The following is a 55,998-nucleotide window of genomic DNA, read 5'->3' as shown; positions in this document are numbered from 1 at the left end:
TGAACGACCCGAAGGTCACGGAGCTCTACCTGGGCACGCTCGGCAAGTAGCGGTCACAGCGCCTACGAGGGAGGGGAAGCCGAGCGGGCCGTCGGACCACACGCGGAACGGCCCCGGGTCCGAGGACCCGGGGCCGTTCACATCTGGGACGATCAGCCCTCGTACGGGACGTACTTGTTGTCGTCGCCGAACTGGTAGATGCCGATCGACGCCTCGGTCGGGTCGCCGACCTCGTCGAAGGTGATCGGGCCGGAGATGCCGTCGTAATCGGCGACACCGCCGTCCACGATGATGGCCGCGCACTCGGCGTACGTGGTGCACTTCTCACCCTCGCCGGAGCCGCCCGAGACCTCGATGAGCTTCTCGGCGATCGCGGTTCCGTCGGTCGACTGCGCCGCCAGGGCGGCCAGCGCGATCAGGATCGTGGCGTCGTAGGACTCCGCCGCGTAGGTGAACTCGGTGAGCGGCGCGTTGCCCTCGCCCTCGTTGAACTCCTGCAGCGCGTCGGTGAAGTCCGTGATCGCGTCGAGCGACAGGCCCGGGAACGTTCCCTTGGCGCCCGTCAGCGAGCCCGCCGGGAACTGCTCGCCGAAGTTGGCGAGGTTGCCGTCGACGAAGTACAGGTCCTCCGCGGGATACTGACCGAACAGGCTGGGCAGGATCGTCTTGACCTCTTCGAACGTGATCAGGGCGATCGCGTCGGGGTCGGCCGCGAGGACCTCCGAGATCTGCGCGTCGAAGCTCGTGTCACCCGTGTTGTAGGTGGGAGCCGCGACGACCTCGCCGCCGGCGGCCTCGAAGGCCTCGGTGACGTACTTGGCCAGACCGGTGCCGTACGAGTCGTTCAGCACGATCATGCCGAGCGTCTGGTGGCCGTCCTCGGCGATGAGGTTGCCGAGCACCTCGCCCTGCAGGACGTCCGACGGAGCGGTGCGGAAGTACAGTCCGTTGTCGTCGTAGGTCGTGAACGCGTCGGACGTGTTCGCCGGCGAGAACTGGATGACTCCGGCACCGGTGACCTGGTCGATGAACTGCAGCGACGTGCTCGACGACGCGGCACCGAGGATGGCGGAGACGTCCTCGCCGAGCAGGCGCGGGATCTCGGTCTCGTAGGCCTTGTTGTCGGTGTCACCGGAGTCGCCGTACTCGACGTCGAGGGTGAGTCCCGTATCGGCGCTCGCCTCGTTGATCTGCGAGACCGCGTACGCGACGCCGGCCTCCTCGGGCGGGCCGAGGAACGCGAGGTTGCCCGTCTGGGGAAGTGCCGTGCCGATCTTGAGGCTCAGCTCCTCGACGGGACCTGCGCTCTCGCTGGCCTCGCCACCGGTGTCGCCACCGCCGCCGGAACAACCGGCGAGGACGAGGGCGCTGGCGCCGATGAGCGCGATGCCACCGAGGACGGTGGTCGTGCGCGAGCGGGTGAAGACGCTCATGTTGCTCCTTGCTGTGCGATTACAACGGGAACGGCTCGGGCGCCGACCCAGTGCACTAAACCTAATCGCCGTCAAGCGTCGCCAATGTTGCCTTTCGTTAACGATCTGTAACAGCTTGAAAACCGTGATCGGACCGTAATTCCAGACGCTCGCAGGGCTCCTCCGCTGTGGATAACTCGCCGGCCCGTTCGCGAGCGCCGCCGGAACGGAATCCGCGTCCCGCGCCGGCCCCCCATACCCCTTGTGGGTATACACTGGAGCGACCGGGTACCCCTGAGGGGTATCCACACGACCCAGAGGAGAAATCATGGCTGAGGCCGAGTACACGGTGACGGGAATGAGCTGCGGGCACTGCGAGGCGTCCGTGCGCGGCGAGGTGTCGAAGCTCGAGGGCGTCCAGGACGTCCAGGTGAGCGCGGCCGCCGGCACGCTCAAGATCGTCTCCGCCGCCGAGCTCGCCGACGACGCCGTCATCGCGGCCGTCGACGAGGCCGGCTACAGCGCGGTCCGCGCATGAGCGAGGCCTCGATCCCCGCCGCCCGGTTCGAACTCGAGATCGGCGGGATGACGTGCGCGTCGTGCGCCGCGCGGATCGAGAAGCGGCTGAACCGGATGGACGGGGTCGAGGCATCCGTCAACTACGCCACCGAGAAGGCGTTCGTCACGGCTCCCACGGGACTGGACCCGCAGGCGCTCATCGAGGAGGTCGAGAAGACCGGGTACACGGCCGCGCTCCCCGCGCCGCCGGCGACCGAGTCCCCGACGGAGGAGCCCGCCGACCCGGAGCTCACGAGCCTCCGGCAGCGCCTCATCGGGTCGATCGTGCTGTCGGTGCCGGTGATCCTTCTGGCGATGATCCCGGCCCTGCAGTTCACCTACTGGCAGTGGGCGTCGCTGGCGCTCGCGGCGCCGGTGGTCGTGTGGGGCGCGTGGCCGTTCCATCGTGCCGCCTGGATCAACCTGCGCCACGGCGCGGCCACGATGGACACGCTGATCTCGCTCGGCGTCTCTGCGGCGTTCCTGTGGTCGCTGTACGCGCTGTTCTTCGGCCACGCGGGCATGCCGGGCATGACCCACACGTTCGAGTGGTCCGTCTCTCCGGAGGGCGGCGCGGGCGACATCTACCTCGAGGTCGCCGCCGGCGTCACGACGTTCGTGCTCGCGGGCCGGTACTTCGAGCAGCGGTCGAAGCGCCGCGCGGGTGCCGCGCTGCGGGCCCTCCTCGAGATCGGCGCGAAGGACGTCGCGGTGCTCCGCGCGTCCGGCGACGGCGTCGCCGAGGTGCGCGTGCCGGTCGCCGACCTCCGCGTCGGCGAGGAGTTCGTCGTGCGGCCCGGCGAGAAGATCGCGACCGACGGGGTCGTGACCTCCGGCACCTCCGCCGTCGACGCCTCGATGGTGACAGGCGAATCGGTCCCCGTCGAGGTCTCCCCCGGCGATGCGGTCGTCGGCGCCACCGTCAACGCGGGCGGCCGGCTGGTGGTGCGCGCGACGCGCGTCGGCGACGACACGCAGCTCGCGCAGATGGCGCGGCTCGTCGAAGACGCCCAGTCGGGCAAGGCCAAGGTGCAGCGCCTGGCCGATCGCATCTCGGGCGTGTTCGTCCCGATCGTGCTGCTGATCTCGCTCGGCACGCTCGTGGCCTGGCTCCTCACGGGCGCCCCGGCTTCCATGGCCTTCACCGCGGCCGTCGCCGTGCTCATCATCGCGTGCCCATGCGCGCTTGGGCTCGCGACCCCCACCGCCCTGCTCGTCGGCACCGGCCGCGGCGCGCAGCTCGGCATCCTCATCAAGGGGCCGGAGGTGCTCGAGTCCACGCGCACCGTCGACACGGTCGTGCTCGACAAGACCGGCACCGTCACGAGCGGACGCATGTCGCTCATCGACGTCGTGGTCACCGGATCCGCCCCGCCGCACACGAACCAGGCGTCCGCGGCGCGCGCCGAGCTGCTGCGTCTCGCGGGCGCCCTGGAGCACGCCTCCGAGCACCCGATCGCGCAGGCGATCGCCCGCGCCGCGACCGCCGAGGCCGGAGACCTGCCGCCGGTCGAGTCGTTCCAGAACGTGCCGGGCAAGGGCGTCTCGGGCGTCGTGGAGGGGCACGCAGTGCTCGTCGGCCGCGAAGTCCTGCTCGCCGACTGGGCACTGACCCTCCCCGACGACCTGGCTGCCGCGAAAGCCGCGGCCGAGGCGCTGGGCCGCACCCCGGTCCTCGCCGCGTGGGACGGCGCGGTGCACGGCCTTCTCGTCGTCGCCGACCAGGTCAAGCCCACGAGCCGCGAGGCAGTGCGGCAGCTGAAGGCCCTCGGCCTGTCGCCGGTGCTCCTCACGGGCGACAACGCCGCCGCGGCACAGGCCATCGCCGACGAGGTCGGCATCGAGCGCGTGATCGCCGAGGTGCTTCCGCAGGACAAGGTCGCCGTCGTGACCGAGCTCCAGAGCGAGGGCCGCGTCGTAGCGATGGTCGGCGACGGCGTGAACGACGCCGCCGCCCTCGCCCAGGCCGACCTCGGTCTGGCGATGGGAACCGGGACGGATGCCGCGATCGAGGCATCCGACATCACCCTGGTCCGCGGGGATCTGCGCAGCGCGGCCGACGCGATCCGTCTCTCGCGCGCGACCCTCCGCACGATCAAGGTCAATCTGTTCTGGGCCTTCGCGTACAACGTGGCCGCGATCCCGCTGGCGGCGCTGGGCCTGTTGAACCCTATGATCGCCGGAGCGGCGATGGCGTTCTCGAGCGTCTTCGTCGTGGGCAACAGCCTGCGCCTGCGTCGCTTCCGCAGCCTCTCGACCGCTCACCGTTGAAGGAGCCCGACATGACCGACACCACCCTCGAGCACGCGCACTCCGACTCCGCCGAGCACTCCCACCACGGCTACATCACCGATAAGGACAAGTACCTCAATCGCCTCAAGCGCATCGAGGGCCAGGCCCGCGGCATCCACAAGATGGTCGAGGACGAGAAGTACTGCATCGACATCCTCACGCAGATCAGCGCGCTGACCTCCGCACTCGAAGCCGTCGCCGTGGGTCTGCTGGACGACCACCTGCGCCACTGCGTGGTGGATGCTGCGCGCCTGGGCGGCGCCGAGGCCGACGCCAAGATCACCGAGGCCACGCAGGCCATCGCCCGCCTGGTGCGCTGAGCGCTACGCCGCGACGCGGCTGCGGCGGGCGTGGATGACCGAATCGACCGTGAGCACGGTCAGCGCGACCCACACGAGCCCGAAGCCGATCCAGCGCTCGAGGGGCATCGGCTCCCCCAGCACGAGCCAGCCCACGAGGAACTGCAGCACCGGTGCGACGAACTGCAGCAGCCCGATGGTCGTGAGCGAGACACGGCGCGCGCCGGCGGCGAAGAGCAGGAGCGGCACCGCGGTGATGACGCCGGTCAGGCTGAGGAGCACGGTGTGCTGCCAGCCTTCCGAGCCCATCGTCAGTCCCTCGGTCGCGCCGACGATCACGAGCACGACCACCGCGATCGGGGTGAGCCACAGCGTCTCGAGGGTCAGCCCGCTCACGGCGTCGACCGACGGGCCGACCTTCTTCTTCACGAGGCCGTAGACGCCGAAGGATGCTGCGAGCGTGAGCGCGATCCACGGGAAGGCGCGGTAGCCGATCACGATCACTGCGACCGCCGCCGCGGCGATGCCGATGGCGACCCACTGCGTCGGCCGCAGCCGCTCGCGCAGCACGAGCACGGCGAGCAGGACCGTCGCGATCGGGTTGATGAAGTAGCCCAGGCTGGTCTCGATCACGTGACCGTTCAGGGCGCCGTAGATGAACACCTGCCAGTTGACGTAGATCAGGAGGCCCGCGATCACGGTGAGACCGAGCACCCTCGGCTGCCGGAAGATCGCCGCGAGTCGCGACCACGTGCGGGTCACCGTGAGCAGCAGCGCGCAGAAGACCAGCGACAGCAGGATGCGCCACGCCACGATCTCCCACGGCCCGGTGGGCGCCAGGAGCAGGAAGTACAGCGGCAGGAAGCCCCACAGCAGGTACGCGGAGAACGTGAAGACCCCGCCGAGCCGGCGCTCCCGGGTCTCAGCCGCATCGGACGCGGCCCTGCGCGTCCCGGTGGTGACGCCCAGGTCGAGCGCCGTCGAGTCGTCGAGCCCGTCCGCCACGTCGCGATCGGGAAGGGCAGACTGCTCGTGACTCACCGAGTCAGCCTACGCCCGCCCCGCCCCGCCCCGCCCCGCCCCGCCCCGCCGCGGCCCGCCCCGGCGCGGCCCGCAGCCGCAGGGCCGCAGCATCCGCTCTCCGTCGTCCGTGGCGTCATCCCTGCCACCGTCGGACGACCCGGTCCTCCCCCCGCATCGCCTCGCTGCTCCGCAGTCACTCTTGGCGGGTTGCAAGGCCTCGGCTCCCGCCCTTTGTGACTGCGGAGCACGTCGTGTCGTGCCCGCGGACGACGAAAGGGCCGGATGCCGAAGCATCCGACCCTTTCGGTACGCGCAGTGCGCGGAACTCAGCGAACGACGACCGCGAGGACGTCGCGAGCCGACAGGACGAGGAACTCGTCGCCGCCGAACTTGACCTCGGTCCCGCCGTACTTGCTGTAGATCACGCGGTCGCCGACGGCGACGTCAAGCGGGATGCGGTTGCCGTTGTCGTCGATACGACCCGGGCCCACCGCAACGACCTCGCCCTCCTGGGGCTTCTCCTTGGCGGTGTCGGGGATGACCAGACCGCTGGACGTGGTCTGCTCGGCCTCGACCTGCTTGATGACGATGCGGTCCTCGAGCGGCTTGATGGAAACCGACACGGTCTACCTCTTCTTTCTTGAGACTAAGACTCGTTAGCACTCTGACGTTGAGAGTGCTTACGTCAGTCTAGGCAACGGGCTGGCACTCATGCAACGTGAGTGCCAATGAGTCGTCACACGGATCGGTGCCCACGCGGCCGCGCGCGCCGTAGGCTCGGCGGGTGGAACTGTCCGAACTCGAAGCGCTCCTGACACCCGAGGGCCTGCGCCTGCTCGATGCGATGCCGCCGGTGGACTCCTCCGACGATGTCGCGCGCACCGTGACGCGGCTGCGCCGCGACGGCCACTCCCCCGACCTCGTCTCGGCGGTCGTCGGCCAGGCACGCCTCCGCACGCGCGCGCGGGCGAAGTTCGGCGATCTGGCGGAGCGGATGCTGTTCACCCGCGCCGGTCTCGAACAGGCGACGCGGCTCGGCATCGCTGCCCGCCACGCAGCGCGGTTCCGCGACGCGGGCTTCGCGCGGGTCGCCGACCTCGGCTGCGGCATCGGCGGGGACGCCCTCGGGCTCGCCGGGCTCGGCCTGCGCGTGACGGCGGTCGACGCCGACGAGGTCACCGCCGGCATCGCCGCCTACAACCTCGCACCGTTCGGCGCGGACGCCGAGGTGCGTCTCGGCACGGCGGAGGACGCCGACCTCGACGGCATCGAGGCCGTGTGGCTCGACCCGGCACGCCGCACCGCCGGGCACTCCGAGACGGCGCGCACGCGCCCGGAGGACTGGTCGCCCTCGCTCGACTGGGTCTTCGACCTCGCGCGTCGCATGCCCGCCGGCGTGAAGCTCGGCCCCGGCCTCGACCGCGATCTCATCCCCGACGACGTCGAGGCCCAGTGGGTGAGCGCGGACGGCTCGACGATCGAGCTCGTGCTGTGGTCGGGCGCGCTCGCGCGCCCCGGCGTGCGCCGCGCTGCGCTCGTCATCCGCGGCGAGAAGGCTCACGAGATGACGGCGGAGACGGATGCTGCGGACGAACCCGTCCGCGACCTCGGCGCCTTCCTGCACGAGCCCGATGGCGCCGTCATCCGCGCGCGCCTGATCGGCGACGTCGCCCGCACGCTCGAGGCGGGGATGCTCGACGAGCACATCGCCTACCTCACCTCGGACGCCGCCCTCACGTCACCGTTCGTCTCGACGTTCCGCGTGCGAGAGGTGCTGCCCGCCGACGAGAAGGCTCTGGGCAAGGCCCTGCGCGAGCGCGACATCGGCCGCCTCGAGATCAAGAAGCGGGGCGTGGACGTGGACCCCGCCGCCCTCCGCACGCGCCTGAAGCTCCGCGGCTCGGCGGCCGCGACCCTCCTCCTCACGAGGATCGGCACCCGCCGCACCGCGATCCTCGCCGACCGCGTCTGACGCGGATCAGCCGATGATGTCGGCGCGCGCCGCGGCGTAGAGGAGCCAGCCGGCGCTGTAGAGGATCGACAGCGTTCCGAGCACGATCGCCCAGACGGCCACCGCGCGGCTTTCGAGCGGACGGCGCAGCGCGATGATCGCGGACACGATCGCGACCAGCCCGATCGGGAAGCCCCAGCCGACGAACATCGACACGAGGAGCCCGAGGATCGCGAAGCCGAGCGCCCAGCCCGCGAGCCCGCGGTGCAGCAACGAGTCCGATGCCGTCCACGACGCGGCGTCGGGCGTGAACTCGCTGCCCGGCTCTGCCGGTGCGGTCTCCACCGTGACGGCGACCGGCGCCGTCGGCAGCCGGAGGAACCCTCCGCGGTGAGCCCCCGGCAGCGGCGACGCGTCCTGCGCGAGGTCGACGTCGGGCGACACCGAGGTCACGGTCGCCCCGGCCGGCCGAGCCGGTGCCACCGGTGGAACAGACGCTGAGGTCTCCGAAGTCGCCGAGTCGAGGTCGCCCGGATCCTCGGGGCGTTCCGTCGCTGCGTGTGGACGCGCAGGCTCGCCCGACGCGCGGGATGCGGCGTCGGGTCCATCCACTCCATCCGAAGTTCCCGCTCGTTGAGCGGAGGGCGCTCTGGCGCCCGCAGTCGAAACGCCTGCCGCATCCGCAGGCGTCGATTCGAGATCGGCCTGATCAGTCCCGGGCGTCGCGACCTCGGGCGTCCCGGCGTCGCCGGGCTGCGGCATCCGTTCGTCCGTCATGCCGACTCCGCGACCTGGATCTCCGTGACCGGAAGGGTCGAGTCCGCGCCGAACTCGAGAGTCGAGGGCGCGCGGCCCGACATGATGAGCTCGGAGGTCAGCGCCGCGATCATCGCACCGTTGTCGGTGCACAGCGACAGCGGCGGGATGCGCACGGTGACGCCTTCGGCGGCGCCGCGCTCGAGGGCGACGTCGCGCAGGCGGCGGTTGGCGATGACGCCGCCGCCCAGCAGCAGGCGCGGCACGCCGTGGTCGCGGCACGCGGCGAGGGCCTTGGTGACGAGCACGTCGACGACGGCCTCGCGGAAGCTCGCGGCGACGTCGGCGACCGGCACCGGCTCGCCCACCGCCTCGCGCTGCTCGACCCAGCGGGCGACCGCCGTCTTGAGCCCCGAGAACGAGAAGTCGTAGCGGTGCTTCGCCATGTCCGAAGCGCGCGAAAGCCCGCGCGGGAACGGGATGGCCTTCGGATCACCGGATGCTGCGGCCCGGTCGATCTCGGGACCCCCGGGGTATGGCAGCCCGAGCAGGCGCGCGACCTTGTCGAAGGCCTCGCCGGCGGCGTCGTCCATGGTCTCGCCGAGGAGCTCGACGTCGGTGGTGAGGTCGCGGACCAGCAGTAGCGAGGTGTGCCCGCCCGAGACGAGCAGCGCGACGGTCGGGTACTCGAGCGGCGGCGCGTCGGCGTCGAGGATGTCGGCGGCGATGTGCCCGACGAGGTGGTTGACGGCGTAGAGGGGCTTCTCGAGCGACACCGACAGCGCCTTGGCGGCGCCCACGCCGACCATCAGCGCGCCGGCGAGCCCCGGCCCCGACGTCACGGCCACGGCGTCGAGATCGGCGAGCGCGACGCCCGACTCAGCGAGCGCCGCTTCGATCGACGGCTGCAGCGCCTCGAGATGCGCCCGCGCGGCGACCTCGGGCACGACGCCGCCGTAGCGGGCATGCTCGTCCATCGAGCTCGCGATCGTGTTCGACAGCAGGGTGCGGCCGCGCACGATCCCGATCCCGGTCTCGTCGCAGCTCGTCTCGATGCCGAGCACCAGCGGTTCGGCGCGGTTCACGTGCACACTCCTCCGTCCGCGTCGCGGCGGGCCCACCCGCGCAGGTCGAGCTTCATCACCACGGCGTCGACGTCGTCGGGCTGGTAGTAGCGGGGCTTGCGGCCGATCTCGGCGAAGCCCTCCGACACGTACAGCCCCTGGGCGACGGGGTTGTCGGCGCGCACCTCGAGGAACACGTCTGTCACGCCGCGGCGTGCGGCCTCCTCCAGCAGTGCGCGCAGCATCGCACGACCGCGGCCGCGGCCCCTCGACACCTCGGCGATCGCGATGGTCTGGACGTCGGCATCCCGCGCCCCGGCGATGGCGCGCAGTCCCGCGTACCCGACGAGGCGGCCGGCCTCCTCGTCGACGACGTACCAGCCGTGCGGCGAGGCGAGCTCTTCGCGCATCATGGCATCGGACCACGCGTCGGTCGGGAACGAGGTCCGCTCGAGCGTCATGATGGCGGCGAGGTCTTCGCCGGTCGCGGGGCGGAGGGTCACGAGCCCACCCGCTTCGGGGCGTGCGGGAGCGTCACGTCGGGCGAGCGCAGATAGAGCGCGTCGGCGGGGCCGATCGTGCGCCCGGCGGCGAGCGCGCGGGCCGCGGCGAGGCCGAGCATGCCCGCGGGGATGCGGTCGGCGTCGCGGCGCGCGGCACCGACGTTCGCGAGCACCCCGTCGAGTTCGTCGCGGGGCGCGAGCGCGGGCTCCGCGATGCGCACGGGCAGGCCGTCGTCGTCGAGCCCGCGGTAGAGCGTGTACGCGAACTCGCGGCGGCGCGCGTCGGTGACGACCGCGAACGTCTCGTCGGCGGCATCCTCGTATCCGCCCGTCAGCGCGTCGTGGATGAGCAGTTCGAGGGCGACCGCATCGTGGCTCGCGACCGGCACGACCGGCACGCCGCGCCCGAGGGCGAACGTGCGCGCCGCGGCGATGCCCACCCGCAGCCCGGTGAACGGGCCGGGTCCCATGCCCGCGGCGACATGCGTGACATCGGACGGGGAGACGGATGCCTCCGCCAGCGCCCGCTCGATCAGCGTGCCGATCACCTCGGCGTGGCCGCGCGGGTCTGCGCTCTCGACCTGGGAGCGGATCACGCCGTCCGGCTCGACCACCGCCACCGCGGAGCCGAGGGACGTGTCGATGCCGAGGATCACCCTTCCAGGGTAGTCGGGCGCGATGGGAGCCTCTCCGCCCGCCCCTCCCCGCCTCCTCATTTGAGGACCAGGGCCGAATCGAGGAGCCGAACCGGTGGTGCGATCCGCATCTCGGCACGCATCCTCAATTGAGGGCCGGACGCGGGGGGACCCATCGCCCGTCAACCCGGCACGCATCCTCAATCGAGGGCGGGAGTGGACGTCATTGAGGGCGGGGGATGTTGCGAGCCGACGCCGGCTAGGGGTGCCGGGTGATCTTCACCCGGCGGGGGGTGTCGGCGTCGAGGTCGGCCTCGTGGGCGGTGGTGCCGCACGCGTCGTCGACGCCGTGGCCGTGCCACTCGCGTTCGAGCTCGACCTCCCACCACCGCTCGCGCAGGCCGTCGACAAGGCCGCGGCCCCACTCCACGATCACGACGGAGCCGTCGAAGTCGATGTCTAGGTCGTCGAGCTCGGCCGCCGAGCCCAGGCGGTAGGCGTCGACGTGCACGAGCGGCGCTCCGCCCGAGAGCGACGGGTGCGTCCGGGCGAGCACGAACGTCGGGCTCTGGATGGGTCCGCGCACGTCGAGCCCCCGGCCGATGCCGCGGGTGAGGGTGGTCTTGCCCGCGCCGAGCGGACCGGTGAGCACCACCATGTCGCCGGGGCGCAGCATCCGTCCCATCTCTTCGCCGAGTGCCTCCATCGCGTCGGGCGAGGTGATCTCGCGCGTGCCGACGAGGGCGTCCAGACCTTGTGCCGCGGTGTCCACGCCCGGTGCAACACCGGGGACGTCGCCTTCGTTCCCGCTCACTCCGACACCTGCCGGCGGGGCACGCGGGCTCCGATGCGCGTGACGACCTCGTAGTTGATGGTGCCCGCGGCCTCCGCCCAGTCGGTCGCCGCCGGCACCCCGAGGGTCGGGTCTCCGAACAGCACGGCCGTGTCGCCCACGGCAACGGGAGCGTCGCCCACGTCGACGACGAACTGGTCCATCGCGATGCGGCCCGCCACGGTGAACCGCCGCCCGCCGATCACGACGGGCCCGGCGCCCGACGCCTGGCGCGGCACGCCGTCGGCGTAGCCGAGCGGCACGAGCGCGAGGGTCGTCTCGCGCTCGGCGCGGTAGTCGTAGCCGTACGACACGCCCTTGCCGGCGGGCACGCGTCGCACGGCGGCCACCGCGCCGCGCAGGGTCATCGCCGGGCGTAGGCCGAGATCCGCCGAGGTGCGGTCGTCGAACGGCGAGAGTCCGTAGATCCCGATGCCGATGCGCACGCAGCCGAGGCGCGATTCGGGGAGGTCGATCGCGGCGTGCGTCGCCGCGATGTGCCGCAGCGGCGGTGCGAGACCGAGCGAGGCGGCCGCGGCGACGCCGTCGTCGAAGGCGCGCAGCGCCGCGCGGTCGTCTTCGGTCGATGCGTTCGAGAGGTGGCTGAACAGCGCGATGACGCGGACGCGGCCGATCCGCTCGAGGCGCGCCACCTCGGCGAAGACCACGCGGTAATCCTCGGGCGCGATGCCGTTGCGCGAGAGCCCGGTCTCGAGCTTGAGGTGCACCCCGACGGGACGATCGGCGGATGCCGCGGCCGCCGCCTTCTGCAGCTGGTCGAGGCTCGAGATGCCGAGTTCGATCCCCCGCGCGGCGGCTTCGGCGAAATCGGCGCCCGGAGCGTGCAGCCACGCGACGATCGACGCGTCGATGCCGGCGTGGCGGAGGGCCAGCGCCTCGGTGATGTCGGACACGCCGAGCCGCGACGCGCCGCCGGCGAGTGCCGCGAGCGCCGAGCGCACCGCGCCGTGTCCGTATCCGTCGGCCTTGACGACCGCGATGATCTCGGACCCGGTGAGCCGGCGGAGGTGCCGCACGTTGTCCTCGATCGCCCCGACGTCGATCAGGGCCTCGCGCAGGGCTCCGGCGGGCAGGCCGCTCACGCGCTCACCCCGGACTCGCCGGCGGGCACGGCCTCGGCGATGACGTACGCGGTCGCGAGGCCCGCGTCGTGCGAGAGCGACAGGTGCAGCGCCGTGATGCCGCGCTCCGCGACAACCGCGGCCGTCGATCCGCACAGCGAGAACACGGGACGACCGGATGCCTCGGACGCGATCTCGATCTCGGCCCAGTGCACCCCGTCAGAGCCGCCGAGCGCCTTGATGAGCGCCTCCTTGGCGGCGTACCGCGCGGCCTGCGAGTGCGGCTTGAGCTGCTGCTCCGCCTCCGAGAAGAGGCGCCGCAGCAGCTGCGGGGTGCGTTCGATCGTCCGCTCGAACCGAGGGATGTCGACGAGGTCGACGCCGATACCGACGATCATGTGGTCCTCCTGCGTGCTGCGGCCGCAGCATCCGCCACCCTATCGCGCGGGCGCGTCACCGCCGCCTGCCGCGCAGCGCACGGCAGGCGGAACGGATGCTGCTACTCGACCGTGACCGACTTCGCGAGGTTGCGGGGCTGGTCGACGTCGAGACCCTTGGCCGTGGCAAGGCCCATCGCGAAGATGTGCAGCGGCACCACGGCGAGCAGCGGCTCGAAGAACGGGCCGGCCAGCGGGATGCGGAGCACTTCGTCGGCCTTGGGCAGCACCGCCGCGTCGCCCTCTTCGGCGATCGCGATGACGCGGGCGCCGCGGGCGCGGATCTCCTCGATGCTCGAGATGACCTTCTTGTGCATCTCCGACGACTTGCGGGGCGACGGGACCACGACGAACACGGGCTGGCCGGGCTCGATGAGCGCGATCGGCCCGTGCTTGAGCTCGCCGGCGGCGAAGCCCTCGGCGTGGATGTACGCGAGCTCCTTGAGCTTGAGCGCGCCCTCGAGCGCGATCGGGAAGCCGACGTGGCGGCCGAGGAAGAGCACGGAGCGGGTGTCGGCCATCCAGCCGGCGAACTGCTCGATGTGCGCCTGCTCCCGCTCGAGGATCTGCGCGATCTTGCCGGGCACCGCCTCGAGCTCGCGCACGTGGTCGGCGGCGTCGGCCGCGCTGATCGTGCCGCGGACGCGGCCGATGTGCAGGGCCATGAGGTACAGCGCCGTGATCTGCGCGACGAACGCCTTGGTCGAGGCGACCGCGACCTCGGGGCCGGCGTGCGTGTAGACGATCGCGTCGGACTCGCGCGGGATCGTGGCGCCCTGGGTGTTGCAGACGGACAGGGTCTTCGCACCGTGCTCACGGGCGTACTTGACGGCCATGAGCGTGTCCATGGTCTCGCCGGACTGGCTGATCGAGACGACGAGGGTGTCGGGACCGATCACCGGGTCGCGGTAGCGGAACTCGTGGGCGAGCTCGACGTCGACGGGGATGCGCGTCCACTGCTCGATCGCGTACTTGCCGACCTGGCCCGCGTACGCCGCGGTGCCGCAGGCGATCACGATGATGCGCGAGACGCCGGCGAAGAGCTCGTCGAGTCCGTCGAGCTCGGGGATCACGATCTCACCGTCGCGGACGCGGCCGCGCAGCGTGTTGGCGACGGCCTCGGGCTCTTCCGAGATCTCCTTGGCCATGAACGACGACCAGCCGCCCTTCTCGGCGGCGGAGGCGTCCCACGTCACCTCGAACGGCTCGACCTCGACCGGGTTGCCGAAGAAGTCGGTGACGGTGACGGCCTCGGGGGTGATCGCGACGATCTGGTCCTGGCCGATCGCGAGGGCGTTGCGGGTGTGCTCGACGAACGCGGCGACGTCCGAGCCGAGGAAGTTCTCCCCCTCGCCGAGGCCGATCACGAGCGGCGAGTTGCGGCGGGCGCCGACGACGAGGCCCGGCTGGTCCTCGTGCATCGCGAGCAGCGTGAAGGCGCCCTCGAGGCGGGAGACCACAGCGCGGAATGCCGTGACGAGGTCGCCGGCACGCTGGTACTCGCGGCCGAGGAGCACGGCGGCCACCTCGGTGTCGGTCTCGCTGCGGAAGGTGAATCCGTCGGCGAGGAGCTCGTCCTTGAGTTCGGAGAAGTTCTCGATGATGCCGTTGTGGATCACGGCGAGCTTGTCGTCGTCGGCGAGGTGCGGGTGCGCGTTGCCGTCGGTCGGTCCGCCGTGCGTCGCCCAGCGGGTATGGCCGATGCCGGTCGTCCCGTCGGCGAGCGGGTGGGCGGCGAGGTCGTCGCGCAGCACCTTCAGCTTGCCGGCGCGCTTGCGCATCCCCAATCCGCCGTCGCCGTCGATCACGGCGATGCCCGCGGAGTCATAGCCGCGGTACTCGAGGCGCGAAAGGCCTGAGATCAGGACGGCCTGGCTCTGCCGCGGGCCCACGTATCCGACGATTCCACACATGCCGTCAATGGTAGGCGGCGGGTTTCGCTAAGAGCCCTTACGAATCCAGACTTCCCGCCCCACCCCGCTCGTCGAGCGAGCGAGGAACGCGGTCGTTGAGCGAGCCTGCGAGTCGAAACGCCCCGAACGCGGCCGCAGCCCGCGCGTCACAGCTTGCGCAGGAGCACCGTCTCCACGGTGTGGTCGGCCGCCTTCTGCAGCACGAGGTTCGCACGATGCCGCGTCGGGAGCACGTTCTCCTCGAGGTTCGGGAGGTTGATCGCGTTCCAGAAGCCGAGCGCGCGCTCCACGGCCTCTTCGTCCGACAGCTGCGCGAAGACGTTGAAGAACGACTTCGGGTTGCTGAAGGCGGCCCGGCGCAGGGCGAGGAAGCGGTCGACGTACCACTGCGCGATGTGGGAGGCATCCGCGTCGACGTAGATGGAGAAGTCGAACAGGTCGCTGACGGCGACGTCGTTCGGGGTGGGCGGCGGCTGCAGCACGTTGAGGCCCTCGACGATGACGATGTCGGGGCGGCGCACGGTGATGACGGCGTCGGGCACGATGTCGTACCGCATGTGCGAGTAGAACGGCGCCTTCACCTCGGGGGCGCCGCTCTTCACCTCGGTGAGGAACGACACGAGCGCGCGACGGTCGTACGACTCGGGGAAGCCCTTGCGCTCCATGAGGCCGCGGCGCTCGAGCTCGGCGTTCGGGTAGAGGAATCCGTCGGTCGTGACGAGCTCGACGCGGGGGGTTCCCGGCCAGCGCGAGGTGAGCTCGCGCAGCAGGCGCGCGATCGTCGACTTGCCCACGGCGACCGAGCCCGCGACGCCGACGATGAAGGGGGTGGTGGAGTCCGCCTCGCCGAGGAACGCAGACTCCTCCTGACCGAGGCGCTTGGTCGACTCCGCGTACAGCGACAGCAGGCGCGACAGCGGCACGTACACCTGCGCGACCTCGGCCATGTCGAGGCGGTCCCCGAGCCCGCGGATCTGCACGATCTCGGTCTCGGTGAGCGGCTGCGTCAGGCCCGACGCCAGGCGGGCCCAGTCGGCGCGGTCGATCTCGCGGTACAGCGAGAGTGCGGGGGCGACAGCGGTCGCTTCGTCGGCGGACATCGCGCCCATCGTAACCGCTGGCGCGGGAGATGACGGATGCTGCGGCCCACCGGAAGCCGCGCGCGGGCGCCGGCGCGCAGCATCCGTGGTGCCCATGTATCTCACGTCGACGGAGACCGCTCTCCCCCAGTGCGCGTCCGCGCGCGCAGGGGGAATCCGTTCGAAGGAGATGATCATGACCCGCCACGGCTCGTATCCGGTCGACATCGTGCCGCCCCGGTCGAAGTACTACGACTCGGGACGCTTCGGCCGCATGTTCGGCAAGCTGCCACCGTTCGCCGCCGACACCCCGGAGGTGCGCGCGGCCCTGCTCGACATCGGGAAGCCGGAGGGCGTCATGGACGCCCGCGACGACCTGGCAGCAGGTCCCGTGCAGCTCATCGTCGATCCCGCCTTGTCGCACGCCAACCGCAACAGCACGACGCATGTCGCCGGCGACACGTTCCTCGGCCAGTTCATCGACCACGACATCACGTTCGATCCGACGTCGAGCCTCGAGCGCCAGGCGGATCCCGAGTACATCTCGAACTTCCGCACCCCGAGCCTCGGCCTCGACAACGTGTACGGGTCGGGCCCGAACGCGTCGCCGTTCCTCTACGACCAGCAGGCCGGTCACGGCGTCACGATGCTCGTCGAGGAGTGCGGCACGCCGGGCAAGTCGGACCTCCCCCGCAACGCGCAGGGCGTCGCACTGATCGGCGATCCGCGCAACGACGAGAACCTCATCGTGTCGCAGCTGCAGACCGCGATGCTGAAGTTCCACAACTCCGTCGCCGAGCACGTCCGCACCGACTTGGGGATCACCGCGCCGGGCGAGCTGTTCGCCGAGACGCAGCGCATCGTCCGCTGGCACTACCAGTGGATCGTCGTGCAGGAGTTCCTCCGCAAGCTCTGCGGGTCGGCCGTCGTCGACGACGTGCTCCAGAAGGGGCGCAGGTTCTACGCCTGGCACAACGAGCCGTTCATCCCGGTGGAGTTCTCGGTCGCGGCCTACCGGTTCGGCCACAGCCAGATCCGTCCGTCGTACCGGGCGAACTTCACCGGCAACCCGGGCGGCACGCCGTTCTTCGGCATGATCTTCACGCCGGCCGGCGGCCCGGCGGGCGACCCCGACGACCTGTCGGGCGGATGCCGCGCCCCGCGCCGCTTCATCGACTGGCCGACGTTCTTCGACTTCGGCGACGGCAACGTGCGTCCGAACAAGAAGATCGACACCACCCTCTCGTCGGCGCTCTTCGCGCTGCCGGGCTCGGTCGTCGCCCGTCCGGACGCCGCGACGAATCCGGCGTCGCTCGCGCAGCGCAACCTGCTGCGGCACCTGACGTTCTCGCTGCCGTCGGGGCAGCGGGTCGCCCGGGCGATGAACCTGCCCGAGCTCGCGCGGCGCGACCTCGACGACCTCCAGCAGTACGGCATGGACGACCGCACGCCGCTGTGGTTCTACATCCTCCGCGAGGCCGACATCGTCGAAGACGGCGAGCGCCTGGGCCCGGTCGGCGCGCGGATCGTCGCCGAGGTGTTCCTCGGCCTTCTGCAGGGCGACCGCGCCTCTTACCTCGCGCAGGATCCGGATTGGCAGCCGTCCCTCCCGACGATCGACCCCGGTCGCACGGGCGACGACTTCCTGATGATCGACCTGCTCCGCTACGCCGGAGTCGCGTAGAGACGGGACACGGATGCCTCGGCCCGGCCGACCAGGCCGGGCCGAGGCATCCCTGTGTCCGGTACCGCTACTCTTCTTGCGTGCGCCTCGGAGTTCTCGACATCGGCTCGAACACCGTCCACCTGCTGGTCGCGAACGTCCGCCCCGGCGGCCGGCCGCTCGCCACGACGAGTCAGCGCACGGTGCTGCGCCTCATGCGCTACCTCGCGCCCGATGGCTCCATCACCGAGGAGGGCGTCACGGCGCTCGTCGCCGCGGTGACCGAGGCGCGCAGGATCGCGTCGGCCGAATCGGTCGACGAGCTGCTGGCCACCGCGACGAGCGCCGTCCGCGAGGCGAAGAACGGCCCCGAGGTGATCGCGCTCATCGAAGAGGCGCTGGGCCAGCCGCTGCAGGTCCTCGGCGGCGAGACCGAGGCGCGGTACACGTTCCTCGCGGTGCGGCGCTGGTTCGGGTGGGCGGCCGGGCAGATCCTCCTGTTCGACATCGGCGGCGGCTCACTCGAGATCGCGGCCGGAGCCGACGAACTGCCCGAGCAGGCAGCATCCGTCCCCCTCGGCGCGGGGCGCATGACGGTGCAGTTCCTTCCCGACGACCCGCCGGGCGAAGCAGCCGTCGAGCAGCTGCGCGACCACGCCCGCGCCACCCTCGCCCCGGTGGCCGCGTCGTTCGGCTCGCTCGCGAGGCCCGACCACGTGGTGGGCTCGTCGAAGGCGATCCGCTCGCTCGCGAAGCTGGTCGGCTATCCGGTTCCGGGCTGGTCGGGAATCGAACGGATGCTGCTCCCCCGCGCCTCACTCGGCTCGTGGATCCCGCGCCTGGCGCGCATCCCCGCGTCAGCGCGGCAGGAATTGCCCGGCATCACGCCGGACCGGACGTTCCAGATCGTCGCCGGCGCGGTCGTGCTGCACGAGGCGATGCGCGCGATGGACGTGGACGAGCTCGAGGTCTCGCCGTGGGCCCTGCGCGAAGGCGTGCTGCTGCGCTACATCGAGTCGCTCAGCTGGAGCGCGCCGAGCGCCTGAGCCCGCAGGCTACGCCTCGATCGCCTCGGTGTACGCGGTGTAGATGCCGTAGACCGCGATGCCGGCGAGGTGCCAGTCGCGCGGGCCCTCGGGCCCGAGGGCGGTGACGCGGGGGGCGTCGACCATTCCCGGGTTGATGCGGCGGTGATCGCTCATGCCGTCGACCATCGCCATGATCGCCACGGCGAGGTCGCGCTCGTCGACACCGTCGCGCATGCGGAGCCCGAAGGCGGCGTTGAGTCCCCGGTACGTCTCGGCCATGCGGGTCAGGTAGCGGTCCTCGATCTCCGACAGCAGGGCACGGACCTCCTCGCCGCCCGGCACGGCGTCGCCGCTGGAGAGCGCAGCCGACATCGCCCGGTAGGCCCGGAACGCCACCGTGTGCTCCACGGCGGTCATGTTGTGCGACACGGTGATCCGCAGCGCCTCGCGGAGCGCGACCTGCCGCCCCTCGGGAGTGCTCATCATCTGGGGGTCGCCGGCCACCGCATCCTCGAGGCGACGGAGCGTTTCGCCGTCGAACCCCTTGTCGAAGCCCGGATCCGCTTCGAACAGGGCGCGCACCAGGTCGGCGACGAACGCCACACGGTCGGGCCAGATGCGGAAGACGGTCGAGCGCGGCACGCCGGCGGTTCGGATCAGGTCCTCGAGCTCGATGTTGGCGTAGTCGAGCAGCAGACCTTCCTCTTTGACGCGGTCGACCGCGACCGCCAGCATGAGGGCTCGCGTCTCGCCGGCAGGCCGCCGCGATCGGGATTCGGGTTGCTCCACCTCTCGATTATCGTCCTCGGCGCGCTGTCCGGTAGGCCCCTTCGCCTCCGCAGAAACTCGCGGTGCCGGGTCCCCAGAACCCGGCACCGACTAGATCGAACACGACGGCATGGGGCCACCGGCAAGATCGGCGTGCAAGAGCCCCCCGACTCGTGCACGCGTTCCAGACTAGAGACTAGAAGTCTCATATCTCAAGTCGACTCGAGAATACGCGGCCACCAGGCTGCTGTCAGTCTGAGAGGACGACCTGGTCGACCATGAGATGACCCCATTGTCCGGTCGCGTCATCCAGGATCTGGAGCTGCGCCGAGCGCCCGGCGAGGTCGCGGAGGTCCCACTGCACGTGCCGCAGGTCCGCCGAGTCTGCGCCGGTCGCGGTGCGCACCGGCCGTCCGTCGACGAGCAGCTGCACCGAGGTGGCGGGCTCCACGCCGAGCGGGTGATCGCCGCCGCCGATGAGGAAGTGCAGGAAGTTCCTGTCGATCGTGAACGCCGGCGAGGTGATCGTGCCGGTGGCCGGGTCTCCCCCGCCCGCGAAGGTGTCGGCGACCCGCTTGCCGACCTGTCCGCGCAGGTCGGCCGCACTCGGTCCTGCGCCGATGAACGCCCCCGCCGCCGTCCACCCCTGGCCCCACGTGTCTCCCTCGAAATCGGCGATCACCCGGGCCGGCCGCTGCACGACGCTACCGAACTCGGTGATCGTCAGATCGTGGAACACCGCCGGGCCGCCGGAGGCGTAGAGAGCGATGCCGTCGTCACCCGGCGGGGCGAACACCTGGCTCGAATGGACATATCTCCCGTCGTCGACAAAGACCTCGATCGTCGTGCGGTCGACCAGGATGCGCAGGTGCACGGTTCCGGCGCGGCCGTCGAAGGGCGTGCGGCTCTCGGTCTTCCAGGTGCCGGCCGGGTAACCGGTCTGGCCGCGGTTCAGGTAGGCGTAGGTGCCGGTCACGCCGACATCGGCGTGACGCGTCCCGTCGGCGGAGCGCCGCAGCTGCAGGCCGATGTTGGTCGCGGTCTTCCACGTCACGTCCGCCTCGACCTGGTACGCGTCGCCCTCGTAGGCGAGCGGCAGGAAGCCGTCCACTGTCACGTCGCCGAGCACCGTCCGAGCCGTCGTGATGTCGGCGAGGGCCGCCACCGGCTGCGACACCAGGCTGAAGGTCGAGCCGTACCTCGCGAGGCGGATCTGGCGGGTGATCGAGTCCGTGCCGTTGAACCCGTCAGCCGTCCATGTCGGGGTGGAGTGCGCGTAGTCCCAGTTGTTCATCCATCCCACGGCGTACCGGCGGTCCAACGGCGCAGCGGGATCCTCCCAGGTGACAGCTCCGTACCAGTCGAACCCGTGATCGAGCCATTGCGGGGTGCTCTGGTCGAAGGTGAACGACGTGCCGTCGAACGCGCCCGTCCAGTACGCGAACGTCGCCGGCTCTCCGGTGGCGTACCCGTTCGCGCTGACGCCGAACACCCACTTCATCGTGCCGTCGTCGGCGCGGATCCGGAACAGGTCCGGGCACTCGATCGTGCCGATGCCGGGGTTCACGTACTCCCAGGTGCGGGACCACGTCTTCAGGTCCGGAGACGTGTAGAAGCTCACCCTGTCGCGCTCGGCGATCAGTGCAAGCCAGCGGCCGCGCTCGGCGTCCCACACGATCTTCGGGTCGCGGAAATCCGCGCGTCCGCCGTTCGGAATGACGGGCTGATCGCCGTACGGCCGGAAGTTGCGGCCGCCGTCGGTCGAGTACCAGAGGAACTGCGCCTGCGGCCCGGAGGCATCTGCCTGCTGAGCCGGTGTCGGATGGTCCATCTGCGTCACGAGCATCACCACGGCGCCGGCCCCGAAGCCGGCGGTGTTCGCTTCGTCGACCACGGTCGACCCCGACCAGAGGTCGTAGTTCGCGTTCGTCTTCTTGGGCGCGGCGACGCCTTGGTCGGCGAACACGACGCCGTCGTACGAGGTCGCGAGCCGCCACTCCGTGCCGAAGTTCGCTGCCGGGTCGGCGTTGTAGTCGCTGTTGTAGAGGTAGTAGTAGTGGAACTTGCCGTCCACGAAGACCGGCCGCTGGGGATCGTTCTTCCAGTGATCGGGCACGGTGAAGTGATACTGCGCGCGGTAGTCGTCGGCGGAATCGGCAGCCGCGGCGTCATCGCGGATGCCTCCTACCGCCCCTCCGCCGACCCCCAGCGCGATCACGGCCAGCGTGCCGGCCGCGAGACGCGCGGGGCGTCGCTTCGAAACTGACATCATCGTCATCCTTCTGTCGGCGCGGACTCGGTCCGCCCAGGGGCGGGCCGGCCGAGGCTCGTCCGCTAAGCCCCGGCCTCGAACCTCACGCGGAGACGGCCACCGCCTCGTGGCGCACGAGCCGCCCGCCGTCCCACCGCACCGGCATCGGGTCGGTGACACCACCGACGAACCGTCCGTCGTCGCCGATGTTGCGGAACGCGAACAGCAGCCATTGACCGTCCGACCGGCGCTGCAGCAGCCGCCCGACGTACAGGTGCTCGTCGGTCAGCGGATACGCGGCGTCGATGTCGAACGGTCCGAGCAGGCTCTCCGCCGGAACCGCCCAGGTGCCGGCCGCAGCGGCGCGCCGGGACTCGGTGCTCTGCTCCTTGAGGCAGGAGAAGATCACCACCGGGCGCCCGTCGACGATCTCGGCCTGCAGCACTTCTAGCTGCCCGAAACCCTCGACGCTCGGCGCGCTGAGCGGTTCGCGCAGCTCCCATGTGCGCAGGTCCGCCGACCAGGCGTGCCCGATGACACCACGCCCATCCACCGGCCCCTCCGGAGAACGGGCCGTGATGAGCATGTGCCAGCCGTTCCCGTCCGGGTCGGCGAACACCCACGGGTCGCGGAAGGCCTCGTCGTGCCACGCTCCGCTCGAGAGCTTCTCGTACCAGGGCCCGTTCGCTTCGAGCACCGGCCCGTCTGCCTTGGTCCATGTGAAGAGGTCCGGCGAGGTGGCGTAGCCGATCCGCTGCACGTTCTGACCGGCAGGAGCGAGAGTCGCGCCGGTGTAGAACATGAACCATGTCCCGTCCGGGTGACGCACCACCGATCCGGTCCACGTGGCGAGTTCGTCGAAAGCGGGGGCGTCGCTGCGCACCAGAGCATCGGCCACCTGCGTCCACTCGACGAGGTCCGTCGAGACCGCATGCCCGATCGAGGCGCGGTAGTGGCGGGCTTCGGGGTCGTGGAGTGCCCGCGAGGCGTACAGGAAGAAGAGGTGGTAGCGCTCGCCGTCATCGGCGAACCAGTAGTCCCATACCCAGGAATCGGGGAGGTCGAACACGAGAGTTCCTTCAAGAGTCGTGCGCGGGAATCGCGCGATGGTGTGCCCCTCCGCCCGGCGGGCGGGGAGTGCGAGTACGAGTGCGGGGTGGTCCGGTTTACCGTGCTGTCGCCGCCGCATGAAGTTCGGCACGACGGGGAGGATCGGCGCCTGGTCGCGACACGGTGATCGCCGCCGCGAGCGCTGATCGCGCCAGCGAGGATCCGACGATTGACGAACGGTCCCCCTGGCCCGAACTGCCGCCCGCCGTCCGGAGCGACTCCCGCAGTTCGTCGCTGCCGACGATGCTGTCGATGAGCACGCCCATGAACGTGTCGCCGGCCCCGACGGTGTCGACCACTTCGGTCACGACGGCGGGCACGGCGACCTCGCCGTCGGCGGTCACGCCGATCGCACCGTCCGACCCGAGAGTGACCACCACGAGTCGCGGCCCGCGAGCGACCCATTCCCGGGCGACCTGCCGGATGTCCCGCCCCGGGTGGAGCCATCGGATGTCCTCATCGCTCGCCTTCACGACGTCGGCGAGCTCGATCAGCCCCGCGACGCGCTCCCGGACGCGGTCCGGGTCGTCGACCAGCGACGGCCGGATGTTGGGGTCGTAGGTCACGATCGCCCGTCCGCGAACGGACCGCACAAGTGCGAGGACGTGGTCCGCGCCGGGTTCGAGCACCGCCGCGACGGAACCGACGTGCACGACATCGGCCGCGCTCACGAGCGCCTCGAGGTGGGCGGCGTCCGCCCCGAGGTCCCATTCGAGGTCGAAGTCGTACGAGGCGGCACCGCCGGCATCGAGGTGGGCGGTGGCCGTCGACGTGCGCACCGATGCGACGGCGACCACCTCGACATCGGACTCCCCGAGCCAGCGTCGCACACCGCGACCCCGGTCGTCCTCCGCCAGGCGGGTGATCAGCGTCGGGCGCCGCCCCAGCCTGCCCAGCGTCAGCGCGGTGTTCGCGGGGCTGCCGCCGGGCGCCTCCTCGACAGCGCCGTCCGCGCGATGGACGATGTCGACGAGGGCCTCGCCGACGACCACGATGCGCGGCATCCGATCGGTCATCCCTTCACCCCGCTCGCCGCGATGCTGCTGACGAACGCCCGCTGGAACACCAGGAAGACGATGAGCACCGGGATCGTGATGAGCGAGGTGTAGGCCATCACCTCGCCCCACGCGGTGTTCAGCTGGAAGAAGTACTGCATGCCGACCATGACCGGCCGCAGCTCCTCCTTCTGCACCACCATGAGGGGCCAGAGGTACTGGTTCCACGCCGGCAGGAAGGTCAGGATCGCCACGGTCGCGAAGGCCGGGCCCGACAGCGGCACGAGGATGCGGCGGTAGATCGTGAACCAACTCGCGCCGTCGATGCGGGCCGCCTCGTCGAGCGACTTCGGGATGGTCGAGAAGTACTGCGTGAACAGGAAGATCGAGAACGCGTTCGCGATGAACGGCACGATCTGCACCTCGTAGGTGTTGAGCCAGCCGAAGTCGTACTTCGGCACGCCGCCCTCGATCACGAGCGTGGGAAGCTGGGCGACCCAGTAGACCATCGGCACCGCGATCGTCTCGAACGGGACGATCAGCGTTGCGATGATCAGCGCGAGGACGACGATCCGGCCCTTCCACGCCAGCCGGGAGAGCGCAAAGCCCGCCATCGAGTTGACGATGAGACCGAGCCCCACCGTGAGCACCGTCACGAGCACCGAGTTGAACATGAACTGCGCGACGGGCACGCGGTCGAACACCCCGAAGTAGTTGTCGAGGCTGATGTCACCGACCGGGAGGAAGGCGGCGGGCGAGTCGATGTCCTGCAGGATCTGGCTGTCGGGCTTGAGGCTCGACACGAACATGAAGACCAGCGGGAACAGGAAGATGATCCCGAACAGCGACAGGGCGATGTAGAGGAAGACCTTGTCCCTGATGCGCTGCGACTTCTCGCTGCGGCCCGGTGCCGGGCGCGCGGCACGACGCGAGTCGGCACGTGCCGTGGTCAGAGTCTGGGTGGCGGTCACGTCAGTCCTTCTCTCGTGTGAGCCGCCGCTGGATGAGCGCGATGGCGAGGACCGCGACGAAGAAGATCAGCGAGATCGCCGCGGCGTAGCCGATCTCCTGCTGCTCGTAGCCCTTGCGCACGGCGTGGAACACGATGGTCGAGGTCGAGTTCACGGGCCCGCCCTGCGTCATGACGTCGATCTGCACGAACAGGCCGAGGGCGGCGATGGTGATCGTGACGAGGACAAACACCATGGTGGGTCTGAGACCCGGCCACGTCACGTTCGTGAACTGGCGCCACGGGCTCGCGCCGTCCATCTTGGCGGCCTCGTAGAGCTCCTCCGGGATCGTCTGCAGGCCCGCGAGCCAGATGATCATGTGGAAGCCGACGGCCTGCCAGATCGACAGGACGATGATCGCGCCGAGCGCCGTCTTCGGGTCGTTCAGCCAGTCGACGTTCGACCACGCCCCGAAGGTGAGCGCATCGAACATGGCGTTGATGAGCCCGTCCTTCTGGTACATGAACTTCCACAGGATCGAGACGACGACGATCGACGTCACGACGGGGATGAAGAAGATCACGCGGAAGGCGGTCACGCCGCGCATGCGCCGGTTGACGAGCACCGCGAGGAGCAGCCCGAGCGCGGCCTGCACCGGCACCACGACGAGCGCGAACACCGCGGTGTTGCCCACCGACTGCACGAACACCGGGTCGGCGGTGAAGGCGCGGATGAAGTTGTCGAAGCCGACGAACCGCGGCGGGTTCGGCGAGATGAGGCGCGCGTTCGTGAACGACAGCGCGAAGGCGAGGATCACGGGGATCACGAGGAACAGCACGAGGAGGATGCCCGCGGGGGCGATCATCCCCAGTCCTGCCCAGGTCTCGCGACCCTTGATGGAGCGGAAGCGACGGTAGGCGCGCCGAGGCTCTTCGGCGGCGACCGTCGGAGGGGTGACAGTCATGACAGATCTCTCGGAGAGTGCGCCGGCGAGGGCCAGCGACCCTCGCCGGCGCGGTGGATCACTGGAAGCCGTAGCCGTCGTTCGACTCGATGTTGGCGTCGATCTCAGCGACGGCCCGGTCGAGCGTCTCCTGGACGTCGGCGCCGTTCATGATGTCCTTCGCCGCCGTCTCGAACGTCGTCGAGATGACCGCGTACGCGGGCGTCTCGGGGCGCAGCACCGCGTACTGCTCGGAGAACTCCACGAACGGGCGCAGGGCGCCGTCATCGCCGAAGTACTCCGACGCCTGGGCGGCGGCATCCGTCGCGGGAATGACGACCTGCTTGTCGGCGAACTCGGTGATGTACTTGTCCTGGAAGCTGAACTCGAGGTACGCACGCGCGCCATCGGCGTCGTTGCACTTGGACGAGATCGCCCACTGCCACGAACCGCCGCCGATCTTCGGGCCGTTGCCGAGGTCCGGCGGGGGCAGGATCAGCAGGTCGTCGCCGACCTCGTCGAGCGCGGCCACGGCGTTCCAGACGCCGGTGTAGCTCAGCGCCACCTCGTCGTCGATGAACTCCTGGTTGCCGACGGTGCCGCTGTTGCCGGCGTACCCGTCGGCGAAGAGGCCCGCGAACCAGTCACCCCACGCGACGGCGTCGGGCCCGTTGAGGGCGCCGTCGGCCGACAGCATGGTGTCGCGGTCGATGAGGTCGCCGCCGAAGCTCTGCAGGAACGGCGAGTAGGCGTACGGCCACCACTCCCCGGTGTCCTCCGCCCCGATGTCGATCGGCGTCTCGTAGCCGGCGTCCTTGAGCGTGGCGAGCGCCGCGCCGAACTCGTCCGCGGTCCACGGCTGGTCGACCGTCGGGATGCGGATGCCGTTGGCGTCGAGCACCGACTGGCGGGCGAAGATGCCGAGGGCGGCATCCCAGTAGCCGGCCGAGTAGATCTCGTCGTCCCACACGCCGACGGCCGTGGGCAGCAGCGAGTCCGTGATCTCGGTGGGCAGATCGAGCGGCTGCAGGTACCCCGCCCACGCCCAGTTGGGCATGATCGGGCCGTCGAGGTCGAGAAGGCACGGAAGATCACCGGATGCCGCGGCGGCGACGATCGCGTCGTTGTAGGCGCCCTGCGGGAATGACTCGTGCACGACCTCGTACTCGTCCTGGGACTCGTTGAAGTCGGAGATGATCTGCTCGTAGACCTCCAGCTCGGCGGGATTGCCCGCCGAGTGGGTCCACATCGTCAACTGGGTGCGGCCGTCCGCGGTGGTGCTGTCACCTTGGCCGGCCTGCCCGCACCCGGTCAGGGCGATAGCCGTGACCAGGCCCGCGGACACGAGGATCGGGGTCCTTGTGCGCATTGTTGTGGTTTCCTTTTCTTGGTGACTCACGCCCGCGTGGGTCACCGATCGGGGGCCGCCTGTGGCGGCCGCTCGGTGTGTGAAGCCCGTCGCCGGTTCGGTTTGGCGACTTGCGCCGGCGGCGGGCCTACGGAGTCTCGTCGGATGACGGGACACTCCATGAGGTGCGTGGCGTCCACATCCCCCTCTGCGCGGACGCCGAGCGCGACCTCCATCGCCCAGCGGCCCATGTCGTAGTGGGGCAGGGCGATGGTGGTGAGGGGGGGATCCTGTTCCGCGGCGACGAGCTGCTGATCGTCATAGCCGACGATCGACAGATCCTGCGGGATGTCGAGACCGCGGCGGTGCGCGGCGATGTACACGCCGACGGCCATGCGGTCGTTGAAGCAGAAGATCGCGGTGGGGCGCTGCTCCTCGGGGAGCTCGAGCAGCTTTTCGAAGGCGGCGCGCCCGCCGCGGGCAGTCGTCTCGCCGTGCACGTGTAGCGCCGGATCGAAGGGGATGCCGGACTCGGCGAGCACTTCGAGGTAGCCCTCGTGGCGCAGAGCGGATGCGATGGGAGTGTCGTCGGTGTCGATGTAGGCGATGCGCCGATGTCCCGCGGCGACCAGTTCGCGCACGGCCGCCGCGCCGCCGGCGCGATCGTCGGGGACGACGGACCGGAATCCCCCGTTCTCGGGGCGGCAGTCGAGGAACACGGCCCCCGCAGGCAGTCCGGTCGGTGCCGGGACCACCTGATGCCACATGCACGCGTAGATGAGAGCGTCGACCTGCTGGGCGTTGAGCGCGCGGATCGCGTCGGCTTCGATCGCACGGTCGCCGCCAGTGTCGATGAGGAAGACGAGGTAGCCGTTCTCTCGTGCGGCGTCCTGGGCGCCGGCGAGCATGTCCCCGGCGAACGGAGTCGTCGCGATCTGGTCGGAGATGAGGCCGACAGTGCGGGTCTGCTGCGTCCGCAGTCCGCGGGCGACGGAGCTCGGCGCGTATCCGATCGCACGCGCGGCCTCTCGCACGCGCGCCCTCGTCTCATCGGAGATGCGCGACTCGACGTCGTTCATGACGAGGGAAACCGTGGTCACCGAGACGCCGGCTGCCGCCGCCACATCTGAGATCCGGGCCCTGGCCATGTCGTGACACTCCGTTGTGATAAATCGATTTATCGAACGGAGACGATTATGAACCGCGCCGAGGCGGGCCGTCAAGTGCGGATTCACGGAGACTCCATGCAGCTGAATCCACATGTGCGGAATCCGCTGACACCTGTCACCATGGACTCCAGTATGCAAATCGATTTGCATCGCCCGAGAATCGAAGGAGCACACAGAAATGCACACTCCCCCGAAGCGCGTCAGGCGCGTCCTGACCGGCGGCCTCACCGCTGCTGCGGTCGCGGCTTCCGTGCTCGTCGGCCTGCCCGCGGCAGCCCTCGCGGCACCTGCCGCGCCGGCGACGCCCGAGCTGCAGGACGGCCCCCAGCCGACGGCGCACACACAGCAGGCGTACGCGCCAGAAGACGACTTCACCGCGAAGTGGACCCGCGCGGACGCCCGCCAGCTCAAGCGTCTGTCGGACCCGACCGCGGGCTCGAAGCAGAACTCGATGCCCGCCGAGCTCACCATGCCCGCGGTTTCGCAGGACTTCCCCGACATGAGCAACGAGCAGGTGTGGGTCTGGGACTCGTGGCCGCTGACCGATGAGAACGCCAACCAGTACAGCGTCAACGGCCAGGAGATCATCTTCTCGCTCGTGGCCGACCGCAACCTCGTGTTCGACGAGCGCCACGTGTTCGCGAAGATCGGCTACTTCTACCGCCCGGCCGGCGTCCCCGCCGATGAGCGTCCGGAGAACGGCGGCTGGACGTATGGCGGTCTCGTCTTCGACGAAGGGGTGACCGGCACGATCTTCCCCGACCAGTCGTACAGCCACCAGACCCAGTGGTCGGGTTCGGCCCGCATCTCGAAGGGCGGCGAGATCAAGCTGTTCTTCACGGACGTCGCGTTCTACCGCAACGAGGACGGCAGCAACCGCAAGCCCTACGACCCGCGCATCGCGCTGAGCGTCGGCAAGGTGCACGCCAACCAGAACGGCGTGAAGCTGACCGGGTTCGACAAGGTCACCGACCTGCTGCAGGCCGATGGCACGTACTACCAGACCGGTGCGCAGAACGAGTTCTTCAACTTCCGCGACCCGTTCACGTTCGAGGACCCGGCCCACCCCGGTGAGACCTACATGGTCTTCGAGGGCAACTCCGCCATGCCCCGCGAGTCCGCGACGTGCAACGAAGAGGACCTCGGCTACCGCGAGGGCGACCCCTACGCGGAGACGGTCGAGCAGGTGAACGCCTCGGGCGCCACGTACCAGATCGGCAACGTCGGCCTCGCCAAGGCGAAGAACAAGGAGCTCACCGAGTGGGAGTTCCTGCCGCCCATCCTGTCGGCGAACTGCGTCACCGACCAGACCGAGCGTCCGCAGATCTACATGAAGGACGGCAAGTACTACCTCTTCACCATCAGCCACCGCGGCACGTTCGCGAACGGCATCGATGGCCCCGAGGGCGTCTACGGGTTCGTCGGCGACGGCATCCGCAGCGACTACCAGCCGATGAACTCCGGTTCGGGCCTCGCACTGGGCAACCCGACGAACCTGAACTTCGCGGGCGGGCAGCCGTTCGCCCCGGACTTCAACCAGCCGATCGGGCACTTCCAGGCGTACTCGCACTACGTGATGCCCGGCGGACTGGTGCAGTCGTTCATCGACACGGTCGGCACGGAGGGCGACTTCCGCCGCGGCGGCACGCTCGCCCCGACGGTCAAGATCGACATCGACGGCGCCTCGTCGGCGGTCGACTACTCGTATGGGAACGACGGGCTCGGCGGCTACGCCGATATCCCGGCGAACATCAACGTCAACAGCGGCGGCAAGGTCACGCCGCTGCCCTGACCTGACCTGACCTGAAGACCGTCGAGCGGATGCCTCGGCACGGCCCCGTGCCGAGGCATCCGTTCGTCCCGTTCCGAGCCGAGAAGGAGACCGAATGCACACGCAGAACGCCCGATCCGCGTCGCCCTGGCGGCGCCTCCTCGTCGTGGTCGCCGCAGCGGCGGCGGCGATCGTGCTCGTGGCGGCGATCGCCGTCGCCCTGTCGATGCGCGGCGGGACGGATGCCGCGCCCGCACCGTCCGCGACGACGGACGCGTTCGAGCGGCCCGCCGGCTGGTCTGCGCACCGGCCGAGTGTGCACCTCACGCCCGAGGCGAACTGGATGAACGACCCGCAGAAGCCGTTCCTGCTCGACGGCGTATGGCACTACTACTACCTCTACAACGCCGACTACCCAGACGGGAACGGCACCGCGTGGTACCACGCGACCTCGACCGACCTCGTGCACTGGAAGGACGAGGGCGTTGCGATCGACAAGTACGCCAACGGCCTCGGCGACATCTGGACCGGCACGGCGGTCGTCGATGAGAAGGGCACGGCCGGGTTCGGCGAGGGTGCCGTGATCGCGCTCGTCACGCAGCAGGTCGACGGCGTGCAGCGCCAGTCCCTGTTCGTCTCGCGCGACGGCGGCTACCGCTTCGAGTCTTTCGAGGGCAATCCCGTCATGGAGAACCCCGGCGTCGCGGACTGGCGCGACCCGCGCGTGTTCTGGGACGACGCGGCCGGGCGCTGGGCGATGGCCCTCGCCGAGCACGACCGGATCGGGTTCTACACCTCGCCGAATCTTCGCGACTGGACCTACTCCTCGGACTTCGTCACGACCGATCTCGGCGTGCTGGAGTGCCCCGACCTGTTCCCCATGGCCGTCGACGGCGATCCCGACGACGTGCGGTGGGTGCTCGTCGCGGGCGCGAACGGCGCCGCGGAGGGGATGACGACGGGCACCGCGTACTGGGTGGGCGAGTGGGACGGCGAGCGCTTCACCGCAGACGGCACCGGCCACCAGTGGCTGGATCACGGCCCCGACTACTACGCGGCCGTCACGTGGGACGACCCACGCCTGGACGAGCACGACCGCCTCGCATCGCGGTACGGCATCGGCTGGATGAACAACTGGGCCTATGCGGGCGGGTTCCCGACCGAGGACTGGCACGGCGGGTCGGATTCGCTCGTGCGCAAGATCACCCTGGGCGATGACGAGGGGCGCGCGACGCTGCACTCGGCGCCGGCACCCGAGCTGGAATCGCTGGAAGGCGAGACCGAGAACCTCGACGATGCGAGGCTGGGCGACGGCGAGGCCGTGGACGTCGCGGTGCCGGCATCGGGGGCGTATCGACTGCGATTGGATGCGGCGAGCCCGGCCGGCGAGCTTCGGGTGAAGGTCCTCACGGGCGACGGCAGCTTCGCGACGGTCGGCTACGACTTCGAGGCGCGGTCGGTGTTCGTCGCACGGGACGCCGACGCGGTCTCCGACACGATGCCTGAGGCGTACCGCGAGGTGCGCACGGCGGCGGTGGAACCGGTGGATGGGCGCATCGCGCTCGACATCGTCGTGGACGCCGCCTCGATCGAGGTCTTCGCGGGCGGCGGGCGCGCGGCGCTCACGATGGCCACGTTCGGGACGACCGGCGTGCGAGGGCTGCAGCTCGAGGGGTCTCGAGACGAGGTCGCGGTCACGGGCGCCAGCCTCACGCCCCTGCGCGTCGCGCCGGTCGAGCGGGACTCGCCGCGCGGGTAGCTCTGCTACCGGGGCTGCGGCGCCGCGACAGACTCCCGCTCGACCAGCCAGCCGCGGAGCAGGTGGATGCCGTCGCCGATCGGGGGTGCGGTCCCGTCGATGCGGTCGAGCAGGCGGGTCATGCCCCACCGCCCCATCTCGTCGTGGGGCAGCGCGACCGTGGTGAGCCCCGGGTCGAGGGCGTCGGCGACCGGACGCAGATCGTCGATCCCCACGACGGAGAGTCCCGCCGGGACAGGGATCCCTCGGCGGGCCGCGGCCTGCATCACGCCCATCGCGATCTGGTCGTTGAAGCAGATCACTGCCGTGGGCGGGACAGGCTGATCGAGGAGTCGCCCTCCGGCATCTCGACCGCCTGCCGCGTCGGATGCGCAGAAGTCGAGCCGACCGTCGCCCAGCGCGATGCCCGAGTCTCCCAGGGCGGATCGCACGCCGATCAGGCGGCCGCGGGCGGCGCGGGACTCGTCGGTGGTCCCGACGTATGCGATGTCGCGGTGCCCCTCGCGCGTGAGCCGCTCGCACGCGAGCGCCGCGATCTGCGCCTCGTCGGGCACGACGGCGTCGACCTCCCAGCCGGGTTGCGGCGCAGCATCCACGAGCACGACGGGTACGTCGTCGGGGACGTCGGGCTGCTCGACGCGCTGGTGGTACATGCGTGCGATCAAGAGGCCGTCGACGCGCTGCGCGAGGAAGCGGGCGACGAGGTCGCGCTCCGCTTCTGCGTCGCCGCCGCTCTCGGCGACCATCAGCAGCACGTCGCGCTCGAGTCCGGCCCGCCGGGCGCCCTCGATGATGCGACCCGCGAACGGGGTCGCCGCGAGGTCGTCGCCGATCAGGCCCACGACGCCGGTGCGGCGGCGGCGCAGTCCGCTGGCCACCCGGTCGGGGACGTACCCGAGTTCGCGGGCCACGGCGAGGATCCGCTCGCGCGTCTCGGCGTTCACCGCCCGCGCGCCGCTCAGCGCGTGCGAGACCGTGGTCGCCGAGACGCCCGCGGCGGCGGCCACGTCGCTGACGCGCGCGCGCCCGCCGGTCTTGCCAGACATACCCTCAGCCTATGGCGCGGGCGGTCCGGACCGGCGCGCGTCCGCCGTGCGCGCGCGAGACATCACAACAGCACCGCACCCGACACACACTCGGTGCTATTGCGCGTTCTCGCGAGTCCGCGCCGGACCGAGCGGACTGCGCCAAGGCCGACGAGCGGACGGATGCTGCGCCCCACCGCCACCGCCCCCTCGAGCCATCCTGAATCGGAAATGCGACGGCTCTCCAGGTCTTCGCGCCGCGGCAGGTCCGGAGAGTGTCCGGGATCCCGAAATCCGGACCCGTTGCACGCGAGACCTCACGACAGCACCAAGCACGACGCCAGTGTGGTGCTATCACGCGTTCTCGCCCGAAAGAACCGGGGCGACGGATGCTGCGCAGCGCCGCCACCGCCCCCTCGAGAGCGATCCGGACTTCGGAGATGCGACCGCTCTCCGGGCCTACGCGCCACGCCAGGTCCGGAGAACGTAAGGAAGTCCGAAGTCCGGATCCGCTGCAGGCGAGACCGCACAACAGCACCGAAGCCGCCGCGTGCGCGGTGCTATCGCGCGTTCTCGCCCGAAAGGAAGGAAGGACGGGGCTGACGGATGCTGCGCCCCGGACTCCGTCGACCGCTCAGCGCACGACGGCGGTCGCGGTCTCGAGTCGCGCGAGCACTTCCTGGCTGATCGAGCCGAGGAGGAAGCGCGCCAGCGCGCCGCGGCCGTGCGAGCCGACCACCGCGAGGCGTGCCGTGCCCGCGAGCTCGTTGATGATGTGCGACGGGTAGCCGCGCTCGACGCGGCGCACGATCTCGAGGTCGGGGTAGCGCGAGGCGAGCCCGGCGAGGGAGAGCCCGAGCGCCTCGCCCGTGAGCTTCTCCATGTTCTCGAGGTACTGCACGGGGTACGCGCCCATGCTGCGCGGCACCTCGAGCGGCGTCCACACCGCCACGGCGATGAGCGGCTCATGGAGCCTGTCGGCTTCGGCGGCGGCGAAGGCGACGGCTTTCTCCGACACCGGCGAGCCGTCGACGCCGACCACGACTCCGCTGCGGCCGGCGACGTCGAAGTCCGGGATCACCACGACCGGCGAGTGCGCCCCCGCGGCGATGCGCACGCCGTGGGCTCCGCGGTGCGCCCGTGAGGCCGACCCCTGGTAATCGCTGCCGATGACCAGCAGCGCGGCGTCGGTCGAGGCATCCAACAGCTTCGCGACAGGGTTGCCCCGTTCGACGCGAGTGCGCACGTCGACACCTGTCGACGCGATTCGGGATGCCTCGTCCTCGGCGAGCTCGACGGCATGGGCGAGTGCGGCGTCGAGGAGGGAGTCCTCCCCCACAGCCCCGACCGCACCTCCGACGACGGCGAGCAGTTCGAGCGGCTGGCGCCTCTCGACCGCTCGCTGCGCCGCCCAGTCGACCGCTCGACGCGTGACCGCGGCATCCGTGATTCCGACGACGATCGCTTCACCCACGATGGCTCCTCTCGGATGCCCTCAGGCTAGCCCGACCGCCTCGGCGGCGGCAGGCCCGCGCGCCGTGACAAACCCGGTCGCCGGAACGACGAACGCGGCAGGCCCGAAGGCCCGCCGCGCTCGAACGAAGGCGTCGCCTTCGGGGTTACAGCGAGAGGCGCTCGCGCACGACGCCGGCGAGCTCGTCGGCGTGGCGGCGGGCCTCGTCCTCGGAGGAGGCCTCGACCATCACGCGCACGAGCTGCTCGGTTCCCGACGGGCGCAGCAGCACGCGTCCCGAGAGGCCGAGCTCTGCGGAGGCGCGGGCGACGGCATCCTGAACTCCCTCATCGGTGGCGGCGCGGGTACGGTCGACGCCCTTCACGTTGACGAGCACCTGCGGGTACACGGTCATGATCGAGGCGAGCTCTTCGAGCGCCTTGCCGGTGCGCGCCATCTCGGCGACCAGGTGCAGGCCGGTGAGCAGGCCGTCGCCGGTCGTCGCGTAGTCGCTCATGATGACGTGGCCCGACTGCTCGCCACCGAGCGAGAAGCCCTGCTCGTTCATGCGCTCGAGCACGTACCGGTCACCGACGGCGGTGGTCTCGACGTGGATGCCGTGGGCCGACATCGCACGGTGGAGTCCGAGGTTGCTCATCACGGTGGCGACGAGCGTGTCGTCCTTGAGTTCTCCGCGGCTCTTCATCGAGATCGCGAGGATCGCCATGATCTGGTCGCCGTCGACGACCTTGCCGGTCGCGTCGACCGCGAGGCAGCGGTCGGCGTCGCCGTCGTGCGCGATGCCCACGTCGGCGCCGACGCGCACCACGTGCTCGGCGAGCTGATCGAGGTGGGTCGAGCCGACACCGTCGTTGATGTTCCAGCCGTCGGGGTCTGCGCCGATGACGGTCACTCGGGCGCCCGCATCTGCGAACGTCTGCGGCGACACACCGGAGGCGGCGCCGTGCGCGCAGTCGAGCACGACGTGGAGGCCGTCGAGGCGGTGCGGCAGCGAGCCGAGCAGGTGCACGACGTAGCGGTCCTCGGCGTCGGCGAAGCGGCGGATGCGGCCGACGTCAGCGCCGGTCGGCAGCAGCTTCGGGCCGGCCATGGCCGCCTCGATGCGGGCTTCGACGATGTCGGGCAGCTTCACGCCGCCGCGGGCGAAGATCTTGATGCCGTTGTCGGGAGCGGGATTGTGGGATGCCGAGACCATGACGCCGAAGTCGGCATCCATGTCGGCGATCAGGTACGCCGCTGCAGGGGTCGGCAGCACGCCGGCGTCCAGGACGTCGACGCCCGACGAGGCGAGGCCGGCCTCCACCGCGGCGGAGAGGAACTCGCCGGAGACGCGCGGGTCGCGGGCGACGACGGCGGTAAGCCGCTTGCCCTCGGCGCGGCGCGCCTCGGCGGAACGGCCCTGGCCCAGGACGACGGCGGTCGCCTGGGCCAGGGACAGTGCGAGATCGGCGGTGAGGGGGCCGTTGGCCAGCCCCCTCACCCCGTCCGTGCCAAAGAGCGGCATGCGGAGTGGAAGCCGATCAGCGCTTCGAGTACTGAGGCGCCTTGCGGGCCTTCTTGAGACCAGCCTTCTTGCGCTCGATGACGCGGGCGTCACGCGAGAGGAAGCCGGCCTTCTTGAGGGTCGGGCGGTTGTTCTCGACGTCGATCTCGTTCAGCGCACGGGCGATGCCGAGGCGGAGCGCACCGGCCTGGCCCGAGGGGCCACCACCCGAGATGCGGACGATGACGTCGTACGCACCCGTGAGGTTGAGGACCGTGAACGGGTCGGTGATGAGCTGCTGGTGGAGCTTGTTCGGGAAGTAGTCCTCGAACGCACGGCCGTTGACCGTGATGGTGCCCGAGCCGGGGACGACGCGCACGCGGGCGATGGCCTGCTTGCGGCGACCGACTGCGGCGCCGGAGACCGAGAGCACGGGGCGCTCGGCGGCGACGACGGTCTCGTCGACGGTGGACTCGGTGGAGTAGCTCGTGGGGGTTTCTTCGATGTTCGCCATCAGTGTGTCCTGTTCTGTGCGGCGCTTACTGGGCGACCTGGTCGAAAACGTACGCGGTGGGCTTCTGCGCGGCGTGGGGGTGCTCGGCACCGCGGTACACCTTGAGCTTCGACAGCTGGTTGGCGCCGAGGCTGTTCTTCGGGAGCATGCCGCGGACGGCCTTCTCGACGGCGCGGACCGGGTTCTTCTCGAGGAGCTCCGAGTAGGTGACCGACTTGAGGCCGCCCGGGTAGCCCGAGTGACGGTAGGCCTTCTTCTGCTCGAGCTTCTGGCCCGTCAGGGCGACCTTCTCGGCGTTGATGATGATGACGAAGTCGCCCATGTCCATGTGGGGGGCGAAGGTCGCCTTGTGCTTGCCACGCAGGAGCGCGGCAGCGTGCGAGGCGAGGCGGCCGAGGACGACGTCAGTCGCGTCGATGACCAGCCACTCGCGCTGGGCTTCGCCAGCCTTGGGGGTGTAAGTGCGCGTCACAGTAGTGCTGCTTTCTTGATTCGAACGGAGAGGTTCGTGAATCCCACTCCGGGGTGGTTTCCCGATCGACGATCGGAGAAACACGCCAGTGGAGGGCTCACGTTCGTGATGCCGGGTCAGCTGAGCCGGACACCAAAGGTTGAGTCTACGCCATCGGAGTGTCGCGACCAAACTCGCCGGAGTCCCTAGGGTATGGGAATGGCCGCGTCGCAGAACCCGCTGATCCCCGCCTGGTACGACATCGTCTGGTCGGGGATCGCGGTGCTCGTTCTCACGCTGTCGGTGATCGCCGTCGTATCGATCTCACGTTCGTCGACGCAGCTCACTTCGCGCCAGGCGCTCGGCTGGACGCTGCTCGTCATCTTCGTCCCCGTCATCGGCCCGTGCGCGTGGTTCGCGATCGGCCGTCGCTCGCCTGCCGCGTCCTCTGAATGAGCCGCGCGGCCGGGCAGACAATCGGCCGGCGCGTCCTCTGAGTGAGCCGCGCGGCCGGGCAAGCAATCGGCCGGCGCTCGCCTGCCCCGTCCTCTGAGTGAGCCGCGCGACCGGGCAGACGATCGGCAGGCGCTCGCCTGCCCCGTCCTCCGAGTGAGCCGCGCGACCGGACAGGCGATCGGCCGACGCTCGCCTGCCCCGTCCTCTGAGTGAGCCGCGCGGCCGGGCAGACGATCGGCCGACACTCGCCTGCCCCGTCCTCTGAGTGAGCCGCGCGGCGGGCAGGCCGAAGCCCCCGCGAGGCCCTGGACCGTGGGGCCGGCGGGGTGACTTCGGCGCTGAAGGTTCAGCGTTGTTGCGGAGGTCGCGGCGGAGTGGCCCGGCGTCGACCAGGTCCCGGCCCAGCGTCGACCAAGCCCGGTCGGCAGGGGCACATCACGTCCCGGTTCTGCGCACATCACCTCGGGTAGGTCGTGGGCCCCCGGACTCCCCCGATGCCCATGCTCCCGGTTCCCCGGGTCTGGGTGGGAGGTCCGGTGGCGTCCGCCAGTCGGCTCGATCCGGTGGGCGGGGTGGATCCCACGCCCAGCTCCACGCCGACTTCGACACCAGCACGATCGGCCCACCCTCGCCGGCCGGCGGGCGCAGCACGAACGGCCCTTTCCCGTCCCTGGTGATGCGCCACCCGGTGTTGTGCAGCTTCATGTGATGGAACCGGCAGAGCAGCACGCCGCGATCCACGTCGGTGTTGCCACCCTCCGCGAAGTGGTCGCAGTGGTGCGCCTCGCAGTACGACGGAGGTCGGTCACAGCCCGGCCACACGCAGCCGCCGTCGCGCACCGCGAGGACGAGTCGTTGGGCCGCCGAGTACATGCGGGCTTCGCGGCCCAGGTCGAACGGATTGCCCTCGGGGTCGACGATGACCTCGATGAACCCGTTCGCGCATGCATTCCGGTCGATCACGGAGCCCGGGAGCGCGCAGCCGCCGTCCATGTCATGGCCCACCGCGAGCAGGCGCCCGAACGCATCGCGGGGGCCGGCGTCTTTCACGACGACCATCCGCACGCCCGGCTGGCGTGAGCCGAACACGCTCTTGGCCTCAGCGAGCGCGCCGGCCCGGATGATGTCCATCAGCAGGTCATAGGCGAGCTGGTCGTTCGTGCGCGGGTCGTCGATCAGGTCCGCCGCGGCCGCCCGCTCTTCATCCGTCATGAAGCGAGGACCGCCTCGCCGCGGACGTAGGCCCGCGGCCAGCATGGACCGGACGAACGCCCCCATCTCATCGTCGAAGGCGATCGTGCTGCGGTCCTGCCCGTCCGCATCGGTCCACATCCGGAATCCGCGGCCATCGAACCGCCGCGCGTACCGCTCTTCCGCCCCGACCGGGTCGAGCATGTCCCGCATGGTGCGCGCGCGCTTCGCCAGCTCCTCCACCGGCATGCCTGGCGCCTCCGCCGCGAGCGCTTCAGCCGCAAGCATCCACGCCTCGCGCACCATCGCTTCGCGGGTTGCCTCCTCAACGGGGTCCGTCGGGGAGAACAGCATCGACCCTGACCCCGTCCCCTGCTCCCCGTCCGTGCCGGGCACGGCATCCGCCCCGCGTGCCGCGATCTCGACCCGAGGCGCCCCGAGGCCACGCCGGATCGCGTCATGCTGCGCCGTCGTCAGCCGCCCGTCGAGCAGCCCTCGCCGCAGCGGCTCATCCCACGCCACGATCCGCGCCGACGATTCGGCCCGCGCACCCGACCCGCCACCGAACTCGCCCTCGGGCCCAGACCCCGGAAGCCCCGCATCCACCCCGCCCTCGCCGCCCTCACCCGCCGGAAGCCCCTCGCCCGCACCCCCAACCCCGACCCAAACCCCGACCCCGGGGACGAACGCCGGGGTCGCAGCATCCACTCCCTCGATCAGCGACGTGCCGACCCGCACGTGACGTACGGCGTCGGCCCTCGTGCCACCGGTGATCGACTGGATCAACTTCTCGGGAGTCGAGAAGCCCTGGCCTGCGGCGAGGCCGCCCTGCCCACGGTCGCGCGACGACCTTGTCGCAGCGACCCCCGCGAGCACCGCCTGCAACCGGTCGGCGTCGTTCGCGATCGCGCCGACCTCGGCGATGATCTCAAGCACCGACGCATCGCTCAGCTGCGCCGCGCTCGTCGGGAGCGCTTCTGCGTCGACATCCAGCTCCGACCATGCCGCGAGCCGGTTCAGCCGGCCCTGCAGATCGGTGAGAATGTTCATATCTGAAGCATCCCATCAACCTCTGACATTCGAAACTTTCTTCCCCTCGACCGAAGTGCGCGCGGCGCGCACCGAACTCCCCACGCCCGCTCGACAGCCTGGGGGCCGTGCCCATCCGAAGCGAACCGGGCCTGGCTCCAGGAACGGATCATCGCCGCGTGCGGTCGGACAAGACCGCCGCAGCCATCACGCCGGACTCGGCCTCGCCGCGGCCCTGCACCGACTCACGTCGTAGCAGGATGGGGGAATGCCCTCGGCGCCTCCCACGGATGTCATCTTCATCGGTGGCCGCTCCGGCGTGGGGAAGTCCTCAGTCGCGGCCGAGGCTTCGCATCTGCTGGCGCGCGCGGATATCCGTCATGCAGTCATCGAGGGCGACAATCTCGATCAGGCGCACCCTCAGCCGTGGCGTGAAGGGATCGACCTCGCGGGGCGAAACCTCGCAGCGATCTGGCAGAACTACCGCTCAATCGGCTACTCGCGGCTCATCTTCACCAACACCGTCAGCGTGCTCGAGATGCCTTCACTCAGCGCTGCCCTCGGCGGACAGGTGCGCTCGTTCGGCGTACTGCTGACCGCCACCGACGACACCGCGGCCCAGCGTCTGGCGCAACGGGAGATCGGGACGGCGCTGGACGAACACATCGAACGCAGCAAGCTCGCCGCAGCGAGACTCGACGCTTCCAGCACGGCACGCAAGGTGCCGACCGACGGCCGCTCCCTCACCGAGATCGCTGCGGATATCCTCGCCTCAGCAGGCTGGCTCAACCGCCTCGGCTGACTGAAGTCCAGCATCCAGCTCGCCCTCGACCGCGACGACCTCGGGCCCGAACTGGCGGCCTGGATCAAGGAGCTCGCACCAACGCTCCCCTGAGCGCACATCTGAAGCGGGACGGATGCTGCGACCCGAGGCATCCGTTTCGCGCAGGCGTCACCACACCAGCAGCGCCGCCCCGATCGCATTGAAGACGACGTGCGCGATCAGGGCCGCGGCGAGCCTTCCGGTCAGCAGCGTGAGGAACCCGCAGCCCAGTCCCACGGCCACCGTTCCGAGAAGCAGCCCGACGGGCACGAACTCCCCTGCCGCGAGCACGTGCAGCCCGGTGAAGATCGCCGTGGTGACCAGTACAGCCACCACACCCGCGACAAGTCGACCCGCTCCATCGAGCCCGTCGCCCAGCGCCCGTTGCAGCAATCCGCGGAAGAACAGCTCCTCTATAAGAGGAGTCACGAGCACGGCCCCCGCGAGAGCCACGATCGTGGCCGCCATCGCGTCTGTCGCACCCCCGAGGAACCCCCCGCCGACGGAGGGCGCGACGAGCTCGACCAGTCCGCGCGCGACGAGCCCGACGCCCAGCCCTGCGACGAGGTCGATCCACGAGAACCCGCGGAGTCCCACTGCCGTGGCGAACCGGTCTCCCGAGACCCGCACGGCGACGATGACCGCGCCGAGCAGCGGTGCCGACAGCAGCACGAGGTCGACGACGCCGACCACTGCCGCCGGCCATCGCAGCAGCGCCGAATGCAGAGAGGGCAGCCACAGGATCACGACCGCGACGAGCAGCGCTCCGACGGCGGCGACCGCGACGGCCACCCACGGATGCTGCCACGCGCGCCCGTTCGATTGCTTCACCATCACACTCCCGAGGTGGCTGGAGAAAGCCGAAGACCCCGGGCGGGTGCCCGGGGTCTTCGAGGAGTCGTTGATCAGCGGCTGCCCGCAGCGCGACGGCGAGCGACCGCTGCCGCGACGGCGATGCCACCGAGGCCGATCGCGCCGACACCGAGCCAGATGATCGCGCCGGGGACCTCGCCACCGGTCGCGGGCAGTTCACCCGAGCCACCGGTGCCACCCGAGCCGGAGCCCACGGCGGCGACGTTGAGCGTGACCGAGCCGAGTTCGTCCTCGCCGCTGACGGTGACGACGTACGTGCCCGCCGTCGTCGCGGTGAAGCTGGCAGAGGCGGAACCGTTGTTGACCGGCTTCGTGACACTGCCACCCGAGCTTGCGAGCACGATCGAGGCCAGCGAGGCGCCGGTGGTGGGGCTCACGGTGAAGGTGACGTTCGAGTAGTCGCCCAGGTCATTCGCGGTGATGGTGACCGTCTGGCCGACCGTGGGGGTGGTGTCGCTCGCGGTGACCGGAGCGTCAGCGGGGTAATCAGCGGAGGCTGCCCCAGCGCCTCCGAGGACGAGCAGGCCAGCCACGGCGAGCGCGGCAGCAGTCTTCTTGAACATGGCGTAGATCTCCCGAGTTATGTGCGCGTCATCGGCGGAAATTTCGTGTCGGCAAACGTTCGCCCGAGGGGCCGACCCGTGACACGTTATCGCATTCTGAGAGTTCAATGAGAGGCTCGGAGTTTCCAGAAGGTAACAAGTTGTAGCGTTTGTCCCCCCTTTGGGGGACAAAACCGAGCGATCTGCGCAGGGACCTAGGTCATTGCGCTCGCGAGCACCGCCAGCGCGACGTACGAGGCGTTGTAGACGACGTGTACCAACACCGCGCCCCAGATGCGGCCGGTCAGCAGCACGAGCAGCGCGCACACCAGCCCGAGAAGCGACAGCGAGACGACGCCGCTCACCTCCGCGGCGCCCGAGATCCCGTGCATCACCACGAACAGCGCCGTCGACCCGAGCGCGGCCACCATCCCGGCCGTGAGCTTGCCGAACGGCCGGCGCAGCACCGTGTACAGCGACACCAGCACGACGGCGCGAAAGAAGGACTCCTCCACCACCGGCGCCACGACCACGGGCCCGACGACGTCGACGACCATCGACGACAGCGGAATCGACCCGCCCACCTGCACGAGGCCCGGCCACTCCGCCGGGGTCCCGTCGAGCCCCTCGATCCATCCCTGCGTCGTGCGCAGCAGCGCGCCGAGCACGACCCCGTACAGCACATCCACCGCGCGCAGCCGCAGCAGCCCGATCGGGCGCGACCGGGTGAAGGCCCACACGATGGGCAGCAGCATCCCGATCCAGACGATGGCGGTGGCGGATGCTGCGGCCCACGGCGAATCCCACACCGCGGCGATGAGCGACCCGAGCAGCACGCCGGCGCCGAGCGAGATCAGCGCGATCGCCAGCAGGCCTTCGCGCCACCGGTAGACGGTGCGCCCGCCGAGCCGCCAGTCCATGCGCGCCTCGTGCGAAGACCGCCGCGAGCGACGCGGCGCGGCATCCTCCTCGGGCGCCGGCTCCGCAGCAACCCCGGCCGACGAACCCGCCGGCGGCTGCAGCGACCACAGGTCGACCGTGGGTGCGGCGTCGCTAGGCTGGTCGGGCACGCGCCTACGTTACCCGCCCCGTGGAGGCCCCTCTTGTTCGACATCCTCACGGTGTGCACGGGCAACATCTGCCGCTCGCCCCTCGCCGAGCAGCTGCTGCGCGCCCGTCTGGCCTGCCTTGCGCCGCACGTCGCGAGCGCCGGCACGCGTGGCCTGGCCGCCGCGCCGATGACTCCCGAGGCCGCGCACATCGCCGAGGCGCTGGGCGTTCCGGCGTCCGAGACGGCCGAGCATCGGTCGCGGTTCCTCACCGAGCAGCACCTCGTGGCGCCCGACCTCATCCTCGCGATGACCCGCGAGCACCGCCGTGCGATCGCCGAGCTGGCGCCGTCGCGCCTGCGCTCCACGTTCACGATCCGCGAGTTCGCGCGCATCGCCGCCGCAGTGCCCGAAGACGAGGTCAGGGCGGCGACGGATGCTGCCCCCTCCCCCTCCGAGAAGCTCAGGGCGGCAGCATCCGTGATCGCGTCTTATCGGGGTCTCGTGCCGCCGCCGGAGGACCCGGCCGACGACGATGTGATCGACCCGTACCGGCGGCCGTGGGAGACGTACCTGCTGTCGGCGCGGCAGCTCGAACCCGCCGTGACAGCGGTCGCGGCGACGGTGCGGCTGGCCGTGGCGTAACGCTTTCCGGGCCGCGACCTGGCCCTGTGGAAGAATGCACGGAGCACACCGGCACCCCGCGAGAGGCGACATGGAGCTCACTGACTACATCCGGATCCTCCGCAAGAACTGGGTGATCATCGTGGTCGCCACCCTGGTGGGGATCGGAATCGCAGCGGCCTGGTCGCTCACCCGCACCCCCCAGTACGAGGCGCAGAGCACGGTCTTCGTGTCGACCCAATCGGGGTCGACGATCCAGGATCTGCAGCAGGGGTCGAACTTCACGCAGGCCCGCGTGCAGACCTATACCAACCTCGTCACGACCCCCATCGTCATGAACCCGGTGATCGCCGAGCTCGAGCTCGGCACGACCGCGGCCGAGCTGTCGGCCCAGATCGAGGCATCCGCCGCTCTCAACACGACCCTCATCACGATCACCGTGACCGGCCCTGATCCGGTGCAGGCTGCCGATGTCGCGAATGCCCTCGGCGCGTCGCTGACCTCGGTCGTCGAGCGGCTCGAGACGCCGAACGGCACCGACACGAGCCCGGTGCGTCTGGAGCGCGTGAAGGACGCCCTGCCGCCGCTCGAGCCGTCGAGCCCGAACGTTCCTCTCAACCTGGCGCTGGGTGCGCTGGTGGGTCTCGCGATCGGCATCGGCGTGGCGGTGCTGCGCGCGGTGCTCGACACGCGCATCCGCACGCCGCGCGACGTGGAGCAGGTCACCGACCGCCCGCTCATCGGCGCGATCGCCTTCGACCCGAAGGCCAAGGAGCGCCCGCTCATCGTGCACGCCGACCCGCTCAGCCCGCGGGCGGAGTCGTTCCGCGCGATGCGCACGAACCTGCAGTTCCTCGAGACCGACGAGGGCCGCGCGTCGTACGTCATCACCTCGAGCGTGCCGAGCGAGGGCAAGTCGACCACGACCATCAACCTCGCGATCGCCCTGGCCGACGCCGGCAAGCGCGTCGCGCTGCTCGACACCGATCTGCGCAAGCCGAAGGTGGCCGAGTACCTCGGCATCGAGGGTGGCGCCGGTCTCACCGACGTGCTGATCGGCCGCGCGCGCCTGGCCGACGTGATGCTCCCCTGGGGAAACCGCAGCCTCTACGTGCTGCCGGCAGGCAAGATCCCGCCGAACCCGAGCGAGCTGCTCGGCTCGAAGAGCATGCTCCAGCTGCTCGAGGCCCTCGAGCGCGATGTCGACATCGTGCTCTGCGACGCTCCTCCCCTGCTTCCGGTGACGGATGCTGCGATCCTCGCGAAGGCGACCAGCGGGGCGATCCTCGTGGTCAGCGCCGGCCACACCAACCGCCACCAGCTGTCGGGGGCAGTCGACGCGCTGAACACCGCCGGCGCGCACATCGCGGGTGTCGCGATGACGATGGTGCCGACGCGGGGCCCGGACTCGTACGCGTACGGCTACGGGTACGGCACGTACGGGTACGGCTACGTCGAAGAGAAGCCGGCGAAGAAGGCCAAGAAGACGAAGGCTGCGCCGGCCCAAGCGCCCGCACAGCCGGTCACCCAACCGCTCGTTGAGCGAGCGAAGCGAGTCGAAACGCCCCGCACCCCCGCACAACCGGTCACCCAACCGCTCGTTGAGCGAGCGAAGCGAGTCGAAACGCCCCAGGCCTCGGCGGTGCGCTCGATCCCGGCAACCGACCAGCCCGGTCAGGCTCAGGCGGCCCCCGACTCCGGCCTGACGATCGACGACATCATCCGCCAGGCGGGTGGGGCGTCGACGGCGCCCGGTCGCAACGATCCGCTTCCCTGACCCGGGCCCTCGATGCAACGACTGGGCGCCGCGAGATGGGTCGCGATCGCGGGAATCGCCGTGCTCGTCGCCGCGGTCGCGGTGCTCGTGTGGGCCGCGCTGCAGCACGCCAACCCCGAGTCGACGAGCGGTGAGGCGCAGCCGGTCCCCACGTTCACTCTCGGCGCGGAGGCTCCCACCCCGACCCCGACGCCGACTCAGACCGCGGTGGCCCTCGAGCAGACCCGCTTCCTCGCGATCGGGTCTGAGGTCTGGTGGCGGGCGACGCAGGGGTCGTGCACAGGCCCCGCGCCGGTCGTGGAGCGTTCGTACGACCAGGGCGAGACCTGGGCCGACGTGACCCCCGCCTACCTCGGCATCGCCCAGGTGCAGACACTCGAGGCCTTCTCGGCCCGCGACGCCGAGCTGGTGGCGGCGATGGCCGGCTGCGAGCCTGAAGCGCTGCGCACGTATACACGGGGTGAGTTCTGGGACTCGTACCCCGACGTGCTCGCCGCGTCGCGGTACATCGACCCGCGTGATGCGGGTTCGGTGCACCTGCCGTCAGGCCCCGTGCCGGCTCCATGCCCCGAAGCGTTCGGACTCCATGCCTTCGGCGACATAGTCGCGCTCGTGTGCGATGAGCGGGCGTGGTCGTGGTCGGGCGACGAGTGGGTCGCGCTATCTCCCGAGCGTGTACTGGCGGTGGTGATCGACGACGGCGACGTACTCGTGGCCCACCGCGCCGACGACTGCACCGGCGTCGCGGTGTCTCGCGTGGCTGCGGTCACTACGGATTCCGCGTCCATCATCGGCTGCGCCGAAAGCACGGATCCTGCGTCGCCAGCCGCGATTGCAGCCATCGGCGATGACGTCATCGTGTGGTCTGGCGAGAGTCTGTCGAGCATCGCCACCACCGGTCGTTGAGCGAGCGAGGAACGAGCGAGTCGAAACGCGTTGGGGATCCGAGCAACGCCGGCCCCGCCATTCCCTTGAGCGAATCTTGAGCCTGCATGCCACGCGACGAAACATGGCTCAGGGGAGGATGAGAGGTCTCTCATAATGGGAGGGCGTTTCCCCTTCACCCCAGGAATCGGATGCCGACGTCGTATATTCCCCCGCAGCGCCCTACTGGTACTCTGCCCCTGGTGGTCGGGAAATCCACCGCAAAGCGAGAAGGCATCGTGACGTCGAATCCCCAGATCGACGCGCCAACGGAGTCGCCGCCCCATCCCCAGGCCCGGGCAGCCGCTCCTTCGGCGTCCCCTTCCGCGGCGCCCGATCCAACCTCCCCTGCCGCCGCTGAGCGAGCGAGGGACTCTGGAGACGAAACGCCCCTGGCCTCCGAGCAACCTCTGGCCCATGTCAACCGCCCCGCTCCTTGGCGCCGCCACTACGCCACCCGCCTGTGGGTTAGTGACCTCCTCGTCCTGATCTGGGTGGTCTACGGCACGCAGCTTCTCTGGTTCGGCTGGGGCAACGCTCAAGTCGACATGCGGGCGGATTCACGGTTCAACGAGCTCTCGTACTGGGCCTTCTCCGCCGTCGTAGTCATCGCCTGGATGTGGGCACTCTCGCTGATTGATTCCCGCGATCACCGCATCATTGGGGCCGGGAACACCGAGTATGTGCGCGTAGCCCGAGCGAGCTTCACGTTCTTCGGCGCCATCGCGATCCTGGCTTTCCTCTTCCGAGTCGACGTCGCCCGCGGTTATCTCCTCATCGCGCTTCCGCTCGGAATTTTCGTGCTGCTGCTCGAACGGTTTCTATGGCGACAGTGGCTCGTGGCACATCGGTCCCTAGGCCAGTACTCCGCGAAAGTGCTGCTCGTGGGCTCGGCTGACTCTGTGGCCTCCATCGCCCACGAGCTGCATCGGTCCCCGACAGCCGGATATGACGTCGTTGGAGCCTGCGTCCCCACGGGCAAGGTGGCGGACTTCATCCCCGGCACCACGGTGCCTGTGATGGGGAACGTTGACAACATCGAGCGCGCTATCGCGGCTACGGGTGCCGACACTGTTGCGGTCACCAGTACCGACGACCTGCCTCCGGCGAAGGTAAAGCAGATTTCCTGGGCGCTCGAATCGGGTCGGCAGCACCTCGTCCTCGCGCCGAGCATCATCGACATAGCGGGCCCGCGAATCCACACCCGACCGGTGGCCGGGCTTCCGCTCATCCATGTTGAGACGCCGAAGTTCTCGCGGGGACAGCGTTTCGCTAAGCGAAGCTTCGACATCTTTACGTCGGCGGTCCTCATCCTTGTCTCGTCGCCGTTGCTGATCGGCGTTGCCGTGGCTGTCAAGCTCAGCGGTCCCGGGCCACTGCTTTTCAAGCAAGAGCGCATCGGCCGTCGAGGTGAGCCCTTCAACATGTTGAAGTTCCGTTCGATGCGGGTTGGTGCAGACAAAGAACTGAGCGCGCTGCTCGCAGCCCAGGGCACTAGTCAGACACCCCTCTTCAAGGTCCAGAACGACCCTCGGATTACTCCGGTCGGGAGGTTCATCCGCAAGTACTCGCTCGACGAGCTACCCCAGTTCTTAAACGTCCTCGGCGGATCGATGAGTTTGGTCGGCCCACGTCCTCAAATCGCCGCCGAAGTCGCCCTCTACAGTGACGCCGCGCGACGTCGACTCCTCACTCGCCCAGGCATCACGGGACTCTGGCAAGTGAGCGGCCGTTCGACGCTCGGCTGGGAGGACGCCGTACGACTTGACCTCTACTACGTCGAAAACTGGTCGCTCGCGGGCGACGTTGTGATTCTGGCGAAGACTGCGCAGGCAGTGATTGCGCCCGGAGCTTCAGCGCACTGAAACCGCCAACGGGCAGTCCGACTCAACGAGACAACTACGAGACTAAAGCGCGATGACATTCAACAAACCTGCCCTCATAATTGCTGTCCTAGGTCTGGCATTGTTTCTCGCGACCGCGGCACTCCCGAGAATGCTTGCGCAATTGGAGCGCTTCAGTCGCCGTGATTTGCAAGTTCGGCACCCCCCTCACCTTGCGGAAGCACCCTCAATCGAGGTAGTAATCCCGTCGTACCTCGAGGCCAGCGTCATCTCGGACAAGATCTCCTCCACGCGACTCGCCCTCCGCGATTGGCCCGGGGGCAGCAGCATTACCGTGGTTGCGAGTGACGACGCAACGGCCGCTGCCGCTCGTGACGCCGACAGCGTACTAAGGCTTCCGCGGTCCGGCAAAGCAGCCGCCTGCAACGCAGGCGTCGCGTCCAGTTCGGCGGAAATAGTCGTCCTTACCGACGCGAACTGTGCAATCGAGCCAGAGACATGGCCTGAAGATACCGTTGAACTGCTCCGAGAATGGCACCTTGTCTCTGCTAACAAGGTCGAGGTCGGCGGTTCCGAAGGTCTCTTCTGGCGGTGGGAACGGCTGACAAAACGACGCGTGTCGACGGGAATTGGGTCGCTCTCCGTGGCCGGTGAGTTTCTTGCGTTCCGCCGCACCGACTACGCGCCCATTCCAACCGATGTGGTTCTAGACGACTTGGCCGTAGCAATGAGTTTCGTCGATGCGGACAAGACCGTGACGGTGGCGCCATCGCTGACAACACGTGAGGCGGCTGTGACGGGCAGAGACCAGCTCGGTCGCCGACGGCGGATCGCGCGCGGCCTTCTGACGGAGATCGGCCCACGATGGCGAGCCCTGCTCGGGACGCGGGAGGGCCGCGCACTCTTGGCGCACAAGATCTATCGGGTCACTATCGGATGCTTTGGATACTGGCTGGCCGTGCTCGCGGCAGGCTTGATCCTTCCTCCCGTGACGCTGGTCCTGCCAATCGCGGTGGCCGGACTGACCGCCCTGTACTTCTTTCCTGCAAGAGTCGCAAAGCCGTTGCTACCCCTCGCCACCATCGCGGGAATGCAGACCATTCCGCTTATTGCTGTTGGAGATGCCCTAGCCGCACGTCGCCGGAGCGACGGAACCTGGGAGAAGGTGGCCCGATGACGCAAAGCCGCAGAGCTCTAGTCGTGACGAAGAACGACTTCACCGGCGAGACCGACGGGGGATCGAAGCGGACTGCTGCCCTGGTCCGCTCGTTGTCGGCACGCGACTTCGCCGTTGACTGGGTGGGGATGCGACCTTACGCAACATCGGTACATGATCCGGCAACGAGTCGGTGGGACAACGCGTGCGCTGCGGCGCGCGGCCTCGGCGCCACCGCCTCCGCACGCAGTCTTTCGACCTTGAAGTGGCACACCGCGAAGGGCGCAGCGATGGTAGCTGCTCTGTCACGAGCGCACGATTACGATGTGGCGATCGTGGAACACAGCCAGCTGGCGTCGCTCCGAGGGGCACTTGTTGCCCGAGTGCTCGTCATGGACACCCATAACGTCGAGGCCGAGTTGCTCGCAAACTACGCAGCAAGTGCCAGAGGCTGGCGATCCAGGGTCGCGGCTTTCGAGTCAAGATCGCTGCGACGGCTCGAGTCCAAGTTTGCTGATGAATTCGACGTAGTCGCCGCCGTGAGCGACCGGGACGCGTCGGCATTCGGAGGGGCGAGCGGAGCCTCGCGCGCACGAGTCGTTGTTGCACCCAATGGCGTTGGAGATGAGTTCTTCACCGTCCGACGCGACCCGGGCTTGGAGGTCGTCTTCATCGGCCACCTGGGGTGGCGACCCAACATCGACGCAGCCAGGTGGCTGGCGCAAGAGGTCTGGCCGCTCGTGCAACAAGAACGCGATGATCTGCGGCTGCGGTTGGTAGGCCGATCACCCGATGCCAGCGTCACGGAACTCCAGGGCGACAACGTCGTCGTGAGTGCAAACGTGCCCTCGGTTCTTCCGTACCTGGCGACCGCAGCTGTGGCTACAGCTCCGCTCCTGTCTGCTGGAGGAACGCGCATCAAGATTCTTGAGGCGCTCGCTTCCGGCACTCCTGTCGTGTCGACGCAGCTCGGGGCGATGGGCTTGGACCACTTGGCTGGCCCGGGTCTACGACTTGCAGACTCCGCGCCGACGTTTGCAGAGACGCTTCTCAGCGTAATCGCGGCCCCACCTTCCGAGGAGGCTGTGCAGAGCCTCGCGCGGGGCTATGAATGGCCCGTTTCGATGGCGCCGTTGCTGGATGCCATCGAGACTCAGCTTTCAGGCAGTCGGGCTCACGCGTGAGCCAGGGTGTGCCCGTGGTTGCCGCGGTGGTTGTCAATTACCGCTCAAGCGAACACCTAAGGGCGCTCGTAAGATCCCTTGCCCTTGAACCCCTAGCGACGATCTTGGTCTGGGACAACTTCTCAACACGAGACGAGCGCCGAAAGGTAGAAGCGTTAGTGGATTTCGATCCGCGCATTGTCGTTCACGCGAGCGACCGAAACCTGGGATTTGCGGGTGGAGTGAACGGCGCTATCGCCGCACTGGACGACACTCCCGTCGATTACTTCTGGATCCTCAACCCCGATCTAACCGTTACCGCCGGCGCAACGGTTGCCCTCCTCGAGTCCGCCGAGAAGAACGCCCTAGATATTGTCTCGCCCCTCATTCTCTCCCCTTCGAACGACCGCATCTGGTACTCCGGCGGCCGCATCGATACTGCGGCAGGGCGATCTGAGCACTTTCGAATTGGCGAGCCGCGAGGACCGCGCGATGAGGGGACTGAGGAAGTAACATTCGTGAGTGGCGCCGCGCCGCTCGTTTCGAAGTCGGCTTGGGAAGCGCTGCGAGGGTTCTCGGAGCGCTACTTTCTCTACTGCGAAGATGCCGACCTATCCATGCGGGCATCGCGTGCTGGGTTGCGGATGGGCGTCGAACGGTCGGCCGTCACTTACCACGCCGAAGGCGGCTCATCTACTAACGGTAACGGTCCAGGCGAGACCTTCTACTACTACGTGCAACGGAACCGGCTGCTGCTATACGCGCCCTCAACTAGCCGCGCCAACATTCTGCTTGGGCGCGGTTTCATGGAGACGTTACGTCTGCTGGTGTTGCCGTTCCGGCCACTGAATTCGGGGGCCGTCCGCCGGTTCGCCGCCTCAGTTCAGGGGATAATCGATGGTTTGAGAGCTAGGAGCGGACCCCGATGAGCTCTGACCGTTTGCGCATCTACGTCGAAGCACGCACTGCTCACCTGGAGCGCGCACAAAGTGACGGCGCACACTTGATCTTTCTTCGGCAGAGCTACGACTTCGATGAAAATCTCGCGCGAGCGATTGGCGCATTGCGCGTGACCTGGTGGAAGGCTGTGCGCGCCTCATCATCCGCTGCGTACCGATCGGTCGAAGTCAACGAACCCCTCATGCTCGGCGCTTGGCCGCTCCTGCTGGGTATCGCAGGCGGCCGTTGGGTGCGGCAAGCAAGACCCCGACGCTCGCAACCAGCGCTGATCTCGTATGCAATAGAGAACGGCGATGTGGCTTTGTGGCTCAGCACCAAGGCGCGAGTCCCGAGGGCAGTCGCATCGTTGACTGTGCGTCTTATCGGCCGAGTTCTCGCTGGCAGTCTCTCTCGACTCGCGTTCGGATCGGCTGTCGCGGCTCGCACCTACCAAGATGCTATGGGCGGGCCAGCTGGCACGCTGACCATGACCTTTGAGGCTCTCGAACCACCGTGCGACTGTCTGTCTCGCGGGGCCGCGGCCCGTGACGGCGTGCTGTTTCTCGGCTCCTTTGAAGACCGCAAGGGACTACCACAGCTCGTCGATGCTTGGTCCTCAATAGATGCGGCCCACCGACCGAAACTCACCTTGATCGGCAAAGGTCCTCTAATCGATCTCGCCAACGAGGCAGCCGCGCAGGGCGCGCGAGTCTTGATCGATCCGCCTCGCTCGCAGATTCACGAGGAGTTGCGCGCCTCCAAAGTGGTGGTGCTTCTGTCCCAGCCTGCACCGAGATGGCGGGAACAGCTCGGGCTGCCGATCATTGAGGCGCTGTCCCACGGCTGCGAGATTGTCACGACGACAGAAACCGGGCTCGCCAGCTGGCTCAGAGAACATTCGCATCGCGTCCTCCCTCCGTCTTCTCTTACGGCGGACTTTTCAACCGCGATCGCAGAAGCCCACGGATCGGACAGACACCCGGGTGCGATCCTTGACTCGCTCCCGGCCGAAAGCGGCCGCAAGGCCGCGGATCGCTGGCTCGCAGCCGATGATCGCGACTGACCGCGCTATGCCGGCGCACTCCCCCGGCGAATGGACCAGAAGTTGACTACTAACAGCACCCGCGGCGACATGATGCGAGTGGCAGTAGCCAACCTGGCCCCTCCGCTGGCAGCGTTTGCCATCGCACCATTGCTGGCTCAGAGCCTCGGTGTCGACGGTCGCGGCATGGTTTCAGGGGCGACGTCGCTCTTGCTCCTGTTCACTGCGATCGGAACGATCGGGCTCCCGGAGGCCGTAAACTACTTCGTCGCCTCGCGTCACCCGCTTCGAACCAATGCGGCACGGCACGCTGTCTGGATCCTCGGTGTGAGCGGCCTAGTCCTTACGGCCGCGAGCATCTTCGTCGCACCGCTTCTTGCCGACGGAGACGCCCAGCTCGCTCAGCTGATCGTGATTTCATCATTCGCAATTACCCCGACGCTAGTCGTGGGTGCTCTCCGAGGTCTGGCTCAGGGGCTCCAGGCGTGGGGAGTCGTGAATCTTGAGAAGTACATCACATCCAGCGTTCGCCTAGCCGCAATCGCGGCGTTGTTCCTGAGCGCCACCCTCAATCCGCTGACCGCAACCGTCGTTCTTGCTGCCTCGCCCATAGTCGGCGGTCTGGCGTACTTCGCTCTCCTATCGCGGCCCGCCAACCCTGAAACACACTTGGTTGCCCCCATCGAGTTGGCCCGGTATGGGACGCTCATATGGGCCGGATCACTCTCGGGCATTCTCCTCTCCCGCGTCGATCAAGTCTTGATGACCCCGTTGGCTGGGACCTATCAGCTCGGCATCTACACGGTCGCGGTGAGCGTTTCAGAACTGCTCCTCGTCACCAATTCTGCGATTCGGGACGTTCTCTTCTCGGCGGACGCGCGCGGACGAGATGACCGGAGAGTCTATGCAGCGAGCCGCATCTCGTTGTTGACTTCGATAGTCATCGCCGCTCCCATAGCCGCGACCATCACTTGGTGGCTCCCCTGGCTATTTGGAGCCGAGTTTGCGCCCGCGATCCCCGTAGCACTCCTGCTGATGCTGGCTGTCGTCGCGGGGGTGCCCGGGTCCATTGGTGGAGCTTCACTCAGCGCTCGAGGCTATCCGGGTCTGCGGAGTCTCTCGCTTGTGGTGGCCGCCGGGACGAACATCATCGTGTTGGTTTGGCTCACCCCCTCGTTGGGCGCAGTCGGAGCCGCGCTCGCGACACTTATTGGCAACGTCATCGCTGCCAACCTCAACCTGGTCTTCCTACGCCGGCATTTTGGGATGAGGGTTGCACCCTTCTACGCCGTCCATTGGCAAGACATCAAACTACTTGCTCGGAGCTTCGCCGCACTTGTTGGTCGACGCGCAGAAAATGGTGCCAGCTGAACATGTCCCGTGTCATCGATTCAACAACGCGAGCACTCCTCGTCGCCAAGTACACGGTGCGGAATGTGCTCTCACGGAAGCGGGTAACAGGCGACCTAGACGTAACAGTGAGCCTGACGTCTTATGGCCAGCGAATGCGGACTGTGTATCTCGCCATTGAGTCGATCGCGTCTGGATCATCACGCCCGAGCAGGCTCATCCTCTGGTTGAGTCCTCCGGAGAGTGACCTGCGCCTTCCTCGATCGTTGGTGCGACTCCAACGGCGAGGGCTCGAGGTGCGCCGTACGCCCGATTTCGGTCCGCACAAGAAGTACTTCCCCTACGTCGCCTCGCAGGATCAGTTCTCCACACCTCTAGTCACCGCCGACGATGATGTCTTCTACCCTCGCTGGTGGCTTGGCTCCATGTACGACCGATCGATCGAGTGCCCTAATGCGGTGATTGCGCACCGCGCTCACAGAGTGACACTCGTGGAGGGCGACACACTCAGCATCGCGCCGTACTCCGCTTGGCAACCGACGCGTGGCCAAGATCCCTCGTTTCGCAACTTCGCCACCGGCGTGTCCGGGGTCCTCTATCCCCCGCCGCTCTTGGCGCGGATCAGGGACGCCGGAACTGGGTTCGAGGCCGTGGCACGTCGCGCTGATGATGTTTGGCTGCACGCCCAAGCCATCAAAGCCGGCCATAGGATCGCGCAAGTAGCCGCAACTGGGAGCGACTTTCTATCGATCCCCCTGACCTTCCAGGTAAGCCTGTTCCGCGAGAATGTGGCTGGTGGGGGCAACGATGAGCAAATCAAGGCGACCTACAGCGACGAGATGATCACGGTTCTCCACGAGTCGGGTTGACTCCGCTAACGCCTACGCCTATTGCGAACATCGACTGATTCAAGCGCACGTACATCGTGCAGTCGAACCGGAACGCCGAGATCATGCTGCAGGGTCGCCCGCTCCACGCCGCGATCGCGGCGGAGCCGATGGCGCCGAGCACGCCGCCGACAATGAGGCAATGCCGAGCGCATCTTCGGGTGCGAGCAAGATGTGGACCATGATCCCGGAACACAGTCCGCGTAAGCGGAAGCCTAGTAGGACGCCTCCCCGCGGGGACAGCACGCGGCTCGGTCTTGTCGCCATGCGCAACGTTCTAGGTGCGGCGGGAAAGCCGCCTAGGATTACGGCTGTGGCGACCCTGACCGAAACCCTTGTTGTCGGTCAGGCCAAGCGCATCCGGCGCGCAGCCGCGGTCTTCGGCTTCCTCGCGATCGCGACACAGCGCCTCGGCTTCGAGGCTGCAGGCGGTGTAGTCGCCGTGACGAGCATCCTCGCCCTCATCATGCTGGTATGGGCGGCGGTGCAGGCGGACGTCCGCGTGTCGTCCTCGGGGCTGTTGCTCTTCCTCGGCATCTCTGCCACCGCGTTCATCTCGACGATGGCCGCGGAGGCGCCGTCTGTGTCGTCGCTGCTGTTCTTTCTAGCCACTTACGCCGTCGTGCTCCTTCAGCTGCACGACCGCCTCGGGGTAGGCATGGCCTTCTTTCGAGGCGCTGTCGCGGCGATCACCGTGGCCGCCGCGCTCGGCCTCGTCCAGTACGTGTGGCAGCAGGTCGGGCGAGGGTACCTCGACCCGGTGGGCCTTCTCCCACCCTCGATAGTCCGAAGCGATTTCAACACTTACTACGACCTCGAGTGGGCCGGCGGGCGCGCCGGCGAGTTCAAGCCGAACGGCGTGATCTTGCTTGAGCCGTCGTTCCTTTCGCTCTTCACGGCGATCGCCATGGTGTACGTTGCGACTCTGCTTTTCCGGAAGGACCGGACGCGGACCGCATGGCTGATCGTGTGGATACTCACCCTTTCCGGAGCGTTCGCGGTCTCTGCATCGGCATCGGGCTTCGTGGTCCTCGGAGCTGCTGCACTGCCCCTCCTGTTTCAGGCGAGACGGAATCTGGCTGCCATCGCTGCGCTGGCTGTCGCGGTCCTCATCATGTGGCAGTTCGGCGTGTTCGACTCGGTCTTCGCGAAGCTCAACGAGGGAGTCGGCAGCGGCGGTTCTTCGACCGCGCTGCGGCTGACGAGGCCATACGAGTTGCTCACCCCGTATTGGCTGGAGTCACCGTTTTTCGGGCATGGCCCGGGCGCCGCGTCGCACTACATCGCCGAGTTCGGCGTCCCCGGCCTGCAGGCATCGACGCTCATGAAGCTGCTCGTTGAGTACGGGCTCGCGGGCGCGATTCTCCTAGCACTAGCGGTTATCCGCGCGCTCCGCGGCTCGACAGCACCCGCGCCGCTGACGCTCGCCTTCCTGGCGGCGTGGCTCGTGCCTGCGGAGGCTCTCCTGAATGCGACGTTGGTGACCCTCGTGTTCTTCGTGATCCCGCACTGGGCGAAGACAAGATCTACGAAAGTGAACGACAGCTAGGCAGTCGTCCGCTCCCAATCCGCCCGCGAGCTCGCTTCGTTGCAGAAGATGCGTCGGTTGCTTCGATCGCCTGACAGAGGTGGCGCGACCGCTCCGCATTACTCGCAGGGCGCTTCCTCGTTCAGGTCGGCGCCGCGAATGAACCGGTGCACCGTGCGGCTTAGATGTGATGTCCAGGCAGGTTGTTGAGTCTGCTGAAGGGTGGGGCTCCGATGGCGGAGTGGCGCCTGTGCTGATTGTAG

At 69.0% G+C, this 55,998-nt stretch carries 50 protein-coding genes; 21 read left to right on the top strand and 29 right to left on the bottom strand.

Annotated elements, in window-relative coordinates:
• Positions 1-152 precede the first annotated feature (152 nt).
• Complete coding sequence (locus AC3A46_RS13330) at positions 153-1,433, bottom strand: ABC transporter substrate-binding protein (RefSeq protein WP_487665616.1); 1,281 nt, start codon at positions 1,431-1,433, stop codon at positions 153-155.
• Between the two features lie 307 nt (positions 1,434-1,740).
• Here AC3A46_RS13330 and AC3A46_RS13325 point away from each other — a divergent pair, with 307 nt between their 5' ends.
• Genes AC3A46_RS13325 through AC3A46_RS13315 form a run of 3 tightly spaced genes read left to right on the top strand, consistent with a single transcriptional unit; the run spans position 1,741 to position 4,582 of the window.
• Positions 1,741-1,950 (top strand): heavy-metal-associated domain-containing protein, encoded by a 210-nt coding sequence (locus tag AC3A46_RS13325; protein ID WP_045297059.1) that lies wholly within the window; start codon positions 1,741-1,743, stop codon positions 1,948-1,950.
• On the top strand, positions 1,947-4,241 hold the full coding sequence (locus tag AC3A46_RS13320; protein WP_487665615.1) for a heavy metal translocating P-type ATPase: 2,295 nt from the start codon (positions 1,947-1,949) through the stop codon (positions 4,239-4,241). Before AC3A46_RS13325 ends, AC3A46_RS13320 begins: the two co-directional genes overlap by 4 nt.
• Positions 4,242-4,252: 11 nt before the next feature.
• Complete coding sequence (locus tag AC3A46_RS13315) at positions 4,253-4,582, top strand: metal-sensitive transcriptional regulator (RefSeq protein ID WP_487665614.1); 330 nt, start codon at positions 4,253-4,255, stop codon at positions 4,580-4,582.
• Between the two features lie 3 nt (positions 4,583-4,585).
• Here AC3A46_RS13315 and rarD read toward each other — a convergent pair whose 3' ends face one another.
• Complete coding sequence (gene rarD, locus AC3A46_RS13310) at positions 4,586-5,530, bottom strand: EamA family transporter RarD (protein ID WP_487665627.1); 945 nt, start codon at positions 5,528-5,530, stop codon at positions 4,586-4,588.
• 380 nt (positions 5,531-5,910) lie between these two features.
• Positions 5,911-6,207, bottom strand: a complete 297-nt coding sequence (gene groES, locus AC3A46_RS13305) for a co-chaperone GroES (RefSeq protein ID WP_045275440.1) — start codon at positions 6,205-6,207, stop codon at positions 5,911-5,913.
• A gap of 161 nt (positions 6,208-6,368) precedes the next feature.
• On the opposite strand from groES, the gene AC3A46_RS13300 reads away from it, so the two are divergent.
• Entirely contained in the window at positions 6,369-7,556 is a 1,188-nt protein-coding gene (locus AC3A46_RS13300; protein ID WP_487665613.1) for a THUMP-like domain-containing protein, read from the top strand.
• 6 nt (positions 7,557-7,562) lie between these two features.
• On the opposite strand, the gene AC3A46_RS13295 is transcribed toward AC3A46_RS13300, so the two are convergent.
• From AC3A46_RS13295 to coaA, 9 genes are all read right to left on the bottom strand, one after another.
• A complete protein-coding gene (locus AC3A46_RS13295) occupies positions 7,563-8,018 on the bottom strand; it encodes a hypothetical protein (RefSeq protein ID WP_487665612.1) in 456 nt (151 codons plus the stop codon).
• Between the two features lie 290 nt (positions 8,019-8,308).
• Positions 8,309-9,376 carry a tRNA (adenosine(37)-N6)-threonylcarbamoyltransferase complex transferase subunit TsaD gene (tsaD, locus tag AC3A46_RS13290; RefSeq protein WP_487665611.1) on the bottom strand — a complete coding sequence of 356 codons (1,068 nt, stop codon included), beginning with the start codon at positions 9,374-9,376 and terminating at the stop codon, positions 8,309-8,311.
• A complete protein-coding gene (gene rimI, locus AC3A46_RS13285) occupies positions 9,373-9,858 on the bottom strand; it encodes a ribosomal protein S18-alanine N-acetyltransferase (RefSeq protein ID WP_487665610.1) in 486 nt (161 codons plus the stop codon). The genes tsaD and rimI overlap by 4 nt, the downstream gene beginning before the upstream one ends.
• Positions 9,855-10,514, bottom strand: a complete 660-nt coding sequence (gene tsaB, locus AC3A46_RS13280; protein WP_487665609.1) for a tRNA (adenosine(37)-N6)-threonylcarbamoyltransferase complex dimerization subunit type 1 TsaB — start codon at positions 10,512-10,514, stop codon at positions 9,855-9,857. Before tsaB ends, rimI begins: the two co-directional genes overlap by 4 nt.
• Before the next feature lie 238 nt (positions 10,515-10,752).
• Positions 10,753-11,199, bottom strand: a complete 447-nt coding sequence (gene tsaE, locus AC3A46_RS13275; protein WP_487665626.1) for a tRNA (adenosine(37)-N6)-threonylcarbamoyltransferase complex ATPase subunit type 1 TsaE — start codon at positions 11,197-11,199, stop codon at positions 10,753-10,755.
• A 104-nt stretch (positions 11,200-11,303) separates the two neighbouring features.
• Entirely contained in the window at positions 11,304-12,428 is a 1,125-nt protein-coding gene (alr, locus tag AC3A46_RS13270; RefSeq protein ID WP_487665608.1) for an alanine racemase, read from the bottom strand.
• A complete protein-coding gene (locus tag AC3A46_RS13265) occupies positions 12,425-12,805 on the bottom strand; it encodes a holo-ACP synthase (protein WP_487665607.1) in 381 nt (126 codons plus the stop codon). Before AC3A46_RS13265 ends, alr begins: the two co-directional genes overlap by 4 nt.
• A gap of 101 nt (positions 12,806-12,906) precedes the next feature.
• Complete coding sequence (glmS, locus tag AC3A46_RS13260) at positions 12,907-14,757, bottom strand: glutamine--fructose-6-phosphate transaminase (isomerizing) (protein ID WP_487665606.1); 1,851 nt, start codon at positions 14,755-14,757, stop codon at positions 12,907-12,909.
• Positions 14,758-14,903: 146 nt separating this feature from the next.
• On the bottom strand, positions 14,904-15,857 hold the full coding sequence (coaA, locus tag AC3A46_RS13255; RefSeq protein WP_487665605.1) for a type I pantothenate kinase: 954 nt from the start codon (positions 15,855-15,857) through the stop codon (positions 14,904-14,906).
• Positions 15,858-16,032: 175 nt separating this feature from the next.
• Here coaA and AC3A46_RS13250 point away from each other — a divergent pair, with 175 nt between their 5' ends.
• Both AC3A46_RS13250 and AC3A46_RS13245 read left to right on the top strand, forming a co-directional pair.
• Positions 16,033-17,520: a peroxidase family protein gene (locus tag AC3A46_RS13250; RefSeq protein ID WP_487665604.1), complete on the top strand. Its 1,488-nt coding sequence runs from the start codon at positions 16,033-16,035 to the stop codon at positions 17,518-17,520.
• Positions 17,521-17,600: 80 nt separating this feature from the next.
• On the top strand, positions 17,601-18,545 hold the full coding sequence (locus AC3A46_RS13245; RefSeq protein WP_487665603.1) for a Ppx/GppA phosphatase family protein: 945 nt from the start codon (positions 17,601-17,603) through the stop codon (positions 18,543-18,545).
• A gap of 9 nt (positions 18,546-18,554) precedes the next feature.
• Here AC3A46_RS13245 and AC3A46_RS13240 read toward each other — a convergent pair whose 3' ends face one another.
• From AC3A46_RS13240 to AC3A46_RS13205, 8 genes are all read right to left on the bottom strand, one after another.
• Positions 18,555-19,316: a TetR/AcrR family transcriptional regulator gene (locus AC3A46_RS13240; protein ID WP_487665602.1), complete on the bottom strand. Its 762-nt coding sequence runs from the start codon at positions 19,314-19,316 to the stop codon at positions 18,555-18,557.
• 229 nt (positions 19,317-19,545) lie between these two features.
• A complete protein-coding gene (locus AC3A46_RS13235) occupies positions 19,546-21,564 on the bottom strand; it encodes a glycoside hydrolase family 32 protein (RefSeq protein ID WP_487665601.1) in 2,019 nt (672 codons plus the stop codon).
• A gap of 85 nt (positions 21,565-21,649) precedes the next feature.
• The gene (locus tag AC3A46_RS13230; RefSeq protein WP_487665600.1) at positions 21,650-22,615 is read right to left on the bottom strand and encodes a family 43 glycosylhydrolase; all 966 of its coding nucleotides are present in this window, start codon (positions 22,613-22,615) and stop codon (positions 21,650-21,652) included.
• A gap of 97 nt (positions 22,616-22,712) precedes the next feature.
• Positions 22,713-23,672: a carbohydrate kinase family protein gene (locus AC3A46_RS13225; protein WP_487665599.1), complete on the bottom strand. Its 960-nt coding sequence runs from the start codon at positions 23,670-23,672 to the stop codon at positions 22,713-22,715.
• On the bottom strand, positions 23,669-24,622 hold the full coding sequence (locus tag AC3A46_RS13220) for a carbohydrate ABC transporter permease (protein ID WP_487665598.1): 954 nt from the start codon (positions 24,620-24,622) through the stop codon (positions 23,669-23,671). Before AC3A46_RS13220 ends, AC3A46_RS13225 begins: the two co-directional genes overlap by 4 nt.
• A gap of 1 nt (position 24,623) precedes the next feature.
• The gene (locus AC3A46_RS13215; protein WP_487665597.1) at positions 24,624-25,565 is read right to left on the bottom strand and encodes a carbohydrate ABC transporter permease; all 942 of its coding nucleotides are present in this window, start codon (positions 25,563-25,565) and stop codon (positions 24,624-24,626) included.
• 58 nt (positions 25,566-25,623) lie between these two features.
• Positions 25,624-26,913, bottom strand: a complete 1,290-nt coding sequence (locus AC3A46_RS13210; RefSeq protein ID WP_487665596.1) for a sugar ABC transporter substrate-binding protein — start codon at positions 26,911-26,913, stop codon at positions 25,624-25,626.
• 41 nt (positions 26,914-26,954) lie between these two features.
• A complete protein-coding gene (locus tag AC3A46_RS13205) occupies positions 26,955-28,040 on the bottom strand; it encodes a LacI family DNA-binding transcriptional regulator (protein ID WP_487665595.1) in 1,086 nt (361 codons plus the stop codon).
• 199 nt (positions 28,041-28,239) lie between these two features.
• Here AC3A46_RS13205 and AC3A46_RS13200 point away from each other — a divergent pair, with 199 nt between their 5' ends.
• Complete coding sequence (locus tag AC3A46_RS13200) at positions 28,240-29,853, top strand: glycoside hydrolase family 68 protein (protein WP_487665594.1); 1,614 nt, start codon at positions 28,240-28,242, stop codon at positions 29,851-29,853.
• Between the two features lie 94 nt (positions 29,854-29,947).
• The gene (locus AC3A46_RS13195; protein ID WP_487665593.1) at positions 29,948-31,591 is read left to right on the top strand and encodes a glycoside hydrolase family 32 protein; all 1,644 of its coding nucleotides are present in this window, start codon (positions 29,948-29,950) and stop codon (positions 31,589-31,591) included.
• A gap of 5 nt (positions 31,592-31,596) precedes the next feature.
• On the opposite strand, the gene AC3A46_RS13190 is transcribed toward AC3A46_RS13195, so the two are convergent.
• The 5 genes from AC3A46_RS13190 to rplM form a co-directional block, all read right to left on the bottom strand.
• On the bottom strand, positions 31,597-32,637 hold the full coding sequence (locus AC3A46_RS13190; RefSeq protein WP_487665592.1) for a LacI family DNA-binding transcriptional regulator: 1,041 nt from the start codon (positions 32,635-32,637) through the stop codon (positions 31,597-31,599).
• Positions 32,638-33,250: 613 nt separating this feature from the next.
• Positions 33,251-34,090 carry a universal stress protein gene (locus AC3A46_RS13185; protein ID WP_487665591.1) on the bottom strand — a complete coding sequence of 280 codons (840 nt, stop codon included), beginning with the start codon at positions 34,088-34,090 and terminating at the stop codon, positions 33,251-33,253.
• A 145-nt stretch (positions 34,091-34,235) separates the two neighbouring features.
• On the bottom strand, positions 34,236-35,594 hold the full coding sequence (gene glmM, locus AC3A46_RS13180) for a phosphoglucosamine mutase (protein WP_487665590.1): 1,359 nt from the start codon (positions 35,592-35,594) through the stop codon (positions 34,236-34,238).
• A 16-nt stretch (positions 35,595-35,610) separates the two neighbouring features.
• Positions 35,611-36,087, bottom strand: a complete 477-nt coding sequence (gene rpsI / locus AC3A46_RS13175; RefSeq protein WP_056371198.1) for a 30S ribosomal protein S9 — start codon at positions 36,085-36,087, stop codon at positions 35,611-35,613.
• A 25-nt stretch (positions 36,088-36,112) separates the two neighbouring features.
• The gene (gene rplM, locus AC3A46_RS13170) at positions 36,113-36,559 is read right to left on the bottom strand and encodes a 50S ribosomal protein L13 (RefSeq protein WP_056371200.1); all 447 of its coding nucleotides are present in this window, start codon (positions 36,557-36,559) and stop codon (positions 36,113-36,115) included.
• A gap of 198 nt (positions 36,560-36,757) precedes the next feature.
• Here rplM and AC3A46_RS13165 point away from each other — a divergent pair, with 198 nt between their 5' ends.
• Positions 36,758-36,994 carry a PLD nuclease N-terminal domain-containing protein gene (locus tag AC3A46_RS13165; RefSeq protein ID WP_487665589.1) on the top strand — a complete coding sequence of 79 codons (237 nt, stop codon included), beginning with the start codon at positions 36,758-36,760 and terminating at the stop codon, positions 36,992-36,994.
• 435 nt (positions 36,995-37,429) lie between these two features.
• Here the strand turns inward: AC3A46_RS13165 and AC3A46_RS13160 are convergent, their stop codons facing one another.
• Positions 37,430-39,235, bottom strand: a complete 1,806-nt coding sequence (locus AC3A46_RS13160; protein ID WP_487665588.1) for an HNH endonuclease signature motif containing protein — start codon at positions 39,233-39,235, stop codon at positions 37,430-37,432.
• 247 nt (positions 39,236-39,482) lie between these two features.
• Here AC3A46_RS13160 and AC3A46_RS13155 point away from each other — a divergent pair, with 247 nt between their 5' ends.
• Positions 39,483-40,016 carry a DEAD/DEAH box helicase family protein gene (locus AC3A46_RS13155; protein WP_487665587.1) on the top strand — a complete coding sequence of 178 codons (534 nt, stop codon included), beginning with the start codon at positions 39,483-39,485 and terminating at the stop codon, positions 40,014-40,016.
• A 150-nt stretch (positions 40,017-40,166) separates the two neighbouring features.
• Here AC3A46_RS13155 and AC3A46_RS13150 read toward each other — a convergent pair whose 3' ends face one another.
• The 3 genes from AC3A46_RS13150 to AC3A46_RS13140 all read right to left on the bottom strand — a co-directional run bounded on the left by AC3A46_RS13150 (position 40,167) and on the right by AC3A46_RS13140 (position 42,522).
• Positions 40,167-40,871, bottom strand: coding sequence for a CPBP family intramembrane glutamic endopeptidase (locus AC3A46_RS13150; protein ID WP_487665586.1), 705 nt, complete (start codon positions 40,869-40,871; stop codon positions 40,167-40,169).
• A gap of 71 nt (positions 40,872-40,942) precedes the next feature.
• Positions 40,943-41,473, bottom strand: a complete 531-nt coding sequence (locus AC3A46_RS13145; RefSeq protein ID WP_487665585.1) for an LPXTG cell wall anchor domain-containing protein — start codon at positions 41,471-41,473, stop codon at positions 40,943-40,945.
• A gap of 194 nt (positions 41,474-41,667) precedes the next feature.
• Complete coding sequence (locus AC3A46_RS13140) at positions 41,668-42,522, bottom strand: CPBP family intramembrane glutamic endopeptidase (protein ID WP_487665584.1); 855 nt, start codon at positions 42,520-42,522, stop codon at positions 41,668-41,670.
• A 33-nt stretch (positions 42,523-42,555) separates the two neighbouring features.
• Here AC3A46_RS13140 and AC3A46_RS13135 point away from each other — a divergent pair, with 33 nt between their 5' ends.
• The 11 genes from AC3A46_RS13135 to AC3A46_RS13085 all read left to right on the top strand — a co-directional run bounded on the left by AC3A46_RS13135 (position 42,556) and on the right by AC3A46_RS13085 (position 55,756).
• Positions 42,556-43,146 (top strand): arsenate reductase/protein-tyrosine-phosphatase family protein, encoded by a 591-nt coding sequence (locus AC3A46_RS13135; protein ID WP_487665583.1) that lies wholly within the window; start codon positions 42,556-42,558, stop codon positions 43,144-43,146.
• A 70-nt stretch (positions 43,147-43,216) separates the two neighbouring features.
• On the top strand, positions 43,217-44,902 hold the full coding sequence (locus AC3A46_RS13130) for a tyrosine-protein kinase domain-containing protein (protein ID WP_487665582.1): 1,686 nt from the start codon (positions 43,217-43,219) through the stop codon (positions 44,900-44,902).
• A 12-nt stretch (positions 44,903-44,914) separates the two neighbouring features.
• Positions 44,915-45,808: a hypothetical protein gene (locus tag AC3A46_RS13125; protein WP_487665581.1), complete on the top strand. Its 894-nt coding sequence runs from the start codon at positions 44,915-44,917 to the stop codon at positions 45,806-45,808.
• Between the two features lie 221 nt (positions 45,809-46,029).
• Positions 46,030-47,691 (top strand): sugar transferase, encoded by a 1,662-nt coding sequence (locus AC3A46_RS13120; protein ID WP_487665580.1) that lies wholly within the window; start codon positions 46,030-46,032, stop codon positions 47,689-47,691.
• A gap of 52 nt (positions 47,692-47,743) precedes the next feature.
• A complete protein-coding gene (locus AC3A46_RS13115) occupies positions 47,744-48,847 on the top strand; it encodes a glycosyltransferase (RefSeq protein ID WP_487665579.1) in 1,104 nt (367 codons plus the stop codon).
• Positions 48,848-48,870: 23 nt separating this feature from the next.
• Positions 48,871-50,010, top strand: coding sequence for a glycosyltransferase (locus AC3A46_RS13110; protein WP_487665578.1), 1,140 nt, complete (start codon positions 48,871-48,873; stop codon positions 50,008-50,010).
• Entirely contained in the window at positions 49,938-50,918 is a 981-nt protein-coding gene (locus AC3A46_RS13105; RefSeq protein ID WP_487665577.1) for a glycosyltransferase, read from the top strand. Before AC3A46_RS13110 ends, AC3A46_RS13105 begins: the two co-directional genes overlap by 73 nt.
• Positions 50,915-51,991, top strand: a complete 1,077-nt coding sequence (locus AC3A46_RS13100; protein WP_487665576.1) for a glycosyltransferase family 4 protein — start codon at positions 50,915-50,917, stop codon at positions 51,989-51,991. The genes AC3A46_RS13105 and AC3A46_RS13100 overlap by 4 nt, the downstream gene beginning before the upstream one ends.
• Before the next feature lie 78 nt (positions 51,992-52,069).
• Positions 52,070-53,341: an oligosaccharide flippase family protein gene (locus AC3A46_RS13095; protein ID WP_487665575.1), complete on the top strand. Its 1,272-nt coding sequence runs from the start codon at positions 52,070-52,072 to the stop codon at positions 53,339-53,341.
• Positions 53,342-53,616: 275 nt separating this feature from the next.
• Positions 53,617-54,189 carry a hypothetical protein gene (locus AC3A46_RS13090; protein WP_487665574.1) on the top strand — a complete coding sequence of 191 codons (573 nt, stop codon included), beginning with the start codon at positions 53,617-53,619 and terminating at the stop codon, positions 54,187-54,189.
• Between the two features lie 331 nt (positions 54,190-54,520).
• Entirely contained in the window at positions 54,521-55,756 is a 1,236-nt protein-coding gene (locus AC3A46_RS13085) for a hypothetical protein (RefSeq protein ID WP_487665573.1), read from the top strand.
• Positions 55,757-55,998 lie beyond the last annotated feature (242 nt).

The organism is Microbacterium sp. Soil_C_42 (genome assembly GCF_057656735.1).
This window is presented reverse-complemented; position numbering and strand designations above follow the sequence as displayed.

Coding starts and splice junctions, on each gene's coding strand:
- AC3A46_RS13100 (WP_487665576.1), top strand. CDS start 50,915: ATGAGCTCTGACCGTTTGCGCATCTACGTCGAAGCACGCACTGCTCAC.
- AC3A46_RS13215 (WP_487665597.1), bottom strand. CDS start 25,565: ATGACTGTCACCCCTCCGACGGTCGCCGCCGAAGAGCCTCGGCGCGCC.
- AC3A46_RS13235 (WP_487665601.1), bottom strand. CDS start 21,564: ATGTCAGTTTCGAAGCGACGCCCCGCGCGTCTCGCGGCCGGCACGCTG.
- AC3A46_RS13165 (WP_487665589.1), top strand. CDS start 36,758: ATGGCCGCGTCGCAGAACCCGCTGATCCCCGCCTGGTACGACATCGTC.
- AC3A46_RS13200 (WP_487665594.1), top strand. CDS start 28,240: ATGCACACTCCCCCGAAGCGCGTCAGGCGCGTCCTGACCGGCGGCCTC.
- AC3A46_RS13190 (WP_487665592.1), bottom strand. CDS start 32,637: ATGTCTGGCAAGACCGGCGGGCGCGCGCGCGTCAGCGACGTGGCCGCC.
- AC3A46_RS13210 (WP_487665596.1), bottom strand. CDS start 26,913: ATGCGCACAAGGACCCCGATCCTCGTGTCCGCGGGCCTGGTCACGGCT.
- coaA (WP_487665605.1), bottom strand. CDS start 15,857: ATGTCCGCCGACGAAGCGACCGCTGTCGCCCCCGCACTCTCGCTGTAC.
- AC3A46_RS13265 (WP_487665607.1), bottom strand. CDS start 12,805: ATGATCGTCGGTATCGGCGTCGACCTCGTCGACATCCCTCGGTTCGAG.
- AC3A46_RS13330 (WP_487665616.1), bottom strand. CDS start 1,433: ATGAGCGTCTTCACCCGCTCGCGCACGACCACCGTCCTCGGTGGCATC.
- AC3A46_RS13225 (WP_487665599.1), bottom strand. CDS start 23,672: ATGACCGATCGGATGCCGCGCATCGTGGTCGTCGGCGAGGCCCTCGTC.
- AC3A46_RS13105 (WP_487665577.1), top strand. CDS start 49,938: ATGGCCCGTTTCGATGGCGCCGTTGCTGGATGCCATCGAGACTCAGCT.
- AC3A46_RS13130 (WP_487665582.1), top strand. CDS start 43,217: ATGGAGCTCACTGACTACATCCGGATCCTCCGCAAGAACTGGGTGATC.
- AC3A46_RS13320 (WP_487665615.1), top strand. CDS start 1,947: ATGAGCGAGGCCTCGATCCCCGCCGCCCGGTTCGAACTCGAGATCGGC.
- AC3A46_RS13195 (WP_487665593.1), top strand. CDS start 29,948: ATGCACACGCAGAACGCCCGATCCGCGTCGCCCTGGCGGCGCCTCCTC.
- rpsI (WP_056371198.1), bottom strand. CDS start 36,087: ATGGCGAACATCGAAGAAACCCCCACGAGCTACTCCACCGAGTCCACC.
- AC3A46_RS13155 (WP_487665587.1), top strand. CDS start 39,483: ATGCCCTCGGCGCCTCCCACGGATGTCATCTTCATCGGTGGCCGCTCC.
- glmM (WP_487665590.1), bottom strand. CDS start 35,594: ATGCCGCTCTTTGGCACGGACGGGGTGAGGGGGCTGGCCAACGGCCCC.
- tsaE (WP_487665626.1), bottom strand. CDS start 11,199: ATGGAGGCACTCGGCGAAGAGATGGGACGGATGCTGCGCCCCGGCGAC.
- AC3A46_RS13115 (WP_487665579.1), top strand. CDS start 47,744: ATGACATTCAACAAACCTGCCCTCATAATTGCTGTCCTAGGTCTGGCA.
- AC3A46_RS13315 (WP_487665614.1), top strand. CDS start 4,253: ATGACCGACACCACCCTCGAGCACGCGCACTCCGACTCCGCCGAGCAC.
- AC3A46_RS13205 (WP_487665595.1), bottom strand. CDS start 28,040: ATGGCCAGGGCCCGGATCTCAGATGTGGCGGCGGCAGCCGGCGTCTCG.
- AC3A46_RS13250 (WP_487665604.1), top strand. CDS start 16,033: ATGACCCGCCACGGCTCGTATCCGGTCGACATCGTGCCGCCCCGGTCG.
- AC3A46_RS13125 (WP_487665581.1), top strand. CDS start 44,915: ATGCAACGACTGGGCGCCGCGAGATGGGTCGCGATCGCGGGAATCGCC.
- AC3A46_RS13145 (WP_487665585.1), bottom strand. CDS start 41,473: ATGTTCAAGAAGACTGCTGCCGCGCTCGCCGTGGCTGGCCTGCTCGTC.
- AC3A46_RS13150 (WP_487665586.1), bottom strand. CDS start 40,871: ATGGTGAAGCAATCGAACGGGCGCGCGTGGCAGCATCCGTGGGTGGCC.
- AC3A46_RS13160 (WP_487665588.1), bottom strand. CDS start 39,235: ATGAACATTCTCACCGATCTGCAGGGCCGGCTGAACCGGCTCGCGGCA.
- AC3A46_RS13325 (WP_045297059.1), top strand. CDS start 1,741: ATGGCTGAGGCCGAGTACACGGTGACGGGAATGAGCTGCGGGCACTGC.
- glmS (WP_487665606.1), bottom strand. CDS start 14,757: ATGTGTGGAATCGTCGGATACGTGGGCCCGCGGCAGAGCCAGGCCGTC.